We start from the raw sequence: 55,474 nt of genomic DNA on the forward strand, positions 1-55,474 counted from the left end.
CCTTATCAACGCTCTAACCCATATGCGATAGCCCTGCCACAAGGGGGGAGGGGCAGGGGCGGGGGGCCCAGGAGTCCAATTCTCAAAGACCTGAGCCCGGGGACCCCCACCCTTAATTCCTCCCCACAAGGGGGAGGGAAAAGCCCCCGACTCTGCATGACCGCCCGCCGCTCTAAATCGAAACCTGCTCCAGGCACATGACCCATGAGGCGTCGGCGGCTCGCCGGAACCGTCCTTGCCTGCATCAGGCGCTCCCGGTTCCTGGAAAACCTTGTAGCACCCCAGACGGCGGCGTCAGCCGAGAGCCCGGCAAACCATCGGTAAAGCAAGTTATCGTAGACCTGCTCCATCAGCTGGCGCTCCGGGCGAAGCGTGAAGAATGCCCGCAGCGGAGATGCCTTCAACAGCTGCGCAGGCGGGATCGAGGGACGGCCCGTGTGCGAATAGAGCCTGGAGCATGATCCGCAAAAAGTGGAACCGCTTCTGGAGATCAGTCTCTAGTCGTTATCGTTCTTCGGAAACAGGATCAGAAACACAAGCGCGGCGGCCAAAATGCCGACGATCGACATGAAGACCGGCCTGACGTAAAGCCGGTTCAGGTGTATGTCGAAATTGGCGGTCAGGACATTACCGAGATAGGCCCCGGCGAACAGGATCACGAAGCTGACCACCAGCATAATCACCCCCTGCCAGCGCATGAACACCGCCAGGATCACTGTTCCGAAGATCGAACAGACAAACGCCACCGGTACGACCGTCGGCGGGAGCACCACGCTGTTCCACCATTCAAGGAGATCCGCCATGCTGAGTGTCTCATTGTGAGTCGGATGATGGTTATGTCCTGAACACCTTGTGTCAAGGTGGTTGGTCATTGGATAAACAGATTCACACCCCTCCTTTTGTTGCGGTGCGGGACGGTCCTTCCTGGGGTATTCTTGGCAGCATTGTTTTAGGGAGACGACGACATGAGTTCCGCCGCCAAGACTGCCCCCGCAAACGGCAATGCCCCGGTGAAGGATCTCTATGAGGTTGGCGAAGTCCCGCCGCCTGGCCATGTGCCGGCCAGGATGTATGCCTGGTGCATCCGCCAGGACCGTCATGGCCCGCCCGACGGCGCCATGCAGGTCGAGGTCGTCCCCACCTGGAAGATCGGCGAGGACGAGTGCCTGGTCTTCGTGCTGGCGGCCGGCGTCAACTACAACGGCGTCTGGGCGGCATTGGGCAGGCCCATCTCGCCCATTGACGGCCACAAGAACCCTTTCCACATCGCGGGCTCGGATGCCTCAGGCATCGTCTGGGCAGTGGGCTCCAAGGTGAAGCGCTGGAAGGTGGGCGACGAGGTCGTGATCCACTGTAATCAGGATGACGGCGACGACGAGGAGTGCAACGGCGGCGACCCGATGTTCTCCAACTCCCAGCGCATCTGGGGTTACGAGACGCCGGACGGCTCATTCGCGCAGTTCACCCGCGTGCAGGCCCGTCAGCTGCTGCCGAAGCCCAGGCACCTCTCATGGGAAGAGGCCGCCTGCTACACTCTCACGCTGGCCACCGCCTACCGCATGCTGTTTGGCCACCGCCCGCATGTGCTGAGTGCGGGGCAGAATGTCCTGGTCTGGGGAGCTTCCGGCGGCCTGGGCTCCATGGCGATCCAGCTCGCGGCCACCACGGGTGCGAACGCCATCGGCGTCATCTCGGAGGACGACAAGACGGATTTCGTCATGCAGCTCGGCGCCAGGGGCGTCATCAATCGCAAGACGTTCAATTGCTGGGGCCAGATGCCCGCGGTGGGCACGCCGGAATACAATGACTGGCTCAAGAATGCGCGGGAGTTCGGCAAGGCCATCTGGCATTTCACCGGCAAGGGCAACAATGTCGATATGGTGGTGGAACACCCGGGCGAGGCCACCTTCCCCGTCTCGGTGCTGATGACGAGGCGCGGCGGCATGATCGTTATCTGCGCCGGCACCACGGGTTTCAACCTCACCATGGATGCGCGCTATCTGTGGATGCACCAGAAGCGCGTGCAGGGTTCGCATTTCGCCAATCTCATGCAGGCATCGGCCGCCAACAGGCTGGTGATGGCGCGCCGCATCGACCCCTGCATGTCGGAGGTCCATGGCTGGGCCGATATTCCGAAGGCCCACATGAAAATGTGGAGGAACGAGCATCGCCCCGGCAACATGGCCGTGCTTGTGTCCGCGCCGGCGGCGGGGCTCAAAACCCTCGACGACGCGGTCGAGGCATCGGGTGCGTGAACTGGGCCTCTCCCGCTCCCTCGGCGGCAGCCGGCGGCGTGCTATAACTCCGCGTCGCCGCGTTCCCTGAAGCGCTGCATGCGCATGATCCGGCGCACCTCGAGCACGCGGTTCACCTCGCCGCCGAGGATCAGCACCAGCGCCGCGAGATAGACGAAGAACATCGCCGTGAAGATGCCCGACAGCGAGGCATAGGTCGAGGCGAAGGTGTTGAACTTGACGAGATAGATCGAAAAGGCCGAGGACATCGCCACCCAGGCCACCACGGTGATCACCACGCCGGGCAGCACCTCCAGCACATTGTGCGCTTTGGCCGGCAGCACGCGGTGGCACAGCAGCACACCCGCCGTCAGCAGCGTGATGCCGATCGGGAAGCGCAGCTGCTCCAGGGTCACGAAGTGGCCCTTCAGGGCCGGCGCATAGACCTCGGCAAACTGGATCATCACCGGCGCGAAGACGATAAGCAGCGCGAAGATGAGGAGGAAGACCGCCGAGCCGATGATGAACAGCACGTTTTGGAAATAGAGCCACCAGATCGACCGCGTCTCGCGCAGGTCATAGGCGCGGTTGAGGCCGACACGCACGCTGTCCACCCCGCCCATGGCGCTCCAGATGGTGATCAGCGCCGAGATGGAGAGCAACCCGCTGCGCGGCACGGTGAGGATCGAGCGGATCTCCGGCACCAGGGGCTCCACCAGCCGGGCCGGGGCGACGCTGAGCAGGAAGCTGACCACACCCGCCGCCAGATCGTCGTTGCCGAAGAACCCTGCCAGCGCCGTGAGGAAGATCAGGAAGGGAAACACCGAGAACAGCGTGCGGAAGGCAATGTTGCCGGCCAGCGGAATGGCCTCGTCGGCGAACAGCCGGTAGAAGCTTTCGCGCACCAGCTGGGCGAGCGTTGGTCCCTGGTCATCGGGCTTGACCGTCATGGCCGCTCAATAGCGCATGGCGGCGGGTCAGGCCATCATCTTCGCGGCTTCCTTCTCGACTGCCGCCCTCAGTCCGGGCTCCAGCTTCAGCCGCGACGCCAGCATGGCGAGATAGGCCTGTTCCGCCGGGTCGTCCGGGTCGATGGCAAGGACCGAGGCGGCATAGATCTCGACCGCCAGTTCCGGCGTCTCCGCCGCCCTCACCACCGCGTCGATATCGAGCGGCTTCCTCAGTTCGTCGATGATGAAGGCCTTCTCTTCCGTGTCAAGGTCAAGCTCGTCGAGCTTGGCGAAGATGCGCCGGTGCTCTTCCGCATCGATGTGGCCATCGGCCTTCGCGGCGGAAATCATGGCGCGCAGGATGGCGAGGCTCATGCCGTCGCGCTCGGCGCTTGCCGCCGGCAGGAAGCGGGTGCCCTCCGGCTTCGGCGTCACGTCCTTCATCGGCGGCGGCGCTTCGGCGGCCGGCGCCTGCTGCGAACTGCGCCATGACTCGTAAGCCTTGTAGGCGAGCCCGGCGAGGGCCGCCGTGCCGCCCAGCTTCACCGCACCCCTGGCCAGTTTCTTCGAGGTCTTTCCGCCCAGCAGGACGCCGGCGAGGCCGCCCGCCACGCCGCCCGCCACGCCGCCCGTCGCCAGCCCCTTCATGAAATCGGGCGACAGGCCGCCCGCCGCCCTGCCATCCTTGCCATCCTTGCCCGGTGTGCCGCCCCGGCCGCCGCCGAGGAACTGCTCCAGAAGTTTCTGCGGATCGAACATGTCTGCTCCTTGAATTAACCGTTTCGCCCCGCCGCCCAAATCAGGGCAAATGGCGCCATGACGCACGCAACGCCCGCCACCCGCGCCCTGATTGCCGCGGCGCCTGTCCTGTTCGTCCTCATGTGGGCAACGGGCTTCGTGGTTGCAAGGCTGTCCGCGCCACATGCCGGCCCGCTCACCTTCCTCACCATCCGCTTTCCCATCGCCGGGGTGATCTTCGCCGCCATTGCTGTGGCGCTGCATGCCCCGTGGCCGGGCCGCGCCCAGGCCTTCCATGCCACGGTGGCCGGGGCCTTCCTGCATGGCGGCTATCTGGGGCCCGTCTACTGGGCGGTGGCGCACGGCATGCCGGCGGGTGTTTCGGCCTTGATCGTCGGGTTGCAGCCGCTGATGACGGCGATCCTCGCCTCCTGGATTGTGAAGGAGAAGATCGCACTGCGCCACTGGGTGGGCCTGCTCATCGGCATTCTCGGCGTGGCGCTGGTCGTTTCGCCGAAATTGCAGGCGGGCTTTGCAGGCGGCATCACGCCGGTGACCGTGGCGGTCAATGTGCTGGGCGCGCTGTCGATCTCCTTCGGCACGGTCTACCAGAAGCGCTTTGCAACCGCCCTGAACCTCGCGAGCGGAGGCGCCTGGCAATATGTGGGTGCCACACTCGCGGTGGCCATCCCCGCCGTGCTGATGGAACAGATGCGCTTCGACGGCAGCTTCAATGCGTGGTTTGCGCTCGGCTGGTCCGTCATCGTCCTGTCGCTTGGCGCCATTACGCTGCTCATGCTGTTGATTCGAGCTGGGCGACGTGGGCCGGGTGGCGAGCCTCATCTTCCTCGTCTCCGGCGTCTCTGCGCTGATGGCCTATGCTCTGTTCGGGGAAACCCTCACGCCGGTGCAGATTCTCGGCATGGCCGTCTGCGCCGGCGCTGTCATCATCGTCACGCGGAAATGGGTGCGCCGGCCCTGATGCGGGCGATGGTTTCGCGGGCGCGGCGGCGGTGCTCTTCCGTTACGTGGTTGCGCACAATGTTATAGGCGGCGAGCAGCACCGCCATGTCGTCGGTGAAGCCCAGCCCCAGCACAACGTCCGGCAGGGCGTCGACCGGCAGGATGAAATAGGCCAGCGCGCCAATCAGGATGCCCCTGGCCTTCAGCGGCGTTGCCCGGTCGAGGGCGGCGTAATAGGCCGCCACCAGCTCATCGGCCAGCGGCACCCGCGCCAGAACGCGGGCGAGTTTGGGGAAGAATTTCTGCTTCACCGCGAATTCGTCAGCCGTCACAGCCATCGCATTGCCTCCGCCAGCCGGGGAGAGACGTGGGAAGGCGGGGGCCGGAATTCAAGCGCTACCGGTGGGTGACGTAGAAGGCGGCCATGAGGATGACGATGGCCACGGCCTGCAAACCCACACGCCAGCGCATGAGCTTTTGCGAGGTGCTGGACGAGCCGCCCCGGAACATGTTGGCCAGGCCCAGCAGCAGCACCACCGCCACCGCCGCCGTCGCAACATAGCTCAGATATTGGAAGAACACGTCCTGCTCCGGATTTCCCTTCTGCGCCAACCCATGAGCCGGACGGTGGTTCCCGTCAAGGCGGCATTGCGCGCGCGGGGGCTATTGGTCCGACGCCTTGTCGAGCACATGGTCCAGCACCCGCTGCGGCAGGATGCGCCGGGCGATCGCCATATAGTGCGTTGGTTTCGTCACGTAGTAGCGCGCACGCGGCCTTGGCGCCTCCACGGCCTGGACGAGTTTCTCCAGCACCGCCTCCGGCCCCAGCTTGTAGCGAGCGGACCCGCCGCGGCCGAGCCGGGCGCGCTGACTGGCATAGGCCTCCTTGTAATGCGACGACGCCTCGTCGATGTTCTGCTCGAAATTCTTCAGCGAGGTTTCGACGAAGTTGCTGGCGATCGGCCCCGGCTCGATCAGCGAGACGAAAATGCCGGAGCCGCGCAGTTCAAGCCGCATGGTGTCCGACAAGGCCTCGATGGCGAATTTCGAGGCGTTATAGGCGCCGCGCCATTTCAGCGCCACGAGGCCAAGGACGGAGGAGCACTGCACGATGCGCCCTCCGCCATTGGCCCGCATCAGGGCCAGGCAGTCGCGCGTCAGCTGGTGCCAGCCGAAGACATTGCAAGCGAATTGCCGCTCCAGAACCTCGCGCCGCAAATCCTCCACCGCGCCCGGCTGCCCGAAGGCGCCATTGTTGAAAAGCGCGTCGAGCCTGCCGCCGGTGCGCATTGATACCTCAATCGCACAAGCCGTCACCGAGGCGGGCTCCGCATAATCGAGATAAATGGCCTCAACGCCTTCCGCCTCGAGACGCGCCAGATCGCCTGGCTTTCGCGCCGTCGCGAAGACCCGCCAGCCGCGGGCCTTCATGCCGAGCGCGCAGGTCCAGCCGATGCCGGTGGAACAGCCGGTGATGAGGATGCCGCGGGTCAATTACCGCCTTCCAGCAGCCGCCGCGCGATCACTTGCGCCTGGATTTCCGCGGCACCCTCGAAGATGTTGAGGATCCTCGCATCGCACAGCACGCGGCTGATCTGATACTCCAGAGCAAAACCATTGCCGCCGTGAATCTGCAGCGCATTGTCGGCCGCCGCCCAGGCGACGCGCGCGCCCAGAAGTTTCGCCATGCCGGCCTCAAGGTCGCAACGCCGGCCCGCATCCTTTTCGCGCGCCGCGAAGAGGGTGAGCTGGCGGGCCGCCATCACCTCCGCCGCCATCAGCGCCAGCTTGTCGGCAATGCGCGGGAAACTGACGATCGGCCTGCCGAACTGCGAGCGGTCCTGGGCATATTTGAGGCCGAGGTCGAGGGCGCTCTGCGCCACGCCAACGGCGCGCGCCGCGGTCTGGATGCGCGCGGCCTCAAAGGTCTGCATCAGCTGCTTGAAGCCCTGGCCCTCGATGCCGCCCAGCAGATTTCCGGCCTTCACCTCGAAGTCCTCGAAGCGGATCTCGTATTCCTTCATGCCGCGATAGCCGAGCACCCCGATCTCGCCGCCGGTCATGCCCCTGGCGGGGAAAGGATTCTCATCGCTTCCCCGCGGTTTTTCTGCGAGGAACATGGAGAGGCCCCTGTAGCCCGTCTCGTCCGGGTTGGTGCGCGCCAGCAGCGTCATCACGTCGGCGCGCACCGGGTGGGTGATCCACGTCTTGTTGCCGGTCACCTTGTAGACATCGCCATCGCGCACCGCGCGGGTGCGCAGGCTGCCCAAGTCGGAACCGGTGTTGGGTTCGGTGAACACCGCGGCGGGCAGTATCTCTCCGCTCGCGATCTTCGGCAGCCAGTGTTCCTTCTGCTCCCTGGTTCCGCCACACAGGATCAGCTCGCAGGCGATCTCCGCCCTTGTGCCGAGGGAGCCAACCGCGATCCAGCCGCGCGAGAGTTCTTCTGAAACCACGCACATCGATTCCCTGGAAAGGCCCAGTCCGCCATATTCCTCGGGCAGCGTCAGCGCGAAGACGCCGAGCCCGGCGAGTTCCTGCACGATTTCCATCGGCACATAGGCATTGTCGAGGTGCCACTGGTGGGCATGGGGCGCCACCCTGGTCTCGATGAAGCGGCGCATCGTCTCGCGCATTTCGTTGAGCGTCCCGTCGAGGCCGGAGGAGCCGAAATTGCCTTCGGTGAAAAGCTCCACCAGCCGGCGCCGCGCCGCCGCCGTGTTGCCGCGCCCGGCCAGCACCAGGTCATGGAGCCCCGCCGTCTCGCCGCGCGTCAGGCCCAGCTCGGCCAAACGCAGGAACTCGCCCTGGTTCATCGGAATGCCGCCGGCGGCCTGGTTCACATATTCGCCCGCCGCGATCTGGATGGTCAGCTGCTCGGTCTCGCCGAGCTTGCCTTCGGCGTCCAGCCGCGCGGCGAAATTGGCGAGTTCGCGCAGCGTCGCGGCATAGGTGGCAAGCCAGGCGAGACCGTGCGCCGCATGCTGCTCCTCGTCCAGAAGGTGCTGACTGATCTTGCCCCCCGGCATCACCCGGGCCGCGAGGCGGGCCTTGGCCTTGGCGAGAATGGTCTCCACGGCGGTCGCCGCCTGGTCGGTGTGGCTCACCAGATGGGCCACGCAAACCGTTGAGGACGCTTCGCTTTCCACTGCCGCCATGATCGAAATCCCTTACAAATGATCGGAAACGCTAGCCCAATCCCTGTTGCGCTGCAATAATCCATCCGGCCAGCCTCCTGCCGACACATTGACCGCCAAAATTGGGCCGAAATCGTCCACCATTGGATTTTCGCTTCGGCCAGGATTAAGGTTTACGGATGAATCAGTTTCGGCGCACAGGTGTCCTCGGGATCACCTTCCTCACCCTCACCGCGGGCCTCGCTTGCGCGGAGAACGAACCCAGGCAGATCGGCGACTTCCAGGACTGGACAGCCTACAGCTATGACGCCGCCGACTCCAAGGTCTGCTATGTCTCCTCGACTCCCAGGGCGACCGAGCCCAAGGGCGTCAAGCGCGATCCGGCCTTCTTCCTCGTCACCAACATGCCGGGCCGCAAGCCGCCGGTGAGGGGCGAGGTCTCCACCATCATCGGCTACCCCTTCAAGGAGGGCGAGCCCGTCAGGCTCACGATCGACGGCCAGGCCTATGAAATGTTCTCCAAGGGTGACACCGCCTGGGTCGATACCGGCAGCGACAAGAAGATCGTCGCCGCCATGAAAGGTGGCAAGTCGCTCAAGGTGAAGGGCACCTCCTCGCGCGGCAAGACCACGGAAGACACCTATTCGCTGCAGGGCATTTCGGCAGCGCTCGCCGCCATCGACAAGGCCTGCAAGTAGCATGGCCGGAGCCCTCAGGCTCTGGCTCCTGCTGCTTGCAGTGCTCATCGGGGCGGCGCGGGCCGAGGCCACCTGCACCGCGGAAAGCTTCGAAGGCAATGACTATACCGTCTGCCGCTTCGACCTGCGGCAGGACCGCCTCCGGCTCTTCAGCCTCGACGACAACGGGGCGCCCTATGGTTCCTTCGCCAGCCTGCGGCTGTCGCTGGAGGCGAAAGGCGAGACGCTCGCCTTCGGCATGAACGCCGGCATGTATGGCGAGGACCTGAAGCCCATCGGCCTCTATATCGAGAACGGCAAGCTGCTGCGCAAGCTGAACCGCCGCGACGGCCCGGGCAACTTCCACATGAAGCCCAATGGCGTGTTCTTCATCGACGGAGACACGGGCGGCGTGATGGAGACGGAGGCCTTCGCCGCGTCCGGAGTCAAGCCGCAATTCGCCAGCCAGTCCGGCCCCATGCTGGTGGTCGATGGCCAGATCCACCCCAGGTTCTCGCCCGCGGGCACATCGCTTCAGCGCCGGAACGGCGTCGGCGCAGCCGACGGCCACACGCTGATCTTTGTCATCAGCGAGGACTGGGTGAACTTCCATTCCTTCGCCCGCCTGTTCAGGGACAGGCTCAACTGCCCCAACGCGCTCTTCCTCGATGGCTCGATCTCCAGCCTGCACGCCCCGGAGTTGGGGCGGAGTGACGGTTTTGCCCCGCTGGGGCCCATCGTGGCGCTGGTCAAAGGGTCCTGAAGCCCTCATTTCAGGGGATCTCTCGCATTTCCGCCCGGTTTCATGCTATGGGCCCGGTTCATGACCACGCTGCTTTCAACCGTTGACGTCGCCCCGCGCTATATCCCCAATGATCCGCGCCCCTCGCTCATCGGGCTGACGCGGCAAGGCCTTGCGGATGCCATGGGCCGCGCCGGCGTGCCGGAAAAGCAGCGCCGCATGCGGGCCGGCCAGGTGTGGCACTGGCTCTATCACCGCGGTGTGCAGTCCTTCGCCGGGATGACCAACATCGCCAGGGACCTGCGCCAGCGCCTCGACGGGGAATTCGTCATCGGCCGGCCGGAGATCGTCACCGAGCAGACCTCGACCGACGGCACGAAGAAGTGGCTCCTGCGTCTGGCCCCCGATGAGCGCGGCGCCCGCCACGAAGTCGAGATGGTCTATATCCCGGAGGAAGACCGCGGCACGCTCTGCATCTCATCGCAGGTGGGCTGCACGCTCACCTGCGCCTTCTGCCACACCGGCACGCAGAAGCTCGTGCGCAACCTCACCGCGGGCGAGATCGTGGCGCAGGTGATGACGGCGCGCGACCGCGTGAAGGACTGGCCGCAGGACATCGAGGCCAACCCCGCCCCGCCGCTCGCCGGCCGCAACATCACCAATGTCGTGCTCATGGGCATGGGCGAGCCGCTCTATAATTTCGACAACGTCAGGGACGCGATGGACATCGTCTCGGACGGCGAGGGCATTTCGCTGTCGAAACGGAGGATCACGCTCTCGACCTCCGGTGTCGTTCCGGAAATCGCGCGCGCCGGCGAAGAGATCGGAACCATGCTGGCGATCTCGCTCCATGCCACCACCGACGAGGTCCGCGACAAGCTCGTGCCCTTGAACAGGAAGTATCCGATCAAGGACCTGCTCGCCGCCTGCCGCGCCTATCCCGGCCTTTCCAATGCGCGGCGCATCACCTTCGAATATGTGATGCTGAAGGGTGTGAACGATACACCTGCCGATGCCAGGCGCCTGGTGCAGCTCTTGAAGGGCATTCCCGCCAAGGTGAATTTGATCCCCTTCAACCCCTGGCCCGGCACGCAATACGAGTGCTCGGAGTGGGACACGATCGAGGTCTTCGCTGAAATTCTCAACCGTGCCGGCTATGCTTCCCCCGTCCGCACCCCGCGCGGCCGCGACATCATGGCCGCCTGCGGCCAGCTGAAGAGCGAGAGCCAGAAGCTGCGGGCCAAGGAACGCCTTGGCCTAAGTTAACTCTTTGCCTGATGCCGAACTTATAACCGAGAGAAGCTGCTTGGCGAGCATGTTCATGAGCAACTCTTCCATCACATCCAAGTTCAACTGCTCACCGTTTCTCCAAGCCTCATCGGCATCTTCCAGTGCAGCGAAGTAAGCCTTTCGATCTTTTTGGATCTGTTCGGGAATTGTTGGCACGCCAGGCAGCACGTATCCTGTCACTATAGAGAGCACTATGTAAGACAGAACTCTGCTGGTTCTCCCATTGCCGTCGGCAAATGGATGGATCCAGTTATGTCTCCACATCACGTATGCAGCCAAATGAAACGCTGTTTGGACGTGAAGGTTGTCGTTCACATACTCGCACATTTCGGTCACCAATCCCTCAACGAGGTGTGCCGGGGGAGGCTGATGAGCGCTTCCTTCTATCCTGACTGGAGTTCTTCGCCATTCCCCAGGATTAGACTGTATGCCTTGAACGGCAATCTTCTGCAGTTGGAGAATGAGCCCAGGACGCAATGCAAAGGGCCTGCCGGGTTCCAGATAGTAGCGAATGACCTCAGTGCCTTCTTCGAGTTGCCTGAACCCGTTTTCAGCTTCTCGTTTCGCTGCTTCTTCGTCGTTCATTCTCGGCCCAACAAAAAAAGCCACACCCAGAGGGTGTGGCCTATCTACATATAGTTAAATCGCAATTCAAGCGCGCATGGCATCCGCAATATCATCGACCATCTTCCTTGTGATCGCGGGATTCTCAAAAGCGGTGTTGCCGTATACAAAGCTGCGACGCTGCTCTTCTTGCTGCGCTTCCGTCATTTTGACGGCCTTCGCCATCTCTATGAGTTTGGAAATACTGAGTTTTGTCATCTGTCCTTCTCCGGCAACCGGCTCTTTTCCACTATTTGTTGTCCTACCATCTAAAAGGGGTGTCAACCGTTAAGAAGATGTTAACTTTTTGCTTGTCCATCGAGAAATTCGCATTCCTCTTCGAAAGTTCCACCTCATCAGCCAGTTGGCGCCGGCCAAGGCGCATTTCGCCTTGCAATCGGACGCCGGCTTCGATGCAACCGGTGTGGGTTTGCCTGGATGATCTCCTCCCACTGTGGAGAAGGATTATCGAACCCATTTTCCGGCATGCACCGCCTATCAGCCCTCCAGTTGCGGCCAGCGCATCTGACGTGATAGGTGGCGCACAGCCAATTCCAATGGGTGCGCTCCATGTCCAGGCAGAAAGTGAAGAAAGTGGTGCTCGCCTATTCCGGCGGCCTCGACACCTCGATCATCCTCAGGTGGCTGCAGACGGAATATGGGGCCGAGGTCGTGACGTTCACCGCCGATCTGGGCCAGGGCGGCGAGCTTGAGCCCGCCCGCGAGAAGGCCCTGATGCTGGGCATCAAGGACATCTATATCGAAGACCTGCGCGAGGAATTCGTCAGGGACTTCGTCTTCCCCATGTTCCGCGCCAATGCCGTCTATGAGGGCGTCTACCTGCTCGGCACGTCGATTGCCCGCCCGCTCATCGCCAAGCGCCTGATCGAAATCGCGCAGGAGACGGGCGCCGACGCCATCGCCCACGGCGCCACCGGCAAGGGCAATGACCAGGTGCGCTTCGAACTCACGGCTTACGCGCTGAACCCGGACATCAAGGTCATCGCCCCCTGGCGCGAATGGAATTTCAGGAGCCGCACCGACCTGATCGACTTCGCCGAAACCCACCAGATCCCCGTCGCCAGGGACAAGCGCGGCGATGCGCCCTTCTCGGTCGACGCCAACCTGCTGCACTCCTCCTCCGAGGGCAAGGTGCTGGAAGACCCGTGGGTGGAGCCGCCGCCTTATGTCTACCAGCGCACCATCGCGCCGGAGGATGCGCCCGACAGGGCAACCACCATCGAAATCGAATTCCTCAAGGGAGACCCCGTCGCGATCGACGGCAAGAAGATGCCGCCCGCCGCGATCCTCGCCGAACTCAACCGTCTGGGCCATGACAATGGCATCGGCAGGCTCGATCTCGTCGAGAACCGCTTCGTCGGCATGAAGTCGCGCGGCGTCTATGAAACGCCCGGGGGCACGATTCTGCTCGCCGCGCACCGCGCCATCGAGTCGATCACGCTCGACCGCGAGGCGGCACACCTGAAGGACAGCTTCATTCCGAAATATGCCGAGCTTGTTTATTACGGTTTCTGGTTCTCGCCGGAGCGCGAGATGCTGCAGGCGGCAATCGACAGGAGCCAGGAGCATGTCGAGGGCACGGTGCGCTTGAAGCTCTACAAGGGCAACGTCATCGTCACCGGCCGCAGGAGCCCGAAGTCGCTCTACAGCGACGCCCTCGTCACCTTCGAGGATGACCGCGGCGCCTATGACCAGAAGGACGCCGCCGGCTTCATCCGCCTCAACGCGCTCAGACTCCGCACGCTGGCGGCAAGGAAGCGCAACACCTGAACAGGGAGGTCGTTATGACCATCGCCGTTGTCGGCAGCATCAACATGGACGTGACGGCCTACATGTATCGCCTGCCGAAGCCGGGCGAAACGCTGCACGGCAAGGACTATATCGTGGGCCTTGGCGGCAAGGGCGCCAATCAGGCGGTGGCGGCAACGAAGCTCGGCAGCGATGTGGCCTTCATCGGCCGCATCGGGGCCGATGATTTCGGCAAGAGCGCGGAACGCGCGCTGAAATACTACGGCCTCGATCTCTCGCTCATCGCCAAGGACCATGACGGCGCCACCGGCATCGCCATCATCAATGTCGGCGAGGGCGGGGAAAACTACATCTCCGTCATCGCAGGCAGCAACTTCCACGTCGATGTCAGCGATGTCGAAATGGGCCGCGCCGCGCTGGAACAGGCGAAGGTCCTGCTTCTCCAGCTCGAAGTGCCGCTCGAAGCCTCGCTCGCCGCCGCGGCCATCGTGCGGGCGCACGGCGGCACGGTGATCCTCGATCCCGCGCCGGCGAAGGACCTCGACCCCTCGGTGCTCCGGGCCATCGACATCATCACCCCCAATGAAGCCGAGGCGGGCCAGCTGCTCGGCTGGCAGCCGCGGACGCCCGAAGAGGGCCTTAGGGCCGCGAAGGAACTCCGCGCGCGCGGCGTCGCCACCGCCGTCGTCAAGCTCGGCGGCAAGGGCCTCGCCGTCGCTGGCGAGGGCATCGAGAAGACCCTCCCCGCCTTCAAGGTGACGCCCATCGACACGGTCGCGGCGGGCGACAGCTTCAACGGCGGCCTCGCGCACGCGCTCGAACAGGGGCAGGGAATCGAGATGGCGCTGCGCTACGCCGCCGCCTGCGGGGCGCTGTCCACCACCCGGATGGGCGCCGCCGAGGCTGCACCGACAAGCGCCGAGGTCGAAGCCTTCCTGTCGCGGGCTTAATCCTCTTCCCGGTAGAGCTGCTGCGACAGCGCATAGAAGATCGACGTGCTCCAAGCGAAGGCGAAGAGCCCTGTCACCGCCATGATCACTTCCAAAAGCTGCCACTTCTCCGGCAGCGTGTCATTGGCGAAGCCGACGGTGGTGTAGGTGCTGCCCGCCAGCAGCACGGCGTGGTGGGGGTTCGGCAGGATCCCCGGCCAGTAGAGAACCATCGACCAGATGAGGATCTGCGCAAGGTGCGACATCAGCAGGATGATGATGGACGCAAAGAACATCAGATGCGCCGGCCCGTTGCGATTCTGTAACGCCAGCGCCCGCAGCCGCGGCTTCAGCCGCCCCATCACAAGGGCCACCGTGCTGCCTTGAACAGCAAGGCAAATGAGCAGTGCCGCGCAGCCGATGAGCATGGCCGGTGCATTGAAGATGGTGATTGGCTGTTCCAAGATAAGCGCTCCGGTCAGGATAATCCTTCGCAGCCCCCGCTGGGAAATCGACTGTATGTTGTAAAGTCCCGGAACGGCCCATCACTCCGCAAGGGCGGCGGGCCACCCTCCACGCGCAGGCCATGGTCACTCATGCCACCTTCACCGTCTTTGGGTCCCAGCCCTCAGCCTCGGGATATTCCGGGTTCATCTCCTCCAGCGTTTCGCGCACGATGCGGGAGATGGCGGCGTTCCGCACCCAGTTGCGGTCGGCGGGGATCACATACCACGGCGCATGGCGGGTGGAGCAGCGCGACAGCGCGGCTTCATAGGCCCTCATGTAGTCGTCCCACAGCTTGCGGTCCTCGAGATCGGAGGGGTTGAACTTCCAGCGCTTTTCGGGGAGCTCGATGCGTTCGGTCAGGCGCAGGGCCTGCTCCTCCCTGGAGATGTTGAGCATGAACTTGAGAATTCTGGTGCCGTTGCCGGAGAGCATCTTCTCGAAGGCGTTGATCTCGTCGTAGCGCCGCTCGATCACGTCCGGCGGTGCGATGCCCCTCACCTTCACCACCAGAACATCCTCGTAATGCGAACGGTTGAAGATGCCGATGAAGCCGCGTGGCGGGCAGGCGGCATGCACCCGCCAGAGGTAGTCCTGCGCCAGCTCCCCGGGGTCCGGCGCCTTGAACGGCGTCACCTTCACCCCGATGGGTCCGCAATGGTTGAACACGGCGCGCACCGTGCCGTCCTTGCCGGAGCAATCGATGCCTTGCAGAATCACCAGCAGCGCGTGCTTTCCTTCGGCATAGAGCCTGTCCTGCAGCGCATCGATCGCCGCGGCGTCGCGGATGGTATCCGCCTTGGCGGCCTCCTTGTCGCTGAAGCCGTTTGCGGCGCGCGGGTCGCAGTCGGACAGTTTGAGGCTCTTGCCCGGCTTCACCATGTAGCGCTCGCCGAAGGCCCTGGGTTTTTCCGCCATCTTCCACTCCGTCACAAAACGCTCACCCTGTCACGGGCGAGGCCGAAAAGCCACCCTCGGGCCAGCCCTTGAAGCCGGGCGGTCACTGCCCTATCCCTGTGCCAAGGACGCCCGCACAGCAGGACTTTCCACCACGTGACCGATTCCAACAAGGCCCAGATGGCCGCCGCCGCCTACCGCCTTCCCGCCATGGACCAGGATTTTCTGCTGGGCGACACGACGCGGGGCCTGCGCTTCCAGCTCGAATACCAGAAGGCGGAGGAGCACCTGCGCGAATGGGGCGTGGCGACGACTGTCATCGTCTTCGGCTCGGCGCGGGTGAGGCCGGGCGAGAAGAACGGCTGGTATGACGCGGCGCGCGAATTCGCCCGCATCTGCTCCGAGGAGGGCGGCGCCAAGATCGCGCACAACGGCCCGCGCCAGAACGTGATTGCCACCGGCGGTGGCCCCGGCATCATGGAGGCGGCGAACCGCGGCGCTCATGACGCGGGCGCCCCCTCCATCGGCTTCAACATCACGCTTCCCATGGAGCAGGAGCCCAACGCCTATTCGACGCCCGATCTCACCTTCCGCTTCCACTACTTCGCGATGCGCAAGATGCATTTCGCCATCCGGGCCGCGGCGCTGGTGGTGTTCCCCGGCGGCTTCGGCACGATGGACGAGCTGTTCGAAATCCTCACGCTGCGCCAGACCGGCAAGATGGACGACAATCTGCCCGTCGTGCTGCTTGACTCCGCCTTCTGGAAGAGCCTCGTCAATTTCCGGCATTTCGCTGACACCGGCCTGGTGGCCGCGAAGGACCTCGACCTGTTCGGTTTCGCCGACACCCCGCGCCAGGCCTGGGAGCAGCTCCTCAGGCGCGGCCTCAAGGTGCCGGGAGCGAAAGCATGATCCGTCTCAAGTTCCATGGCGCGGCGCGCACCGTCACCGGCTCCTGCTACCTGATCGAAACGGAGAGAGCCAGGGTGCTGGTCGACTGCGGCATGTTCCAGGGCTCCAAGACCGAGCGCGGGCTGAACTACCGTCCCTTCCCCTTCGATGCCGCGGCGGTCTCCGCGGTGCTGCTCACCCACGCCCATATCGATCATTCGGGCCTGCTGCCGAAGCTCGTCAAGCACGGCTACAGGGGCCGCATCCACTGCACCGCCGCAACGGCCGATCTCTGCGCCATCATGCTGCCGGACTCCGGCAACATCCAGGAAATGGAAGTGAAGCAGCTGAACCAGCGCCGCTCCAGGCGCGGCCAGGACGAGGTGGAGCCGATCTATACCCAGCAGGATGCGGTGGACTGCCTTTCGCAGTTCGAAGGCCATGCCTATGAAACATGGATCGCCCCGGCCCCCGGCATCCGCGCGCGCTACTGGAATGCCGGCCACCTTCTGGGCTCCGCCTCGGTCGAGGTGGAGGTTGAGCAGCAGGGGTCAAAGCCCGTGCGCCTGCTGTTCTCGGGCGATCTCGGCCCGGACAACAAGATGCTGGAGCACGATCCGGAAGCTCCCGCCAATTTCGATTTCATCGTCTGCGAGTCGACCTATGGCGGGCGTGACCGCTTCGAGCGCAGCGAGGACGGCCGCCGCGAGATTCTGGCGCGCGAGGTGAACGGGGCGGCGGGGAAGAAGGGCGCCCTGCTCATTCCGTCCTTCGCGGTCGAACGCACGCAGGAACTGGTCACCGACCTGGTCAGGCTGATGGACGGCGGTCAGGCGCCGAGGGCCACCATTTTCATCGACAGCCCATTGGCCTCGAAGGCCACCGCCATTTTCGTCAGGCACGCGGGCGAATTGCAGCATGGCGGCGATCTCACCCGCGCCTTCACCTCGCCTTACGTGCGCATCACCGAGAGTGTGGAGGATTCCAAGGCGCTCGCCCGCTTCACCGGCTTCCGCATTATTGTCTCGGCATCGGGCATGTGCGAGGCGGGGCGCATCCGCCATCACCTCAAGAACCACCTCTGGCAGCCCTCCACCACCGTGCTGCTGGCGGGCTTCCAGGCCGAGGGCTCGCTTGGCCGCATCCTGCAGGATGGCGCGAGATCCGTCACCATCATGGGCGAGGAGATTTCGGTGAAGGCGGCGATCCGCCAGATCGGGGATTATTCCGGCCACGCCGACGGCCCGGAACTGGTGCAATGGGTGAAGGAGCGCCTGCCCGTCGGCCGCTCGATCTTCCTCACCCATGGCGAGGAGGAGGGCCAGCGCGCCCTGGCGCAAGACCTGCGCGGCCTGGGCCTGCCGCATGACTGCATCTTCATGCCCACGCTCGATTCGGTCTATGATCTCTCGGGTGAGGCTTGCGCCTTCGTGGCGGAGGATACGCATCCGCGCATCGATCCCGCCATGGTCGCCCGTTTCGACAGCCACAACGACATGGCGGAGTTGATCCTCGACATCAAGGGCACGGTGGACAAGGCCGGCGGCGAGAAGGCGCGCGCCGTCATCCTCCGCCGCCTGCGCCGCGCGCTGGCGGGCGGCGACGGCACGAGCCCGGATGCCACGCGCCGCCGTCCGCCGGTCTCCGGCCCGTCGCGCCGCAGCCGCGGCTGGGACGAGGGCTGACCCCAAAATCATTTGGAACGATTGCCCTTTCGTGAAATATTCGTTCCAATGACCGAGGACCTTTCCCCGCCACGTGACTTCGCGGCCCTCAAGGCGCTGATCGCCGGGCGCGCGCCCGCGCTGCCCAGGCGGCTCGCCCAGATCGCGTCTTTCGCGCTGGAGAACCCGGATGAGATCGCCTTCGGCACGGTGTCCTCGATCGCCGGGCAGGCGGAGGTTCAGCCCTCGACGCTGGTGCGCTTTGCCCAGGCGCTGGGCTATCAGGGCTTCTCCGACATGCAGGAGATTTTCCGCTCGCGCCTGCGCGACCGCGTCCTGAATTATGACGAGCGGCTGCGGCAGCTGCGCGAGCATGCCCAGGCGGCGTCGAAGCCCAACGTTATCCTCCGGGGCTTCTGCGAGGCCTCGGCGAAGTCGCTCGCGGCGCTTCGCGAAAAGCTCGACCCCCAGGACCTCGACCGCGCGGTGGAGCGGCTGGCGGGCGCCGAGACGCTTTACCTGATCGGCCTCAGGCGCTCCTTTCCGATTGCCGCCTACATGGCCTATGCGCTGGGCAAGCTCGGTGTGCGGGCGATCCTCGTCGATGCGGTGGGAGGCCTCGCGGCGGAGCAGATCACCTTCGCCGGACCGGGGGACGCGGTGCTGGCCATCTCCTTCACGCCCTATGCCGCGGAGACTGTGAGCCTCGCCCGTGCGGCGGCGGAGAAGGGGGTTCCGCTGGTGGCCATCACCGACAGTCCGTTTTCGCCGCTGGCCCAGATCGCCGGATTGTGGATCGAGATTTCGGAGGCCAATTTCGAGGGCTTCCGGTCGATGGCCGCAACCCTGACGCTGGCCATGACGCTGAGCGTGGCCATCGCCGGGCGGCGCGGGCGGCGGGCCTGACTTCCGCCATGAAGTTGGCGGATGACGCCCAGGTTGCGGCAAGCGGACCGATCCATGTCGATGACCACCGTTCCTGACCATTATGCGGCCCTGGGGATAGACCCGGCGGCGGATCCGGACGTGATCGCCGCCGCTTACCGGGCGCTGGCCAAGAAGTTCCACCCGGACACCGGCGCTGCCGCCGGCACCGCCGATCCCCGGCGCTTCGAGGCGATCCAGCAAGCCTATGAGGTGCTGCGTCGGCCCGAAACCCGCCATGCCTATGATGTCGAGCTGCTTGCCGCCACCGAGGCGGAGCTTCAGGCCCACATCGCCTCCAAGCGCCGCCTCGTGGTGCGCGGGCGTGAGCGCGCCGCGGGCGATGCCGCAGCGGCACCCCCGCCTGATCTGGGCGACATCCGCCCGCAGCCCGCCTCGGACCCCGGCGGCCCCGGCGGCCCCGGCGGCCCCGGGCATAAGCCGGCCCCGCGCCGCCGCCAGGCCCGGCGCATGCCCTTCGCCATTCCGCTGCTGCTGGTGCTGCTGCTGGGCGGCGCCTCGCTGTTCCTGCTCAGGGGGGCGGATACACCGCCACCTCCGTCTCCGGAGCTGCCGCAGGTGGCGGCCGTGACGCCCGCGCCGCCGACCCAGGTGGCCGCCGCGAAGCCCGCGCCCCAGCCGCCGCAGGCGGCGGTCGTGAAGCCCGCCGCAGCTCCCGTGGCCCCTGCCGCAGCGCCGCGGCAAACGGATGGGGCGGCCGGCCAACCCGTTTTCGGGTCCACCGCGGCTGAGGACAATCCGCCGGAGGCACGGTCTCCCGCCGCTGCAGCCCCCCTTGCGGCGGTGAAGCCCGGCGGGACGGACCAGCCGGACCAGCCGGACCAGCCGGACCAGCCGGTTTTCGGCTCCGCCAGCGCGATGGCGGCGCCCGATGCCCCGGCTGCTGCCGCAACCAATGTCCCCGCGGCCGCCCCGCAGGCAAAGCCGGAGCAGGCCTTGCCGCCGCCGCTTCCCAAGGCCCGGCCCGCCGCGCCGGCGCGCCAGGCGCAGCAGCCAAAGCCGGCCCAAAAGCAGGCCCAGCAGCCGGCAAAGCCGCGCCAGCAGGTGCAGGCAGCCCAACAGCGCCCGCCCTCCCGCCCCGTCTACCCGGACCCGCCGCAGTATGACCCGGATGAATACGACCCCTGGCCCAATTACGCCGGGCAATACGACCCGGTGCCCTTTGACGCGGAGCCCGACGGCTATCCGCTCCCGCCCCCCGGCTATGACGCAGGGTTCAACCCCGGCTACGACCCCAGCTATGACGCAGGCTTCAACCCCGGCCGCGGCCCCTATCGCCTGGTGATCTTCGAACGGCTGCCCGGCCGCCAGGCCATCGCGTGGAGCACCGGCGCACTGTTCGGATCGATCGGCAAATGCACGAGGCAGGGCGTCAGGGCCGCGCTCAGCCGCACCTCCGAGCTGGACGCCTACGGCGCCCGCGTCTGGTACGAGTGCCAGCAGCTGACGCAATACTGAGCCGCAATCTCCCGCCCCCCACGCCCGGACGGTCATCCCGGCGAAAGCTGACCCGGCTTTTGCTTAAAGCATTTTCGGGTCAAGTGGACACCGGTTGACCGTCGAAAATGCCACCGGACAAAGAGACAGAGCAGGTTTCGGTTCCACTGTACCGAAACCTGCTTTACGCCGCTGGCTCCGGCGGCGTTGCCGCGTCCAGCCGCGCCGCATGTGCCGCCATGATGGCCTCCCACTGCCGGGCCTCTTCGGCACAGCCGATTTCGCGCAGCTTGGCCAGCAGATAGGGCCAGGTGCGCTCCCGCATGTCGGCGCGCCGCGCCGCATCCCACGGCCACACCTCAGCGCGCCCCAGCAGGGCATCGAATTCGGCAAAGCGGTTCAGCACATGCCGCGGCTTCACGCGATAGGCATCGGCCTTTGGCGCGGCGGCGGGGCCGAACAGGTCCGGTTGATCCTCGCCGAACAGATTGGGCTGGGCATAACTCATGACGGCAGCGCCTCGAAATGCGAATCGATGGGACGACTATGCCCCAACCCCACCCGGCGCGCGAGATGCGGCGCAGCGCTTATCCTCCGTCTCAACTTTCCTGCTCCTCGACATCACCGGGCGAAAGGGAGAGGGTGAGGGGGCGTCCACCAGGGGAAATGCCCGCTCACACCCTGTCCGGAAAGGCCCGCGCATAGGCCAAGTCGATCTCCGCCATCTGCCGGATGGTGAAGGCCAGTGCATCCGCCACATGGCCCACATGGTCGATTTCGTCCAGGTTCAGCGTCCGCCCCTTGCGGGATTTCAGGTATTTGTCCAGCACCTGATAGCCGCCGATGTGGAAGTTCCACACCTCCGGCGGCACTGGCGCGAAGGCTTGCATCTTGTTGATGTGCACCGCCCGCTCCTCAGGCGAGTAACGCACGCCCTCCACCTCGCCAGAACCTTTTCCTTTGAAGCGCGCCAGCTTCAGCTTCGGCTTCACGCGCAACAGGTGAACCTGCACCAGCGCCCAGCCGAGGGTGGACAGCGCATCGAACTCCGCCCGGCCTTCCGCAAAGGGAATGCGCGGAAAATCGATGCGCAGGAATTCGGCATAGCGCCTGCGATAGGCCGGCGCATGCAGCACGGCATAGATGTAGCCGAGAATTTCTTCCGACGTGTAATGGTGGTCGTAGCGGGTGTCGATGAAGTCGCGGAACGCGGGGGAGAGGTTTTCTGTAAACTCTCCGCCATCATCCTTTAGCAGCAATGGAAAGACATATGATTGGACGGTCGACTCTCCAGACTTAGTCTCGGCTGGCTTATCCGTGACCAGGAAATGATCTGGAAACTGAGATTTGTTGGTCCGCGCAGTGATCAATGCAACATTTGGTGGAGTTATATGACGACTAATCCTAGGAACAGGCCAGCCAATAAAGCCCCGTGAGATATTTGTATTGTACGTGAATCGGTTATCAAAAGGACGATATGTGATCTCCTGAATAAGCTTCTTGTTTGGGCCGGATTTCTGTATGTCTTCCTTGGCCCAGGTAGCTTTCCAGTCCCGCACATCTGATGGTAAGTTGAAATCGCTGTGAAGCTGGTGATCAGGAGTATTCGCGAATTGCGTTACTGTGCTCCAAATCTCCTCTGGCGAGAAACTAATGCATAAGTGATCACGTTTGGTAATGATGCCTGTACCGTTGAGTGAGAATGCATCCGTGAGACCCGTATGATTGCGGTACTCTGACCGTAAGTTTCTATCTTCAGACGTGATATTGTAGTCTGGTTTATCTGGGTAGATACGACGACAACCCAGTTCTCTGAAGTTTGTACTTGCTACAGCGGAGTACTTCAAGATTCTGCGGCCCCAAAGATCGTGACGGAAGATTGAGGGTTCGACGCTGGGCCGCTTCACAAAGAGGGTAATCGCAACTCCCTGTTCAATATCGAAGATGTTCTCGTCTTTTCCACCTTCCGGTGTATGTTCCTTCTTTTTTGTATTGCCGTGGAGGTCGACCACATAAATCTGCTGAAAAGTCTGCATCAGCGAGGCGCGCATGCCGCGGAAGGTGGGATTATCGAGCCATGAATGGTTTGTAATGATGCCGACGATGCCTTCTTCCACCGCATCCATCTTCATCTGTGCGAAGCGGATGAACTTCACATAATCGTCCTGTAGCCATTTAGGATTCTTTTCGCCAAGTGGTTTACCGTCCACCATCTTGTAGGCGTCAATGGTAGCTTTCACTTCAGCCGAATTGTTCTTTGAATGACCAGAATAGGGTGGATTTCCTACAATAACCAGGATCTCCTTCTCCTTCACGCGCTGGGCTTCTCTGACTTCAGCGGTTAGGGAAGGAAGTATGTTGTGCAGCGCTCCTTGCGTCGGATCGAGTTCCACGCGCTCCAGCGTGTTGGTCAGGAAGATTTGCAGCCGCTCGTCCTCTTGCAGCGGGTGTCCCTTGTCGCGCAGGTATTGCGAGAGCTTCAGATGCGCGATGGTGTAAGGCGCGATCAAATATTCGAAGCCATAGATGTTCTTCAGCAAATGCTCGCGCACGATCAGAGCAGCCTGACCTGAGTCCGGTCCGCCGATATTGTCGAACACCTTCTCGAAGGTTTCGAGCAGGAAGGTGCCGGTGCCGCAGGCGAAGTCCAGCACCGTCACGCGCTTGTGGTCGGCCAGCCCGTCATCGATGCCAAAGGTGTCCTTCAATATGTCGTCCACCGCCCGCACGATGAAGTTCACAATAGGCGGCGGCGTGTAATAGACTCCGCGTCCCTTGCGCGTCTCCTTGTCATAGGCTTTGAGGAAGTCCTCGTAGAAATAAATGAAGGGGTCGCGCTCGAACAGCCGGTGCTCCTCCTCGTCGCCCGCGCGTATCTTGCGGCTGATGGCCCGGCGCTTGCGGAAGGAAAGGTCCGCATGGATGCCTTCGAGGTCCAGCGTGTTGACGATGGAGAGAACCTCTTCCACCACCCAGCGCACGTCGCGGTATTCGCTCTGGTTCAGCACCGTTAGGAACTCCACCAACTCACGGATCAGCCGGAAGGAGGCGGGGATGAAGTCTCTGGCGTTGGACAGCGTCACCTTGTCAGCAACACCCGCGTTCAGCTTGGCGAGGAACAGCCCATAGGCCAGCATTTGCGCGAAGGCGTCGGCGAATTCCTTCTTTTCCAGCTCGTGGAACACCTGCGCTTTGAAGACCTCGTAGAGGCCGAAGAGCCGGCCCTTACGCTGGTCCTTCTCCTGGCGGACCAGTTCTTCCGTCAGGTAGTCGCGCAACAGCAGGCTTCGGGTGGCCAGCGCGAGGGCCAGTTGCTGCGCCTTGCCGATGCCCTGCGGAGCCTCGCTGAAGAAGCCGTCCAGCAGTTTCGAAACCGCCGCTTCGTTCTCCGGCGCAATCTGCAGCTTCCTGCCTTCCAGCTCATGCACATGGGCCAGCCGCGCCCGCTCGCGCACACCCCGCTCGTCCAGCCACAGGAAGTCCAGATAGTCGGTGAGGATGATGTTGCCCGAAAGCTTCCGGTATTTCGCGATCTGCTCCGATTTCAGCACCTTGTCGAGGTTGGTTCCGATCTCCTTCACCTCCACATAGCCGATGATTTCGCCGGGCTTTGTCACCTTGAAGTCGGGTGCGCCGCGCTCGCTTTCGCGCTTTGGTTCATGCTGGACGTTGATGCGATGGTGGGATTTTGAGGCGAAGCTTTCCAACAGCCGCTCAAGAGCGGCTCGCCCCGTCAGTTCTGTATGCTGATCTAGGGGTGTTGATCGTAGCTGCACAAGATAGGGTAGAAAAGGGCTGTTCATACCTTTAGGTAATCGTGTCTGCTCGACTCTGTCGACAAGAAATTCGCTCAATCTGTTGCGGACGAGCAATTTGTGCTCCGAGGTCGTTCGCCACCCTTGCCGCGATGGCCCGCATGGGCTTCATCGCCGTCCACGACGCCGGCACCCGCTTCGCGCTCCGCCGTGCGGCGTGAGACGCTGCGTGCTTTCCCCCAGTTGCGTGGGCATCAGGGAGTTCGGGTTTCCGCCCGCCTGGTCCTCCTCCCGCTGGCGCCGCCAAGGGGGGATGGCCGTTGGCGCGTGTTCCGATCAGACGGTTGCGCCTGATCGGAACATGCGTCAGGGCCACGGGCGCAGCCGAATGCGGGGCCGTTCTCGCCATGACCGGGCGCAGCCGCAAGGCCGCGAACGGGACGCCGCGCAGGGCCCGCGTGACGCGGGGCGACGACAAGGGCCTTGATCGATAGGACTTTGCTCTTAATTTCAAGGAGCAGAATGTGACGTCCCACATCGCCATCAATGCCAGGGCTTGCGGAAGGACTTCACTTGTTTTTGATCGGCAAAGATCATTTGTGGCTGCTCAACTCCTCTGTCCTCCGGCAAAGTCGCCTTCTGGAGGCAGAGGATAGCAACAATCGACTTCCGATCTTGCAAATGAGAGGGGTTGTCGGAATGATCCGAGAGGAAATGATGAAGCTGCTTTGCATGATTGCCGCATTGTTTATTGGATTGACGACGCCCGCCATGGCGGCCTCCTGCGGCAAGACGGCTGCGGGCTTCGATGCCTGGAAGACGGCCTATGCGGCGGAAGCGAGGGCTCAGGGCATCGGCCCGGAAGGCCTCGCGGCGCTGGCGGAGACGAGCTATGCCACGGGCACCATCAAGGCCGACCGCGGCATGCATTCCTTCAAGCTCGGGCTTGATGCCTTCATGGAAAAGCGCGGGGCCGCCACCATCGTGGCGCAGGGCCGCAAGAAGAAGACGCAGAACGCCGCGCTGTTCAGGAGGATCGAGAAGACATATGGCGTGCCGCCGGGCCCGATCATCGCCATCTGGGGCATGGAAACGGCCTTCGGCGCCTATATGGGCAACCAGAACACCGTCTCCGCCGTGGCAACGCTGGCCTATGATTGCCGGCGGCCCGATTATTTCCGCGAGCAGCTGATCGCGGCTCTGCAGCTCATCGACAATGGCGTGCTGTCGGCCTCCTCCACAGGGGCCATGCATGGCGAGGTGGGGCAGACGCAGTTCCTGCCCAGGAACGTGCTGCTCTATGGGGTCTCGCTCAACGGCGGCGGCATCGACCTCAACGACAAAGCCGATGCGCTGGCCTCCACCGCCAATTTCCTGCGCGGCCATGGCTGGCAGCCGGGACAGGGCTACAGCCCCGGCGAGCCCAATTTCGTGGCGCTGCAGGGCTGGAATGCGGCAAGCGTCTACCAGCAGGCGCTGGCCATCATGGGCACTGAGATCGACGGCAACTGATGTTCAGGAACGAGCAGAAGCACCCGTTCTACAAGCCCCCGTGGGTGCGGGTGGCGGTGGTCGTGTCGGTCGCCCTGTGGCTTGGCTTCGAGATCTGGCAGGTCAATGCCGGGCGTGGCTCCGGCCTGTGGCTGGTGATTGCGGCGGGCGTGCTCGGATATGCGGTCTACACCTTCTTCATCACATGGCCCAGGGACGGGCCGGGGGATGACGGGACCCCACGCGCCTGATAGCGTGCCGGGCCGCATCAAGGGGTGATATATGGAATACCGCCAGTTCGGCCGCTCCGGCCTCAGGGTCCCGCCGCATGCGCCGCATCCTGCCCGGTCCAGGCCGCGCATGTGATTTGAGGGAGTTATCCATGACGTCCAGGACCAACCTCGCCATCAACCCGCAGCGCCTGTGGGACAGCCTGATGGAAACCGCAGCCTTCGGCGGCACGCCAAGGGGCGGCATCAAGCGCCTCACCCTCTCGGATGAGGACAAGAAGGTCCGCGATTGGTTCAGGGCCGAGTGCGGGAAGCTGGGCTGCACGGTGGACGTGGACGAGGTCGGCAACATGTTCGCCACCAGGCCCGGCAAGCGCAAGGACTTGAGCCCCATCGCCATGGGCTCGCACCTCGACACGCAGCCCACGGGCGGCAAGTTCGATGGCGTGCTGGGCGTGCTTGGCGCTCTGGAAGCCATGCGCACGCTGGTCGACATGGGCTATGAGACCAATGCGCCCATCATGATCGTCAACTGGACCAATGAGGAAGGCTCGCGCTTCGCGCCCGCCATGCTGTGCTCGGGCGTCTATGCCGGGGTTTTCACCGCCGACTTCGCCTGCTCGCGCGAGGACCGGCAGGGCATCAAGCTGGGCGATGAGCTGGCGCGCATTGGCTACAGGGGCAAACACAAGGCGGGCGACATCAAGTTCCAGGCCATGTTCGAGCTGCATATCGAGCAGGGACCGATCCTCGAGGCCGAGGCCAGGATGATCGGCGTCGTCACCGGCGTGCAGGGCATGCGCTGGTACGAGGTGACGGTGACGGGGCAGGAATCGCATACCGGCGCCACGCCCATGGGTCTGCGCAAGAACGCGCTGCTGGCCGCTGCCCGCATGATCGAGGCCATTCATCAGGTGGGCATGAACAACCTGCCGGGTGTCGCCTCGGTGGGGCTGATCGAGAACCGCCCCAACAGCCGCAATGTGGTGCCGGGCGAGGTCTTCTTCACCGTCGACCTGCGTCACCCGGATGAGGGTGTTCTGGACAAGATGGAAGCCGAGTATCAGGCCGCCCTGCCGAAGATCGCCGCCGGGACCGGCGTGACGGTGGAAGAGAAGCGCATCTGGATTTCGCCTGCCGTGACGTTTGCGGCCCCGCTCGTCGACTGCGTGCGCGAGGCCGCGGGCCAGGCCGGCTATTCGACGCGCGAGATGGCATCGGGTGCTGGCCATGACGCGGCCTATATTGCGCGCGTGGTCCCCACCACCATGATCTTCGTGCCCTGCCTCGGCGGCATCTCGCACAATGAGGCGGAGTCGACCACGCTGGAGGAGTGCGCCGCGGGCTCGCAGGTGCTGCTCAACGCCGTGCTCGCCTATGACGGCAAGCTGGCGTGAGGAACGGCCTTCCGGCGCGGGCGCGCGGGACCGCGCTCACGTCCGCCCCAGCGCATGTTCCGGTCAGGCGGAATCACCTGACCGGAACATGCGCCAGATCAAGAGCCACAGAATGATCTTATCGCAAGGTGGTTCCGCTTTTGCGGATCATGTTCTAATACCACCCCTTCCAGAGGAGAAAAGACAATGGCACTGAAGCGTATCGAACCCGGCAAGCGCATGAGCTCCGCCGTCATCCACGGCAACAAGGTCTATCTCGCGGGCTTCACGCCGGACAAGGCCCTTGGCAAATCGGTGGCCGAGCAGACCAGGGACGTGCTCGGCCAGATCGACGCGACCCTCGCTGAAGCCGGAACCGACAAGACCAGGATCATCAAGGCCAACATCTGGCTCACCAACATCGCCACCTTCGCCGAGATGAACTCGGTGTGGGACGCCTGGGTCGTCCCCGGCCAGACCCCGGCCCGCGCCACGGTCGAAGCCAGGCTCGCCGCGCCGGGCATCGACGTCGAGATCATGGTCGAAGCGGCGCTCGACTAGCGCATGTTCCGTTCAGGCGGACTCGCCTGAACGGAACGAACATGCGCCAGATTAAAAAGGCTTGCGCATGATCTTGCCGCAAAAGCGGTTCCACTTTCGCGGATCATGCTGCAGCCGACAGCTCAGCCGCCGAGCCCGCAGGACTTCAGCATCTTGTCGAGCTTCGGATCGGGATCGATCATCACGGGGAGGCCGCCCTCATTCATCATTATCCTCGCGGCCAGCGGATCGCCGCCTGTCATGGCCTTCCATAAGGGATCGCCATGGTCGAGCCGCACCACGAACTGCTGTGCGCGGTGCGCAGCCTTGTCGTTGACCGATTTCAGCTCCAGCGCCTTGGGAAATTTACGGCCATTGGCGGTGAAAACAACCCTCCAGCCATTGGCGGTCCTCCGCAGCGTGGAGGCGCTGCCCTGATAGTCATCCCCGGGGCCGTAGGGCAGCATGAGGCGGAGCGACTTCGAACCATCGGTGCAGACAAGATGGGTGAGCTCGTAGTCCTCGTCCACCGCGCTGCCGTCAACGCCGATCCTGAACTCGTAGATGGCGCCACCCTTGATGCGGGTGAAGCTGCTTGTCCAGTCCTGCTGCTCCTGCCCCAGCGCCGCGCCGGCGGCTGCAAGCATTCCACAAAGGGCCATCGCAGGCACGCGCATCGCGGACCCCGTTCGTCAGTTTTCGTCCATCTTGAGGGCGGAGATGAAGGCCTCCTGCGGGATTTCGACCTTGCCGAACTGCCGCATCTTCTTCTTGCCTTCCTTCTGCTTGTCCAGAAGCTTGCGCTTGCGGCTGATATCGCCGCCATAGCACTTGCTCGTCACGTCCTTGCGCAGCGCCGAAAGCGTCTCGCGCGCAACGATCTTGCCGCCGATCGCCGCCTGAATCGGTATCTGGAACATGTGGCGCGGGATCAGCTCCTTCAGCTTCTCGCACATCACGCGGCCGCGCTGCTCGGCGCGCTTCCTGTGCACGATCATCGCCAGCGCATCGACCGGCTCGGCATTGACGAGGATCCCCAAGCGCACCAGGTCGCCCTCCTCATAGCCGATCATCTTGTAGTCGAAGGAGGCATAGCCGCGGGAGACGGACTTGAGCCGGTCGTAGAAGTCGAACACCACTTCGTTGAGCGGCAGTTCGTAGACCACCATGGCGCGCGCGCCCGCATAGGTGAGCTGTTTCTGGCGGCCGCGGCGGTCCTCGCAGAGCTTGAGGATGGAGCCCAGATAGTCGTCGGGAACGAGGATGGTGGCCTCGATCCACGGCTCCTCGACCGATTCAATCAGCGTCTGGTCGGGCAGGTCGGCCGGATTGTGCAGGTCAACATGCGTGCCGTCACGCATGTTGACCTTGTAGATGACCGACGGCGCCGTGGTGATGATGTCGACGTTGAACTCGCGCTCGATCCGCTCACGGACGATCTCGAGGTGGAGAAGGCCGAGGAAGCCGCAGCGGAAGCCGAAGCCGAGCGCCGCCGAGGTTTCCATGTCATAGGTGAAGCTTGCGTCGTTGAGGCGCAGCTTGCCCATGGCGTCGCGCAGCTCCTCGAAGCGCGCCGCGTCGACGGGGAAGAAACCGGCGAAGACGACGGACTGCGCGGGGCGGAAGCCCGGCAGCGGCACGACGTCCATGTTCTTCTCGTCGACGACCGTATCGCCGACGCGCGTGTCGGCCACCTGCTTGATCGAGGCGGTGAAGAAGCCGATTTCGCCGGGGCCGAGCTCGTCCACATTCTCCTTCTTCGGCCTCGATACGCCCACGCGGTCGAGCTGATAGACGGCGTTGGTGGAGACGAGCCGGACCTTCTGGCCTTTCTTCATCGCGCCATCGACGATGCGCACCAGAACGACGACGCCGAGATAGGGGTCATACCAGGAATCGACAAGCAGCGCCTTGAGGGGTTTGTTGCGGTCGCCCCCGGGCGCCGGCAGGCGGTGCACGATGGCTTCCAGAACATCGGGCACGCCCAGGCCGGTCTTGGCGGAGATCGGGATCGCATCGGAGGCATCAATCCCGATCACGTCCTCGATCTGCTGGCGCACGCGGTCGGCGTCGGCGGCCGGCAGGTCCACCTTGTTGAGGACGGGAACGATCTCGTGGTTATTGTTGATCGCCTGATAGACATTGGCGAGCGTCTGGGCTTCCACGCCCTGGGACGCGTCGACGACGAGCAGCGAGCCCTCGCAGGCGGCGAGCGAGCGGGAGACCTCATAGGCGAAGTCGACGTGGCCCGGCGTGTCGATGAGGTTCAGCACATAGTTCTCCCCGTTCTTCGCGGTATAGTCGAGGCGCACGGTATTGGCCTTGATGGTGATGCCGCGCTCGCGCTCGATGTCCATCGAGTCCAGGATCTGGTCCACCATCTCGCGGTCGGAGACGGCGCCGCAGAGCTGGATCAGCCGGTCGGCAAGCGTCGACTTGCCGTGGTCGATATGGGCGATGATGGAGAAATTCCGGATATGAGCGGTGTCAATCATGATTGCGGGCTGTTTGGCATTGGGGGTGGGCAAGGTCAAGCTGTGCAGCGCCCGCATACTCTCCCTCAGCCGTCACCCCTGCGAAGCCCGTGAGGGCTGGGATGTTGGCCATTGGGCCGGGGTGGAGGGACAGAAAGAGGATTCGCGGCCTTTGCCAGGCTGACGGCAGTTATGAATGAATGGCCGTCTCCGGGCATGTTCGTCACGCGAACTGATCGCCCTCCTCCACGATCCTGAGCCACGGCCACCTGGCACGGTAGCTCTCTGCTTTCGTCTGCCATTTGCCTGGCTGCGGGATGACCGGGTTGATGCGGAGGATTCCCGCCGCGAGGTCGGCGAAGCCGTCAGGGGCGAAAACCCCGCCCGTCGCCACATCGATGCCGACACAGGTGCAGCGCACGAGGTAGCGGGAGATGCCATCCCGCACCGAATGGAGTTGCGGGTAATCAGCACCAAAGCGCTGACGGTACCAGAGGTGGACGCGGGCCTGGTTCTTCACCTCGACCGGCAGGCCGAGCCGTTCAGCAAGCGGCGTCACGCGGCGGATCAAGGCGTCCTCCGCCTCCCAGGAGAGATCGCCGCCATCGAAATAGAAGACATCATAGTCCTTGATGTTTTCATGCGGCGGGCGGCCGGAGAGGACGTTCCACAGGGTTTGGAAAAGGCAGCCGGCGGTGAGGTGGCACTGCGGCAGGGCGAGTTCCGCAAGGCCTTCGAGGAGCCGGCGGTTGTGCGGGTTCGAGAGAGCGATCTCGCGGAAGACAGCGGCATCGAGCATGGGGCGAAGTTAGGGTGAGTCGCGGTGCAAGGAAATGAAACAGACTGGCCCTCAGCCGTCACCCCATCGGAGAGCCGGGGCCAGACGGCCCAGGGGTTTCCGGCGGGAAAGCGGTGTTCCGCTTGTCACCGCGATACGGATGATCCAAGCAGCGCCGCCTCGCGCGCCAGCTTTTCGATCCCCGCCCAGTCCTTCGCCCCGACAAGCTTCTTCGGCGCCATCCATGAGCCGCCGATGGTGATGACGTTGGCGAGCTTCAGGTAGGACGCCGCCTTCTCCGGCGTGATCCCGCCTGTCGGGCAGAAGCGGATCTGCGGCAGCGGCGAGGCGAGAGACGAAAGATAAGCCGTGCCGCCAGCGGCTTCCGCGGGAAAGAACTTCTGGATGGAATATCCCCACTCCAGCAGCGCCATGCATTCGGATGCCGTCACACCGCCGGGCAGCAGCGCGATGTCATAATCCTCCGCCGCGCCCAGCAGCTGGCCGGTCGATCCGGGCGACACCGCGAACTGACAGCCGAGCCGATGACTGTCGCGCAATTGCTCCGGCGTCAGCACCGTTCCGGAGCCCACGATGGCGCCTTCCACTTCGGCGATGACGGCGCGGATGCAGTCCATGGCCTTTGCCGTGCGCAGCGTGATTTCGAGAACGGGGAGCCCGCCCCTCACCAGCGCTTGCGCCAGCGGAACGGCGTCTTCGACATTCTCGATCGCCATCACCGGCACCACCGGCGCCAGCTTCAACGCGGCCGCGAGACCCTTCTGGTATTCTTTCGTCATCACACTGCCTCGAAAACCGATGCGCCCTGATCGGCGCGGCCCGCGATCCTGCGGAAGGCCTGGAACAATTCGCGCCCCGTGCCGGCGTTGTTGGCGGAAAGGTCGGCCTTCACGGCTTCGCGCGCGGAGAGATCGGCCAGCACCTCAAGCGTGCCAGCACCGGCGTCGAGCCTTATGAGGTCGCCGTCCCTGATCCTGGCGATGGGACCGCCGTCAACGGCCTCCGGCGTCAGGTGGATCGCGGCGGGCACCTTGCCCGAGGCGCCCGACATGCGGCCATCGGTGACGAGCGCCACCCTGTAGCCCCGCTCCTGCAGCACGGCGAGCGGCGGGGTGAGGCGGTGCAGTTCCGGCATGCCGTTGGCCTTGGGCCCCTGAAAGCGCACCACGGCCACCATGTCGCTGTCGAGTTCGCCCGCCCGGAAGGCCGCCTGCAATTCCTCCTGCGAGTGGAACACCTTCGCCGGCGCCTCGACAACGTGGCGGTCGGCGGGAATCGACGAGGTCTTGATGACGGAGGCGCCGAGATTGCCGGTCAGCACGTTGAGGCCGCCCGTCGGCTGGAAGGGATCGCGCGCGCCGCGCAGCACCTTGTCGTCCGCTGACGCGTGGACCGCGTCGGCATAGACGAGTTCGCCGTCCGGCCCCAGTCTCGCTTCCCTGGTATAGCCCGACAGACCGGCGCCCATGATCGTCCGCACGTCTTCGTGAAGCAGGCCCGCGCCGAGCAGTTCGCGGATCAGAAAGCCCATGCCGCCCGCCGCATTGAAGTGGTTCACGTCGGCCTTGCCGTTCGGATAGATGCGCGCCATCAGCGGCACGGCCCTCGAGAGTTCGGCGAGGTCTTCCCACGTGAGCGCGATGCCCGCCGCCGCCGCCATGGCGATCAGGTGCATCGTATGGTTGGTCGAGCCGCCGGTCGCGAGCAGGCCCACCACGCCATTCACCACCGCTTTCTCGTCATAGATACGGCCGATGGGCTGGTAGTCGTTGCCGAGCGCGGTGATCGACAGCGCGCGCTTTGCCGACTCGCGCGTGATCGCATCGCGCAGGGGCGTATTGGGGTTGACGAAGGTCGAGCCCGGCAAATGCAGGCCCATGATCTCCATCAGCATCTGGTTGGAGTTCGCCGTGCCATAGAAGGTGCAGGTGCCCGGGCCGTGGTAGGACAGGGCTTCCGCCTCCAGCAGCTGCTCACGGCCCACCTTTCCTTCGGCATGGAGCTGGCGGATCTTCGCCTTCTCGTCATTGGGAAGTCCGCTGGTCATGGGGCCTGCCGGAATGAACACGGCGGGGAGGTGACCGAAGGACAGCGCGCCGATGATGAGACCCGGCACGATCTTGTCGCAGACGCCCAGATAGACCGCCGCATCGAACATCTGGTGCGACAGGGCGACCGCGGCCGAGAGCGCGATCACATCGCGCGAGAACAGCGAGAGTTCCATGCCCGTCTCGCCCTGCGTCACGCCATCGCACATGGCGGGCACGCCGCCCGCCACCTGTGCCGTGCCGCCCACGGCGCGCGCCGCCCCGCGGATCATGGCGGGATAGGTCTCGAAGGGCTGGTGTGCCGAGAGCATGTCGTTGTAGGCGGTGACGATCGCCAGGTTCGGCGCATTGCCATTGCGCAGCGCGGTCTTGTCATGCGGACCGCAGGCGGCAAAGCCATGCGCGATATTGGCGCAGCCCAGCGCCTTGCGCTTCGGCGTCAGCGCAATGGCCGCGTCGATCTTCCCGAGGTAGCGGTTGCGCGGCGCGCGGCTGCGGGTGATGATCTTCTCGGTGACGGCGGAAATCGTCTCGTTCACGGACATGGGTCTGCCTTCGCTTCGAATTCTCAGGGGCACCAGTAGAGCGTCACGGGTGCTGCGCCGCGCAACACGGCGCGCACCGGCATGTCTTCCTCCGGCCCTTCGGCCAGCGCCTGCTTCAGCACCTGCTTCTTCTGGGCCCCTTCGATGTGGAGCGCAAGCCGCCCGGCGGATTCGAGCACGGGGAGCGTAAAGGTGAGGCGCGGCTCGTCCGCACCGGGCGCCGATATGGCGATGAGGCGCTTGCTCGTCCCGGCGTCGATGGCCTCGGCCAGCGTGTCGCCGCCGGGGAAGAAGGAGGCGGTATGCCCATCGTTGCCCATGCCCAGCACGGCGACATCGAAAGCCGGAAGCTTCGCGGCATCCGGATTGTCGACCAGCGGCACAAAGCGCGCCGCGGCGGCCTTGTTCCGGAGGAGATGGCGGCGCACCAGGCGGGCGTTGGAGCGCTCGGAGCTTTCCGGCACCTGGCGCTCGTCCACGAGCGTCACCGACACGCGGCTCCAGGCAATGCCGATCTCCGACAGCTTCTCGAAGAACAGCGTCGGCGTGGCGCCGCCGGAGACGGCGAGCGTGGCCTTGCCCCTGGCCTCGATGGCGCGGGCGAGTTCGTCCGCCACGTCACGCGCAAGGCTTGCCGCCAGCGCTTCGCGCGCCTCGAAGATGCGTTCGGCTTCAATCAATGTCCTGGTCCTCATACCATGTGCGGCCGTCACGCTCGATCAGCGCCACGGCGGAAGAGGGGCCCCATGTGCCCGCGGTGTATGGCTTCGGCAGTTCGGGCGAGGCGGCCCAGGCGTCGAGCACCGGGTCGATCCAGCCCCATGCCGCTTCCACCTCGTCACGGCGCATGAACAGCGCCTGGTTGCCGCGCACAACATCCATGATGAGCCGCTCATAGGCATCCGGATTGCGCACGTTGAAAGCATCCGCGAAGCTCATGTCAAGGGGCACGTTGGACAGCCGCATGCCGCCCGGCCCCGGGTCCTTGATCATCAGCCACAGCTTCACGCCCTCGCCGGGCTGCAGCCTGATGACCAGCCGGTTGGGCGCAATCGGCCCCGCCTGCCCGTCAAACACCGAATAGGGGATCGGCTTGAAGGTGACCACGATCTCGGAGACGCGCGAGGGCAGCCTTTTGCCGGTGCGGAGATAGAAGGGCACACCCGCCCAGCGCCAGTTATTGATCTCGGCCTTCAGGGCCACGAAGGTCTCGGTCTTCGATGCCGCGGAGCCGAGCTCCTCGAGATAGCCCTTCACCGCCCCGCCATTGGCCGCTCCGGCGCGGTATTGTCCGCGCACCGTGGCGTTGGGCACGGCCTCCGCGGTGATCGGCTTCAGCGACTTCAGCACTTTCAGCTTCTCGTCGCGCAGCGCGTCGGCCTGGGTCGAGGTTGGCGGCTCCATGGCGACCAGGCAGAGGAGCTGCAGCATGTGGTTCTGCACCATGTCGCGAAGCGCGCCGGCGGTGTCGTAGTAGCCGGCGCGGCCCTCCACCCCCAGCGTCTCGGCCACGGTGATCTGCACATGATCGACATGGCCGGAGTTCCACACGGGCTCGAACAGCGCGTTGGCGAAGCGCAGCGCCATCAGGTTCTGCACCGTCTCCTTGCCGAGGTAATGGTCGATGCGGTAAACCTGCGGTTCCCTGAACACCCTGCCGATCGACTCGTTCAGCGCATGGGCGGACTCGCCGGACTTGCCCAGCGGCTTCTCGATGACGACGCGCGTCCGCGGGGTGACGAGGCGATATGCGTCCAGCTTTTCGCAGATCGGCCCGAACAGGTCCGGCCCGACGGCCAGATAGAAGACCCGGATGCGGTGGGGCTCAGGGTTCAGCACCTTATCGAGTTCGGCCCATCCGGCATTCTGCGCGGCATCGGCCGTCACATAGCTCACGCGCTCCAGGAAGCGCGCCATCATCCCGGGCGGCCGGTCGGCGGCCGCCACGTGGTCCTCGATGGCCTTGCGGGCGAAGGCCCGGAAATCCTCATTCGACAGGGCCCGGCGCGAGCAGCCGATGATGCGCGAGCCCGGCGGAATCTGGCCCTGCAGGTCGCGGTGGAACAGCGCAGGAAGAAGCTTGCGCTGGGAAAGGTCGCCCGTGGCGCCGAAGACCACGAGGTCGAACAGCTCCACCGGGATGATGCGCGGGGTCATTGAAAATCTTTCCGCCGTCCTTGATGTACGCCGCTCAAATAGCGATTTTCAACGACAAGTCAATGAACGCGGCGATACGTCAGGGCAAGTGATTTATTGCAATCCCCAACAAAATGCCCCATGAATGCTTAAAAATCAGCAGGTTGGGAGGGTGGCATGATCCTGTGTTGCGGCGAGGCCCTGATCGATTTCCTGCCGGGAAGAACAGCGGCGGGGGCCACCGCCTATGAGCCGGTCTGCGGTGGCTCGGTCTATAACACGGCGATCGCGCTGGGTCGCCTGGGCGTGCCGGTGGGCCTGTTCACCGGGCTTTCCACCGATTTTTTCGGCGACATGCTGCGGGACGGCCTCAAGGCCTCCAAGGTCAGCCTCGCCTTCATCAAGGACTGGGACAAGCCCTCGACGCTGGCCTTCGTGAAGCTCAGCAAGGGCCACGCCCGCTATTCCTTCTTCGACGACAATTCGGCTGGCCGCATGCTCACGAAGCGCGACCTGCCGAAACTGGCGAAGAGCGTGCAGGCGCTGCACTTCGGCTCCATCAGCCTGATCCCGGAGCCGGGCGGCGGCACGCTGGAGGCGCTGATGAGGCGCGAGTCCGGGGCGCGCGTCATCTGCCTCGACCCCAACATCCGCCCCGGCGTGATCAAGCACGCCAGGACGCATATGGCGCGCCTCAACCGCATGATCGCCATGGCGGACATCGTGAAGGTATCGGACGAGGACGTGGCCTGGATGACCGGCAAGGATGATGCCGCCGCCGCCAGAAAGTGGCTGAAGCGCGGCGCCGGGCTTGTCGTCGTCACCCGCGGTGCCAGGGGTGTGGAGGCCTTCACCGCGCAAGAGTCGATGCGCATGGCCGCGCAGAAGGTAAAGGTGGCGGACACGGTGGGCGCCGGGGACACCTTCACCGCCGGTCTGCTGACGGCACTCCGCGCCATGAAGCTGCTCGACAAGGCGAGGCTGCCGGCGCTGAAAGCCGGGGACCTCGCGCTGGCGCTCGGTTTTGCCGCCAAGGCCGCCGCCATCACCTGCTCGCGGCCGGGGGCAGATCCGCCCTGGGCAAGCGAGATGGTGTAGCCGTCCCAGCTCCAAACTCATCACCTTGCCCGGCCCGACCGGAGCATCTTTTCCGCGGCCCTGAAAAGGATGCGCGGATCATGTCCGCGCAAGGTGAGGTGCGGTGCCTTGACATTCCCCCAGTCCCCGCCGAGGTGATCCGGCCATGGATTTCACGGTCGACCAGATCATCCCCAGGCTCTCCGACGCCCTCGCCAGGGGGCCAGCGGCCCTGCTCGTCGCCGAGCCCGGTGCCGGCAAGACCACGCGGGTGCCGCTGAAGCTCATCGACGCGGCCTGGCTCAGGGGCCAGAAGATCGTCATGCTGGAACCCCGCCGCCTCGCCGCGCGCAACGCCGCGCACCGCATGGCGGAGACGCTGAACGAGGAGGTGGGCGAGACGGTGGGTTACACGGTGCGGCTCGAGCGCCGCGTCTCGGCCAGGACCCGGATCGAGGTTGTCACCGAAGGCATCCTCACGCGCCGCCTGCAGCAGGACCCGGAGCTTTCCGGCACCGGCCTCGTCATCTTCGACGAATTCCACGAACGCTCGCTCGACGCCGATCTGGGCCTCGCGCTGACACTCGACATCCAGCGCGGGCTTCGCGGCGATCTGAGGATCCTCGTTATGTCGGCCACCCTCGATGCCGCGCGCGTCGCGGCGCATCTCGGCAACGCCCCTGTCATCCATGCGCCCGGCCGCGTCTTCCCCGTCGAGACGCGTCATCTCGACAAGGCCCAGCGCCAGACCATTTCGGCCGATGCCGCCCGTGCCGTGCACCGCGCGCTGGACGAAACCGGCAAGTCCATCCTCGTCTTCCTGCCCGGCGAGGCCGAGATCCGCCGCACCGAAGAGGCGCTCGACAGTTCAGGATTGCCGCGCAACACCGTGGTCCGCCCGCTCTATGGCGCCATGAGCTTCGCCGGGCAGGATGCGGCGATCCGGCCATCGCCACCGGACGGGCGCAAGATCGTGCTCGCCACGACGATCGCCGAAACGAGCCTCACCATCGATGGTATCGGCGCCGTCATCGACACGGGCCTCAAGCGCGTGCCCCGCTTCGACCCTGCATCGGGAATGACGGCGCTTGAAACGGTGCGTGTCTCGCTCGCATCAGCCGACCAGCGCCGGGGCCGTGCGGGCCGTCTCGGCCCCGGCATCTGCTATCGCCTGTGGCCCGAGGCGGAATCGCGGGCGCTCAAACCCCATGACGAGCCCGAAATCTTCATCGCCGACCTCGCCCCCCTGGCGCTCGAACTCGCCGCCTGGGGCGTCACCGATCCGAAGTCTCTGCCCTGGCTGGATCCGCCGCCCGCCGCGCCCTTCGCCCAGGCGCAGGACCTGCTGAAGCGCCTCGAAGCGCTGGATGCGGAGAACAGGATCACCCCCATGGGCAAGCAGATGGTGCGCCTGCCGCTGCACCCCCGCCTCGCCCACATGGTGGTGAGGGGTGGGAGCGCGCTCGCCGCCGATCTCGCCGCCATGCTGTCGGAGCGTGACGGGTTGCCGCGCGATGCGGGCACGGACATCACCTCGCGCCTCTCTCACCTGCGGGGCGGCGCGCGGGACCGCATCCGCCAGACCGCGAGGCAGATCCGCCAGATCGCCGGCATCAAGGACGGGGACAGCGACGTCAGCCCCGGCCTGCTCGTCGCCTTCGCCTTCCCGGACCGTATTGCGCAACGCCGCGGCGGAGACCGGCGCTATCGCCTCTCGGGCGGTGGCGGCGCTGTGCTGCCCGAACATGATGCGCTGGTGACGCAGGACGTCCTCGCCGTGGCGACGACGGACGGCGCCCCGGGCGACCAGAAGATCTTCCTCGCGGCCCCTCTGTCGCTGAAGGAGATCGAGGAGCATTTCAGGGATCAGATCGAAGCCCGCGACAGCGTGTTCTGGGACAGCCGCGCCAAGGCGGTGAGCGCGTCGAAATCCCGCCGCCTCGGCGCGCTGGTGCTGGAGGAGAAGCCCTCGATCAATCCCGACCCCGCGCTTATCGCCGAAGCCATGACCGAAGGCGTGCGCGAAATGGGCCTCGCATCGCTGCCATGGACGGGCGGCGCGAAAACCCTCCGCGCCCGCGCCATGTTCCTCCGCCGCCTGTTCCCGGAAGAGGGCTGGCCCGACCTTTCGGACGAGGCGCTGCTCGCCAGTCTCGATGACTGGTTGGCGCCCTATCTCGCGGGCATCAGCCGCAAGGCGCATCTTGACCGGCTGGACATGCACCGGATCATCCAGTCGCTGATCCCGCATGAGCTGGCCCGCAAGATGGACCGCCTCGCCCCGGCAGGGATCGAGGTCCCCTCCGGCGCCGAGGTCCGCATCGACTACGAAACGGAAGGCGACCCCGTGTTGCGCGTGCGCCTGCAGGAGATGTTCGGCCTCGCCCGGACGCCGACAATCGCCGAAGGCCGCAGCCCGTTGCGCATCGAGTTGCTGTCACCGGCAGGCCGGCCCCTGGCCGTCACCCAGTCGCTCGAAACCTTCTGGACCAACGGCTACCCTTCGGTCCGCTCCGACATGCGTGGCCGCTACCCCAGGCACGCCTGGCCCGAGGACCCGCTGAACGCCACGCCGGTGAAGCCGCGAAGGCTCAGGTAAAGAGGCCGGACGCCAGATTTCGTCCCCTGCGCTCCACCCCGCAACGCCCTCATACCGGCGAAAGCCGACGCTCAGCTTTGCGAACGGATTTACCTCCGGAACCTTCAACACGCCCGGGGACACGACCAACCCCGGAATCGCCTCCAGCCTTGCCAGAACGTCCTGAAGCAGTTCCTCAGGAGCTTGGAGCATGATCCGCAAGAGCGGAACCGCTCTTGCGACAGGATCATGCCCAGGCTTTTGATCTGGCGCATGTTCTTTTCGTTCGGGCGAGTCGGCCTGAACGGAACATTCGCTATCCCTGGCGCTTGCCGAGGTCGCTCATCCAGCTGCCGCCGGAGCTGTGCTTCGGGGCCTGCTGGCCACCGCCGTTGCCGCTGCCGCGCCTGGGCTGGTGCTGGCCCTGGGGCTTGGCCTGCTTGGCCGCGCCACCGGCGGAATGGTTGCGGTTGGGGCCCTGGCCGCGGTGGTGGGGCTTGCGGGTCTGCGGCTTGTCCTTCACCGGGTTCCAGCCGAAATTGGGCGCGAGCTGCGCAACACCCCTGAGGCCCAGCGCATGTTCCACCACCGGCACCTGGGCGCGGATGGTCTTTTCAATGTCGCGCAGCAGGCCGCGGTCTTCCGGCGTGCAGAAGGCGATGGCCGAGCCATCGGCCCCGGCGCGCGCCGTGCGGCCGATGCGGTGGACATAGGATTCCGGCACATGCGGGAGATCGTAATTCACCACGTGGCTCACGCCATCGACGTCGATGCCGCGGGCCGCGATGTCGGTGGCGACGAGCACGAGGATCTTGCCGACCTTGAAGCCGGCCAGCGCGCGCTCGCGGTTGTTCTGGCTCTTGTTGCCGTGGATGGCGGCGGCGCTGAAGCCAGCATTGGAGAGATGCTTCATCACCTTGTCGGCGCCGTGCTTGGTGCGGGTGAACACCAGGGTGCGCGTCATGTTGTTGTCGGCCAGCAGCGCCGCGAGCAGCTTCGCCTTATTCGCCGGATCGACATGGATGACAGACTGGTTCACGCGCTCCGCCGTGGTGGCGACGGGGGTCACCTCCACCCTCACCGGATCGGCGAGCAGGTTGTTGGCAAGGCCCGCGATCTCCTTCGGCATGGTGGCCGAGAAGAACAGGTTCTGCCGCTGTGCCGGCAGCATGCCCGTGATCTTTCGGATCGCGTGGATGAAGCCCAGGTCAAGCATCTGGTCCACTTCGTCGAGGACAAAGATCTCGACCCTGGACAGCGTCAGCGCCCGGCGCTCGATCAGGTCCACGAGGCGGCCCGGCGTTGCGACGACGACATCGACGCCGCCGCGCAGGATCTCGACCTGCTTGCCGAGCGACACGCCGCCGAACACCACGGCGCGCGACACTTTCAGGAATTTGCCATAGACGCGGAAGCTCTCGCCGATCTGGGCGGCAAGCTCACGCGTGGGCGACAGGATGAGCGCCCGGCAGCTGCCCCGGGCGGCCCGTTCCGGATGGGCGGCCAGCTTCTGCAGGATGGGCAGCGCGAAGGCCGCCGTCTTGCCGGTGCCGGTCTGGGCGATGCCGAGAAGGTCACGGCCTGCGAGCAGGCTGGGGATCGACTGGGCCTGGATGGGGGTGGGCTTTTCGTAGCCCTCGGCCTTCAGGGCGCGGAGCAGGGGTTCGGAAAGCTGGAGGTCGGTAAAATCGGTCACGTTTCTTGTTCTTTCGGTCTTCGGAGCATGAGTGGGCAGCGCAAGCCATGTCCGAAGCGCCGGGATCAGGGAATCCGATCCAGGCCGGGCGGGCGCTGAAACCTACCCACGTGAAAGGTATGTTCGGGAGTGTCGCTTGCTTTTCGGGCCGGAACGGCTGCACCTTGCGTGCGCCTCACGTGTTCCAGTCGGCCCCGTGCGACAGGCCCCATATGGGCGTGTTGCGGTGCAATGTCAAAACATTCTTTCGGACACCAGTTTTGGCAGTTCGGCCATCGTTCTGAAAACCGTGCGGGCGCCGGCGGCGAGCAGCTTGCGTGCCTGCCCGTCAGGGTGCGGGTGGGTGCCGGTGAAACCGAGCACCCTGCACCCCGCCCGGTGCGCCGCCGTGACGCCGGTGACCGAGTCCTCGACAACGATGCAATCCTCCGGCGCGCAGCCCGCGCGGCGGGCCGCCTCGATGAACACGTCGGGCTCGGGCTTTCCCCGCGCCACATGCTCGAAACTGGTGATGCGGTTGCCGAAAAAGCGGGTGAGGCCGGTGATGCGCAGCGCAGTATCGACCCGCTCACAGGGAGAGTTCGACGCGACACTGAAATGCTGCGGCCCCAGGGCTTCAAGTGCCGATTCGACACCATCGACGGCGCGCAGGTCAGTCCCGTAGAGCTTCAGAAGGCGCAGGTCCTTCTGCTCGGAGGCGTCGGCGGGGAAGGTTGCGCCGAACTCCCGGCGCATCTCCTCAAGCATTGCCGCAAAGGTTTTCCCGACAAAGCGCCGGTGCGCCTCCGCCTCGCTGATGATGACGCCGTTCTCGGCAAGAATTTGCACGTCGATCCGCATCGACAGAGGTTCGGAATCGACCAGCACGCCATCGCAATCGAAAATGAAATGCGGCACCGCTCAGCCCCTCTTTGCCAGCCTGGCATAGGCGACCGCCGCCGCCATGCCCGCCAGCACGAAGATCACGACGGCGATAACCCCGTTCACCAGCATGTCAAAGGGCCCGAACAGGAAGACGGCCACCGCCAGCGCGATGCCCGCAAGTGTGATGATGATCTGGACGATTTGGGCGGTGGACATGGGCAGCGCCGTAAAGCATTTTCAGGTCAAGTGGACACCGGTTGACCGTCGAAAATACGGCCAAACAAAGAGATAGAGCAGGTTTCGAGCCCACTGAACCGAAACCTGCTCTGGAAGGCGTCGGCCTTCAGGGCAACCTCAGGCGCCCAGGTGCCTGAATTCCTTCAAGACCTGCTCGTAGACCTGGCGCTTGAAGGGCACGATGAGGTCGATCAGCTCGTCCATGCGGGCCCAGCGCCACTGGTCGAATTCCTGGCTGTGTCCGGGCGGGGCAAGATCGATTTCGCTGTCCTCGCCGGTGAAGCGCAAGGCGAGCCATTTCTGGTTCTGGCCGCGATACTTGCCGTTCCACGACTTGCCGATCAGGTGCTCCGGCAGGTCATAAGCATACCAGTGGGCGGCCTCGGCGATGATCTCGGCGGAGGTGACGGCGGTTTCCTCGGCCAATTCGCGGAGAGCCGCGGCGCGCGGGTCCTCGCCCTTGTCGATGCCGCCCTGCGGCATCTGCCACCAGAGGCCCTTGCCCTCTTCATTCTGCTTGTCGAAACGGCGGCCGATCCAGACGAGGCCCGCCCTGTTGATCAGCATGACGCCGACGCAGGGGCGGTAGGCGGCGATCTCGCCGTGCTTTGCCATCAGGTGGCCCGTCCCTTGTAGGCAGCACTCACCGGCACCAGAAGAATGCCCTTCTCCTGCAAGGTTCTGGCCCATTCGGCAACCGTTTCGATGGTGATGTCGAGGCCCGACCCGGTGGCGATCGCCGAGCCATTCTTGGCGGCCTCCTGTTCGAGCTTCGCCAGGGCTGCCTTGATGGCCGACTCCGTGGGCTCGGCATCGATCACCAGCCTGGCGCGCTGGACCGGCAGGCGCAATTCCTGCCCCAGTTTCGAAGACAGCGTCATGGTCACGCTGCCGTCCTCGAGATAGACCAGGCCGCGGGCCTTCACTTCCTTCATCACCGGGCGCAGAGCCCCTTCGGTCACCAGCAGCCGGGCGCCCATATAGTTGGTGATGCCGGAATAGCCGGCAAAACGGCTCATCAGCCATTTGAGCGCGGCGAGATTCTGCTCGGGCTTCGCATCGGTCAGCAGCGTGCTGGGTCCGGGGTTGGCGCCGGGGTAGCCCACCGGCTCCATGGGCACCTGCAGCAGAATCTCGTGTCCCTCGGCGCGCGCGGCATTGACCTGGGACTGGAGGTTTTCGCCATAGGGCGCAAAGCCCAGCGTTACGTCGCCCGGCAGCAGCTCGACCGCCTTCTTCGTCAACCGCGCGTTGAGTCCCATGCCGCCCAGCACAAGCGTTATCTTCGGCCAGTCCGAATGAGCGACGGAGAGCGGCGTCATCTGCGAATAGATGTCGAAGGGCGTCTTGCCGCCCGACGAAATACGCGGCAGCGGGCCCTGGTCCGTCTTCTCCGTCACCGCTTCGACCGGCGCCTTCCTGAGCGGGCGGTGCGGCGGCACGACGATCATCGCCTGATGCTTTTCCGGCGCTATGTTGTCCTCGGGGGCAATGTCCTCCACCTGGGCGGCGGGCAACTGCCCGGTGTCGTCCATCTGCTCGCCGCCGATGATCTCGATGTCATTCGGGTCGATGACGCCTGCGGGGGCCTGATCCGGGGCGGCGGCGTCCGTGTTGCTGGCAGGGGTGATCGAGGAAGTGACGATTTCGGCCTGTTCCGGGATCGCGGCTACGACCACGGGTTCGCCGGTCCCCGGCGGAGGCGGGCGGGAAAGCCACAGGCCAGCGCTGGCGAAGCCCAGCGCCACCAGGCCAGACACCATCGCCAGTGCGCTTGGGCGTCGGCGCCACAGGCGCTGCACGGGGTTCAGCCGCTTCAGCGGCTGGCGCATTTCGTTACGGGACATGGTTCAAGCCACGATGCATGATTCGCCTGGCCCCGACCTTCGGGTCAGCATCGTTAACGGCCTGTTAATCCTAACTGGAAAAATGCTCCAAGGCTCAGTTCGCGGTGGTGTCCGGCGTTGCGCCGTCCTTCGGCTTCTCGGTCTTGGGCTTGGCGTTGGACACGACCTTCACCCCATTGAGGAAGTCGATTGCCGCCTTGAGCTGCAGGTCCTTGGTCTTGTCCTCGGGAACGTAGGCCGATGAGCCGCCGCCCTCGTCGCCGCCCGCCTCGTTGGAGAGGTGGCCCCTGAGGCCGGCCTCGCCCTCGGTCGAGACGTTCTTGCCCTTCAGCTCCGGCGGCAGTTCCTCCTCGATCACGATGTCAGCGTCGATGCCCTTGGCCTGGATCGAGCGGCCAGACGGCGTGTAATAGCGCGCCGTGGTGAGGCGCAGCGCGCCCTCGCCGCCGAGCGGGATGATGGTCTGCACCGAGCCCTTGCCGAAGCTGCGCGTGCCGATCACCGTGGCGCGCTTGTGGTCCTGCAGCGCGCCCGACACGATTTCGGAGGCGGACGCCGAGCCGCCGTTGATCAGCACCACGACGGGCTTGCCGCCGGCGAGATCGCCCTTGGTGGCGTTGAAGCGCTGCGTTTCGTTGGCGTGGCGGCCGCGGGTCGACACGATCTCGCCCTTGTCGAGGAACGTGTCGGAGACCGAGATCGCCATGTCGAGCAGGCCGCCCGGATCGTTGCGCAGGTCGATGATGTAGCCCTTCACCTTGTCGCCCAGCGTGGTGCGGAAGTGATCCATCGCCTTTTCGAGGCCTTCCTGCGTCTGCTCGGTGAAGGAAGATATGCGGATGTAGCCGATGTCGTTGCCCTCAATCGAATACTTGACGGACTGCACGCGGATCTTGTCGCGCGTCAGCTTCTGGTCGAAGGGGTCCGTCTTGCCGCGCATGATGGTGAGCGTGATGCCGGTGCCGATCTTGCCGCGCATCTTTTCGACGGCGTCATTGAGGGTCATGCCCTGCACCTCCACGCCGTCGATCTTGACGATCAGGTCATTGGCCATCAGGCCGGCCTTCGAGGCGGGCGTGTCGTCGATGGGCGAGACCACCTTGATCACGCCGTTCTCCATCGTCACTTCGATGCCGAGCCCGCCGAACTCGCCGCGCGTCTGCACGCTCATGTCGGCGAACTGCTTCTTGTTCATGTAGCTCGAGTGCGGGTCGAGCGAGGCGAGCATGCCGTTGATGGCGGCCTCGATCATCTGCTGCTCGTCGGGCTGCTCGACATAGTCGGCGCGCACCCGGTCGAACACATCGCCGAACAGGTTCAGCTGCTTGTATGTGTCGGCATTGGAGGAGGCCGCTCCGGCCACGCCGAAGGCATGCCACAACAGCGAGGCGGACACCGCACCCGCCAGCACCAGGCCGAAATTCTGCAACCGCGTCGTCTTGGTCATCCACTTGCCTCTTTCAAACCACCGATCCACCAGGGACCTGAGTTAATGGCCTCCGTGCCATCCCGGAATTCGATATATAACACTGGCCGTCCGTCTGGCGCCACATCGCCGAAAAGTGTGACGGAAGCAGGGCCGGATCCCATTTCGCCGACGGGTTCCCCCGCCCGGAGGAACTCTCCCACGCTTGCCGTGATCTTGTCCATGCCCGCCAGCAGCACCCGGTAGCCGCCGCCGGGGTTCAGGATGACAACTTGTCCATATGACCGGAATGGACCCGCAAACTCCACCTTGCCGTCGGCCGGCGTCGTCACCTGGGCATTGGCGCCGGTGGCGATCATCAGCCCTTGCGTTTCGCGGCCCAGCCCGTCCGGCTCGCCGAAGCGGCGCACGATGGACCCTTGCGCCGGGAAGGCCAGCTTGCCCCGGGCATCGGGGAAGGCAACCCTGGGCTGGCGCAGAAGGGCCTCCTGTTGCTCGCGCTGGCGCTGTTCCGCGGCCTTGGCGGCCTCCTGCTGCTGGCGCTGGGCGTCGAGATTGGCAAGCAACTGCTTCAGCGATCTGGCCTTCTCGGCGAGCTCCGCGGTGCGCCGGCGCTCGGCCTCGAGGTCGGCCGTGCCCTGGCTCACCAGGGCCTTTTTCTGGGTTACGAGGTCCTTCAGCGCGGCGCGCTCGCCGGTGAGCCGCGCAAGATCGCGTGCGACGTCGTCCTTGCGTGTGGTGATCGAGGCCTCCAGCTCCTTCAGCTTGTCGAGCTTGGCGGCCAGGTCCCTGGCCTCGTCCTGGAGCTCGGGGGCAATGGTGCCGAGCAGCATGGCCCCGCGCAGGGCGGACAGGATGTCGCCGGGATCGACCACCAGAGCCGGCGGCGGGTTTTGTTCCAGCCGCTGCAGACCGGCGAGCAGTTCCGACAGAACGTCCTGCTTCTCGCCCAGCGCGGTGAGGATCATGGCGCGGTCCTGACGGAGCTTCGCCAGGTCCCCTTCGCTCCGCGCCACTGCGTTTTCCTGCGACTGGATCGACTGGGCGATGGCCGAGAGTTTGGCGGCGATCGCGTCCTGCGCCTGAACCGCGGCGGCGATTTCGCCGGCGATGCGCGCCTCATTGGCCCTGCCGCTCTCGATTTGCTGGCTCAGCGTGTCGAGCTGCTGCTGCTCCTGGGCATGGGCGGACCCGCCCCGGAACACGGGCGTCAGCGCCAGAAGAGCCATCAAGGTTGCAAGATGCCGCATGAGTCCGGCGGTGGGTCCTGAGTTCGCATCAGCCGATCAGGATGCTTCCCACAGCTTTGCCCGCCGGTCGATTTACATTCGGTTAATCATGATGGGCCAGCCCGTAATCATGATGGGCCAGCCCGGCCCTTATATAACCTGACAATTTCTTGTTTGACTTGACTGGGTTTCGCCGGGCACTAACAGGCCATGTCCAGTCCGCGACCACCGGCTCTGCAGCGCGCTGGCCCGCTGGCGCGGCTTCCGGGCGTTCTGGCCAGCCACGGCGTCAGCCTTGATGCGGTGCTGGAGGGGCTTTCGCTCGGCGCGGAGGACCTTCGGCCTGAAACCCATCTGCCCATTCCCGCCATTTCCACCATGCTCGACCGCGCGGCCGCCTATCCCGGACTGGAGCGCATCGGCCTGTTGCTTGCCGAGGCGCAGAATCACAAGGCCCTGGGGCCCGTCGGCCAGCTGATGATGAGCTGCGAGACGCTGGGCAGTGCGCTGGGCACATTTGTGACGCTGCAGATGGCCAACTCCACGGCGGGCGCCGCCTATCTTCAACCGGTGGGTGAGGACTATGCGCTGGGCTTCGGCTTCTATGCGCCGGATCTTCCTTCGAGTCATATCTATGACGCCTCGGCCGCGGTTGGCTTGAATATGGTCCGTGACCTGACGGGTGGCGCCGTCCAGGCCGCAGAGGTGCTGTTCAGCAGGCCCGCGCCCCGCAACCCGGAACCCTACCGGCGGTTCTTCGGCTGTCCGGTCCGCTTCAATGAGGGCCAGAATTGCCTCATCCTGCCGGGCCGCGGCATGGGCTTCAGGCTGCCCACTGCGGATGCCAAGCTGCGTGAGCGCCTGATCATTGCCCTGCAGCAGCAGATCGCCCAGCACCAGCAAGGGCTTGCCGCCCGTGTCCGGCATGCCATCCGCCCGCTTCTTCTGGCCGGCGATGCCTCGCATAAGCGGGTGGCGGCCCACCTTAACCTTCACCCCCGCACCATGGGGCGGCGGCTGGGGGAGGAGGGCGTCACTTTCGAACAGCTGAAGGACGAGGTGCGCCTTGCCGTCGCCCGCGAATTGCTGGCGCGCACCGCGATCGCCGTGTCCGACGTCGCAGGCTCGCTCGGCTATGCCACGCCCAGCGCTTTCATCCGCGCCTTCCGGCGCTGGACGGGAACCTCGCCCTCCGCCTGGCGGCGGCAGAACAGTCCTGCCGCCTCCTCCTGACAGGCCCTGTCGTGAAAAGGCAAACATCCGGGGCGGAGTCGATCTATCTTTCCCGCTGATCTGCAGGATGGAGGATGGCATGAAGCCCCGTTTCGCCCTATTGGCCATGATCGGCCTCGTCATGTGTTTCGGCAATGCCCAGGCCCAGCAGGTCACCGGCACGCCCGGTTCGCCCAGCGCCACCACCACCATCAGCGGCGAGCAGCTGCCCGCGCCGGCGCCGCCCTTCGGCGGGGTCATCAAGGATAACGCGCTTCAGTCCACGCCCTGGTGGGCGCCGCGCATCGTGCCGCCCAAACAGGCCCCCAACGTGCTGCTCATCATGACGGATGACTCGGGCTATGGCGTGCCCTCCACCTTCGGCGGCGTCATCCCCACCCCCGCGCTCGACCGCGTGGCGGCGGCGGGCCTGCGCTATACCCAGATGCATTCGACGGCGCTCTGCTCGCCCACGCGCGCGGCCCTCATCACCGGCCGCAACCACCATTCGGCGGGCTTCGGCGTGATCTCGGAGCAATCGACGGGCTTTCCCGGCTATAACTCCATCATCGGCCGGGACAAGGCCACCATCGGCCGCATCCTGAAGGACAATGGCTACGCCACCTCGTGGTTCGGCAAGGATCACAATGTGCCGGCCTTCCAGGCCAGCCAGGCCGGCCCCTTCGACCAGTGGCCGATCGGCATGGGCTTCGAGTATTTCTACGGCTTCGTGGGCGGCGACACCAACCAGTGGCAGCCCAACCTGTTCCGCAACACGACCCAGATCTATCCCTTCCTCGGCAAGCCCGGCTGGAACCTCACGACCGGCATGGCGGATGACGCCATCGATTATCTGAACCGCATGAACCAGACGGCGCCGTCGAAGCCCTTCTTTCTCTATTTCGTTCCGGGCGGCACCCATGCGCCGCATCACCCCACCCAGGAGTGGGTGGACAAAATCCACGCCATGCGCCTGTTCGACGACGGCTATGAAAAGCTCCGTGAACGGATCTTCGCCAATCAGAAGAAGCTCGGCGTGATCCCGCAGGACGCGAAGCTCTCGCCCTGGCCCTCCGCCATCCTCAAGCCGTGGGACCAGACGACGGATGACGAGAAGAAGCTGTTCATCCGCCAGGTCGAGGTCTTCGCCGCCTATGCCGCCTACACCGACCACGAGATCGGCCGCGTCATCCAGGCGGTTGACGACATGGGCAAGCTCGACAACACCCTCATCGTTTACATCAACGGCGACAACGGCACGAGTGCGGAGGGCGGGCCTCTGGGCACGCCCAACGAGGTGGCCTTCTTCAACGGGCTCAATATGCTGCCCGTCGACGTGCAGATGAAATTCTACGACGTGTGGGGCACCGACAAGACCTACAACCACATGTCGGCCGCCTGGTCATGGGCCTTCGACACGCCGTTCAGCTGGTTCAAGCAGATCGCCTCGCATCTTGGCGGCGTCAGGCAGGGCATGGCCGTGTCGTGGCCTGGCCACATCGACGACGTGGGCGGCATCCGCCCGCAGTTCGCGCATGTGATCGACGTGGTTCCCACCATTCTCGAGGCCGCGGGCATTGCCGCGCCGGAGGTGGTCGATGGCATCAGGCAGTCGCCGATCGAGGGAACCTCTTTCGCCTATACTTTCAAGAATGAGAATGCCACCGTCCCGTCGCGCCATTCCGTCCAGTATTTCGAAATGTTCGGTGACCATGCCATCTACAAGGATGGCTGGATCCTCAGCACCAAGGTGAAGCGCGCGCCGTGGGATGCCTTCGGGCCCGCCAACCCGGACCCGCTCAACAATGTCGAATGGGAGCTCTACGACCTCAACACCGATTATTCGCAGGTGACGGACATCGCCGCCCAGCATCCGGACAAGGTCGCGGAGTTGAAGCAGGTGTTCTACGAGGAGGCGGGGAAATACAACGTGCTGCCGCTCGATGCCTCGGTCGCCGCGCGCCTCGTGGCGCCGCGGCCCAACATCACCGCGGGGCGCGACACCTTCGTCTATACGACACCCATGGTGGGCCTGCCGCAGGGCGACTCGCCGGTGCTGCTCAACACCTCCTATACCGTGACGGCGGAGATCGAGGTGCCGCAAGGCGGGGCCGAGGGCATGATCCTCACCTCCGGCGGGCGCTTCGGCGGCTATGGCTTCTATCTCCTCGAGGGCAAGCCGGTGTGGACCTGGAACATGGTGGACCTGGAGCGCATCAAGTGGCAGGGGCCGGATGCATTGACGCCCGGCAAGCACACGCTGGTTTTCGACTTCAAATATGATGGCCTCGGCGCCGGCACGCTCGCCTTCAACGACTTCAGCGGCGTGGGCCGGCCGGGCACCGGCACGCTGTCAGTCGACGGCAAGGTGGTCGCCACCAAGACCATGGAGCGCACGCTGCCCATGACCCTGCAGTGGGACGAAAGCTTCGACATCGGCTCGGACACGCTCACCGGCGTCGACGATGGCGATTATCAGACGCCCTTCCCGCTCACCGCCAAGCTCGACAGGCTCACGGTGAAGCTCGACCGGCCGGTGCTCAGCGCGGCCGATCAGGAAGCGCTCCGCAACAAGATGATGCAGAAGGATTGAACGGAATGAAAGCCGACGAAAGCATGCCGGGCAGGCCGGTTGACCGCCGTGGTCTGATGGGACTTTCGGTGGCCGCCGCGGCCACCGCCTTGGCCGCCGTACGACCGGCGCAGGCCGGGGAGGCCGAGCCGATGCTGATGTTCGTTCAGCTGTCAGGCAGCGTGAAGGTGGACGAGGCCGCCAAGACCGTCCGCCTCGTTAATGTGACCCCCCACACGCTTTACTTCGCCGACCGGCCGGAACGGCTTGCGGGTCATATCAGGATGGCGGCCTATCTTGAGGAGTGGACGTCGAAGGCCGGCAAGGACAATTTCGCCGCCGACCCGCCGAATGCCGCCCTTTCGGTCTATGAGGAAGGGCAGACCAACAACACCCTCGCCATCGTCGAAATCAGCGATCCGAAGGTGGACGGGCAGGACCTCGTCTACAGCTATAAGCTGATCAACGGAAAGCCGCCGACCACGGGTGGTGAAACCGCGCTGTTCATTGACTGGATCGGGGTCGGCGGCGGCGTTGGCGTGGGCTTCCACGGCGTGGGCGTCGGGGTGAGGGGGCCGCGGGTCTTCTGACATCCGTGGCCGGCCGCGCTGGCGCCATCAATTCATCAATTTGCGGGCTCGGCGGCGGAAGCCCGTGATCGTGAGGCAAGTTGTAATCCGGGCGCGCAGCAGCCGCTTGCCCCTGAGGGAGAAGGAAAGAATGATCACTCGCAGGACGTTATTGACCGGTCTGGCGCTCGGCACTGCCGCCATCGCCCTTGCCGGTTGCCAGATCGACACGCGCACGCCGATCAAGGTGTCGCAAATCCTCGAAGTGGCCCGCTCCGGCGTGCCCTCCCCGGTTGCCGCTGCGATCACCGGCCAGTTCATCACGCCCCCGTGGTGCAAGGACGAAGGCGCCATGGCGGTCGAAACCATCTCGACGCCGGACGTGCCGCTGCAGCTCCAGGCCTGCGCGCCAGGCGGCAGCACCGGCGCCATTGGCACCTTCCAGATGAACACTAATCTGATTAAGACCGACGGCGGCCAGACCGATGCGGTTATCCTCGCCAATGTTCTGGGCAACGACAATGCCCGCTTCGCCGTGTTCAAACATGACAAGCACGGGCGCGAACTGCTCTCGGTCGGCCTGTTCCTCAATCTGCCGCAGCTGCAGGCCAACCAGCAGAAGCTCATGGCCATGCCGGTCTACAAGCGCGGCGGCTATGACAGCAACGTGACCTTCAGCTTCACGCTGGATGTGATCAACGACACCGATAAGCCGGCGAACTTCTACCTCGCGGACGTCGATGCCGGCGGCGACCTGCCCTCCGACGAGGCCATCCTCACCATCCCGCCCGGCGGCATGGACACGGTGACCCTCGACGCCCAGACCCAGGCCATGCTCGGCAGCCGCGGCTGGGTGAACTTCATGTCGCTGATCGTGAGGTGACGCGCTTAACGCATGTTCCGTTCAGGTGGAACCACCTGGTCGGAACACGCGCCAGGTCAGGAACCTGAGCATCGGACGGTCAGTCGGCTCCATCAAGGAAATTATTCCGATTTGATCCGACCGCCCGGCGCGCGGGGGATTTACCTCTCACACCCTGTGATACGGGTGTCCCGCAATGATCGTCACGGCGCGGTAGAGCTGTTCGAACAGCATCACCCGCGCCAGCCGGTGCGGCCATGTCATGGGGCCGAAGCTCATCAAAAGGCCGGCAGTTTCGCGCAGCTCCGGGGCATGGCCGTCGGGGCCGCCGATCAGGAAGGCCATGTCGGAAGCGCCGCCGTCAAGGTGGCGGCGCAGCAGCTCGGCAAAAGCCCCGCTCGCCAGCGCCTTGCCGCGCTCGTCCAGCACGATGGCGAAGCACTTCGGCGCCAACGCCCCGGCAATGATGCGCCCTTCCTCGGCCATGCGGGCGGCGGGTGAGGCCGCCTGCGATTCACTGAACTCGGTGACCGCGATTGTGGAGATGCCGCATTTGCGGCCCAGCCCTTGCGCGCGGGTGAGATAGTCCCCGGCGAGCGACTTTTCGGGGCCGGGCTTCAGCCGCCCGGCCGCGATCACCTGCAGTTTCACATCGCCGCCGGGTCATCCGGCGCGCTGGCGGACAGAAGCTTCTCGAGATTGTAGAAGCTCCTGACCTCCGGCCGGAAGATGTGCACCACCACGTCGCCGGCATCGACCAGCACCCAGTCGCACTGCGGCATGCCCTCGATGCGGAGGTCGCGGTAGCCCTTCTCCTTCAGCTTCTGGACGAGCTGGTCGGCAATGGCCCCGACATGCCGGTTGGAACGGCCGGAAGCAACCACGACGGCATCGGCCACCGCGCGCCGTTCGTCGAGCGGGATCGATACGATCTGCTCCGCCTTGGCATCGTCCAGTTGCGCCAGAATCACATCCAGCGCATTGACGGGCTTTCGCGCATCGGCCTTCTTGCCGCGCGGCTTCCTCGGCTTCCTGGCGCGCGGGGCATCTTCCAGCAGCTCGGCCGGAATCTCCGGCATGGGCTCCTTCGGCGGCAGGTCCCTGGGGCGCGGCGCTGCCCGGAACGGCTTGGCTTCGGGTCTGGTCCGGCCGGCGGGCTTGCCCTTGCCTGCTGCAGGCTTCGCCTTGCCGGCCGCAGGCTTCGTCTTGCTGGCGGGCGGCTTCGTCTTGTCGGCTGCAGGCTTCGCCTTGCTGGCTGTTGGCTTCGCCTTGGGGGCAGCGGCCTTTTTGGTGGCGGGGCGGCTGCTCCCGGCAGCGGATTTTTTCGCCGCAGGCTTCTTGGCCGCGGACTTCCTGGCGGGCGCTTTCAGTGGTCTGGTCCTCGGTTCCGGTTACGTCTCTGCATGGATGCGCGCGGCATGCCTTCGGGGGGAACGACTCAACTGACGCTAAAGGGTCCGCACGCCGCGTTCAAGGGTCTCCCTCAACCCGTTTGCGCCCGGCCGCGCCGTCTGATCGCCGTCGAACTTTCAGGCCTGAGCGGCATGGGGATGAAGCACCAGGCGGGTGGCTTCGCCGTCACCAGCATGGGTGCAAGGTTGGCCGGAATCTGCGCCTCCGAAAAACGCGTCGCCGCGGGTCCGCCCAGCGCGCTGAGCGAGAAGCCAGGGCGGGCGAGAACGGCGAGCGGCAGCGTTTCGGGAATCTCCAGCCAGTCGTGCCAGCGGTGCAGGTTGGCGAAGCTGTCCGCCCCCATGATCCACACGAAATGCGCGCGGCCGAACAGCGGCCTCAGGCCGCGCAGCGTTTGAGCCGTGGTGCGTGCGTCCATCTGCCTCTCGATGCCGGTGACCACGAAACGCGGGTGCTTCGCCACGTCGCGCGTAAAGGCGAGGCGCGCGGCGTATTCGCCGGTCTCGGAGGGGTCCTTCAACGGGTTCTGCGGCGACACGAGCCACCAGACCCAGTCGAGCCTCAGCCGCTTCAGCGCATAGAGCGCCACCATGTAATGGCCGTAATGCGCCGGGTTGAAGGAGCCGCCGAACAGCCCGATTCTCTGGCCCTCGCCGAATGCGGGCGCGCGCGGCATCATGGGCGCGTCTGGCCCGTGCCGCGCACCTGGTATTTGAAGGTTGTGAGCTGCTCGACGCCCACGGGTCCGCGCGCGTGGAGCTTGCCCGTGGCAATGCCGATCTCGGCCCCGAAGCCGAACTCGCCGCCATCGGCGAATTGCGTCGAGGCATTGTGCAGCACGATGGCGCTGTCCACCTCGTTCAGGAAGCGCTCCGCAGTGGCGGCATCCCCGGTGATGATCGAGTCCGTGTGCTGCGAGCCATGGCGCGCGATATGCGCCATCGCCTCATCGACGCCATCCACCACCTTCACCGACACGACCGCGTCGAGATATTCGGTGGACCAGTCCTCCTCCGTCGCGGGCTTCACGCGGGGGTCGGCTGCTTGCGTGGCCGCATCCCCGCGCACTTCGCAGCCCGCATCGATCAGCGTGGCGACGATCGGCTTCAGGTTCGTCTCCGCCGCCGCCCGGTCGATCAGGATGGTCTCGGCCGAAGCGCAAATGCCGGTGCGCCGCATCTTGGCATTGAGGCACACGCGCCTAGCCATCTCGGTGTCCGCCGCCTTGTCGACATAGACATGGCAGATGCCCTCGAGGTGGCTGAACACGGGCACGCGCGCATCGGCCTGCACCCGCGCCACGAGGCTCTTGCCGCCGCGCGGCACGATCAGGTCCAGCGCGCCGCCGAGGCCTTCGAGCATCAGCCCCACGCAGTCGCGGTCGGCATTGGGCGCCATCTGGATGGCGGTGCGCGGCAGGCCCGCGGTGTCCAGCCCGCGCTGCAGGCAGGCAATGATCGCGCCGGAGGAATGGAACGAGTCGGACCCGCCACGCAGGATCGCCGCATTCCCGGACTTGAGACACAGGCCGCCTGCATCCGCCGTCACGTTGGGCCGCGATTCGTAAATGATGCCGATGACGCCGATCGGCACGCGCACGCGGCTGATCTCCAGCCCATTGGGCCTGCTCCATCTGGACATCACCTGGCCCACGGGATCCGGCAGGGCGGCGATCTCCTCGAGACCCTTCGCCATCGCCTCGATCCGCGCCCCGTTCAGCGTCAGCCGATCGACGAAGCTGCCCTTCAGCTGCTTCGCCCTGGCATTCCCGAGGTCGCGGGCATTCTCGGACAGGATGGCGGCGGCGGAGCGGCGGATCTTCGCCGCCATGGCCATCAGCGCGTCGTTCTTCTGTTGCGCGGGCGCCAGCGCCAGCGCCCTTGCGGCCTCCCGCGCGGCGGCGCCCAGCGTCAGCATCAGCTCGCGGTTGGTCATCTGTCCGGTCATGCGCGGTCTCCGCCCATCAGCACCATGTCGTCGCGGTGGATCAGCACGTCGCGCCCGCGGAAGCCAAGCACCTTCTCGATCTCGGACGACTTTAGCCCGAGGATCTTCGCCGTGTCATTGGCGTCATAGGCGACGAGCCCGCGCGCGATCTCGCGGCCTTTCGCCGTGACGATCGATACC

General features: G+C 65.0%; 54 protein-coding genes and 1 pseudogene (1 of these 55 cut by a window edge). 22 read left to right on the forward strand and 33 right to left on the reverse strand.

Annotated elements, in window-relative coordinates; translation table 11 throughout:
- Positions 1-239: 239 nt before the first annotated feature.
- Positions 240-449: pseudogene (locus tag IOC69_RS03845) on the reverse strand (transposase); the annotation flags it as partial.
- Between the two features lie 48 nt (positions 450-497).
- Entirely contained in the window at positions 498-803 is a 306-nt protein-coding gene (locus IOC69_RS03850; RefSeq protein WP_290542210.1) for a hypothetical protein, read from the reverse strand.
- Between the two features lie 162 nt (positions 804-965).
- Between IOC69_RS03850 and ccrA the strand changes: the two genes are divergently transcribed.
- Positions 966-2,255: a crotonyl-CoA carboxylase/reductase gene (gene ccrA, locus IOC69_RS03855; protein WP_290542211.1), complete on the forward strand. Its 1,290-nt coding sequence runs from the start codon at positions 966-968 to the stop codon at positions 2,253-2,255.
- A gap of 41 nt (positions 2,256-2,296) precedes the next feature.
- Here the strand turns inward: ccrA and IOC69_RS03860 are convergent, their stop codons facing one another.
- Together IOC69_RS03860 and IOC69_RS03865 are read right to left on the reverse strand one after the other, a co-directional pair.
- A complete protein-coding gene (locus tag IOC69_RS03860) occupies positions 2,297-3,184 on the reverse strand; it encodes a YihY/virulence factor BrkB family protein (protein ID WP_290542212.1) in 888 nt (295 codons plus the stop codon).
- A gap of 27 nt (positions 3,185-3,211) precedes the next feature.
- Positions 3,212-3,943: a tellurite resistance TerB family protein gene (locus tag IOC69_RS03865; RefSeq protein WP_290542213.1), complete on the reverse strand. Its 732-nt coding sequence runs from the start codon at positions 3,941-3,943 to the stop codon at positions 3,212-3,214.
- 57 nt (positions 3,944-4,000) lie between these two features.
- On the opposite strand from IOC69_RS03865, the gene IOC69_RS03870 reads away from it, so the two are divergent.
- Positions 4,001-4,972: an EamA family transporter gene (locus IOC69_RS03870; RefSeq protein ID WP_290542214.1), complete on the forward strand. Its 972-nt coding sequence runs from the start codon at positions 4,001-4,003 to the stop codon at positions 4,970-4,972.
- On the opposite strand, the gene IOC69_RS03875 is transcribed toward IOC69_RS03870, so the two are convergent.
- From IOC69_RS03875 to IOC69_RS03890, 4 genes are all read right to left on the reverse strand, one after another.
- A complete protein-coding gene (locus tag IOC69_RS03875) occupies positions 4,876-5,223 on the reverse strand; it encodes a YkvA family protein (protein WP_290542215.1) in 348 nt (115 codons plus the stop codon). The genes IOC69_RS03870 and IOC69_RS03875 overlap by 97 nt on opposite strands.
- A gap of 58 nt (positions 5,224-5,281) precedes the next feature.
- The gene (locus IOC69_RS03880) at positions 5,282-5,467 is read right to left on the reverse strand and encodes a twin transmembrane helix small protein (protein WP_290542216.1); all 186 of its coding nucleotides are present in this window, start codon (positions 5,465-5,467) and stop codon (positions 5,282-5,284) included.
- 81 nt (positions 5,468-5,548) lie between these two features.
- Complete coding sequence (locus tag IOC69_RS03885; protein WP_290542217.1) at positions 5,549-6,379, reverse strand: SDR family oxidoreductase; 831 nt, start codon at positions 6,377-6,379, stop codon at positions 5,549-5,551.
- Positions 6,376-8,043: an acyl-CoA dehydrogenase family protein gene (locus IOC69_RS03890; RefSeq protein ID WP_290542218.1), complete on the reverse strand. Its 1,668-nt coding sequence runs from the start codon at positions 8,041-8,043 to the stop codon at positions 6,376-6,378. Before IOC69_RS03890 ends, IOC69_RS03885 begins: the two co-directional genes overlap by 4 nt.
- Before the next feature lie 158 nt (positions 8,044-8,201).
- Between IOC69_RS03890 and IOC69_RS03895 the strand changes: the two genes are divergently transcribed.
- From IOC69_RS03895 to rlmN, 3 genes are read left to right on the forward strand one after another with little or no spacing between them, the layout of a single operon-like run.
- Positions 8,202-8,720, forward strand: coding sequence for an invasion associated locus B family protein (locus IOC69_RS03895; RefSeq protein ID WP_290542219.1), 519 nt, complete (start codon positions 8,202-8,204; stop codon positions 8,718-8,720).
- Between the two features lies 1 nt (position 8,721).
- Positions 8,722-9,462 carry a phosphodiester glycosidase family protein gene (locus IOC69_RS03900; RefSeq protein WP_290542220.1) on the forward strand — a complete coding sequence of 247 codons (741 nt, stop codon included), beginning with the start codon at positions 8,722-8,724 and terminating at the stop codon, positions 9,460-9,462.
- A 60-nt stretch (positions 9,463-9,522) separates the two neighbouring features.
- Positions 9,523-10,707, forward strand: coding sequence for a 23S rRNA (adenine(2503)-C(2))-methyltransferase RlmN (gene rlmN / locus IOC69_RS03905; RefSeq protein ID WP_290542221.1), 1,185 nt, complete (start codon positions 9,523-9,525; stop codon positions 10,705-10,707).
- Here rlmN and IOC69_RS03910 read toward each other — a convergent pair.
- Together IOC69_RS03910 and IOC69_RS03915 are read right to left on the reverse strand one after the other, a co-directional pair.
- On the reverse strand, positions 10,699-11,316 hold the full coding sequence (locus tag IOC69_RS03910) for a Fic family protein (protein ID WP_290542222.1): 618 nt from the start codon (positions 11,314-11,316) through the stop codon (positions 10,699-10,701). The two genes, rlmN and IOC69_RS03910, sit on opposite strands and share 9 nt — an antisense overlap.
- Before the next feature lie 66 nt (positions 11,317-11,382).
- Positions 11,383-11,553, reverse strand: coding sequence for a hypothetical protein (locus IOC69_RS03915; RefSeq protein ID WP_290542223.1), 171 nt, complete (start codon positions 11,551-11,553; stop codon positions 11,383-11,385).
- Between the two features lie 351 nt (positions 11,554-11,904).
- On the opposite strand from IOC69_RS03915, the gene IOC69_RS03920 reads away from it, so the two are divergent.
- Positions 11,905-13,125, forward strand: a complete 1,221-nt coding sequence (locus tag IOC69_RS03920; protein ID WP_290542224.1) for an argininosuccinate synthase — start codon at positions 11,905-11,907, stop codon at positions 13,123-13,125.
- A 14-nt stretch (positions 13,126-13,139) separates the two neighbouring features.
- Positions 13,140-14,054, forward strand: coding sequence for a ribokinase (gene rbsK / locus IOC69_RS03925; protein ID WP_290542225.1), 915 nt, complete (start codon positions 13,140-13,142; stop codon positions 14,052-14,054).
- On the opposite strand, the gene IOC69_RS03930 is transcribed toward rbsK, so the two are convergent.
- Together IOC69_RS03930 and IOC69_RS03935 are read right to left on the reverse strand one after the other, a co-directional pair.
- Positions 14,051-14,497, reverse strand: coding sequence for a hypothetical protein (locus IOC69_RS03930; RefSeq protein WP_290542226.1), 447 nt, complete (start codon positions 14,495-14,497; stop codon positions 14,051-14,053). The genes rbsK and IOC69_RS03930 overlap by 4 nt on opposite strands.
- A 130-nt stretch (positions 14,498-14,627) precedes the next feature.
- On the reverse strand, positions 14,628-15,470 hold the full coding sequence (locus IOC69_RS03935; RefSeq protein WP_290542227.1) for a polyphosphate kinase 2 family protein: 843 nt from the start codon (positions 15,468-15,470) through the stop codon (positions 14,628-14,630).
- 144 nt (positions 15,471-15,614) lie between these two features.
- Here IOC69_RS03935 and IOC69_RS03940 point away from each other — a divergent pair, with 144 nt between their 5' ends.
- Genes IOC69_RS03940 through IOC69_RS03955 form a run of 4 tightly spaced genes read left to right on the forward strand, consistent with a single transcriptional unit; the run spans position 15,615 to position 20,392 of the window.
- Positions 15,615-16,346: a TIGR00730 family Rossman fold protein gene (locus IOC69_RS03940; RefSeq protein WP_290542336.1), complete on the forward strand. Its 732-nt coding sequence runs from the start codon at positions 15,615-15,617 to the stop codon at positions 16,344-16,346.
- A complete protein-coding gene (locus IOC69_RS03945) occupies positions 16,343-18,010 on the forward strand; it encodes an MBL fold metallo-hydrolase (RefSeq protein WP_290542228.1) in 1,668 nt (555 codons plus the stop codon). The genes IOC69_RS03940 and IOC69_RS03945 overlap by 4 nt, the downstream gene beginning before the upstream one ends.
- 48 nt (positions 18,011-18,058) lie before the next feature.
- Positions 18,059-18,895 carry a MurR/RpiR family transcriptional regulator gene (locus IOC69_RS03950; RefSeq protein ID WP_290542229.1) on the forward strand — a complete coding sequence of 279 codons (837 nt, stop codon included), beginning with the start codon at positions 18,059-18,061 and terminating at the stop codon, positions 18,893-18,895.
- 54 nt (positions 18,896-18,949) lie between these two features.
- Entirely contained in the window at positions 18,950-20,392 is a 1,443-nt protein-coding gene (locus tag IOC69_RS03955; RefSeq protein WP_290542230.1) for a J domain-containing protein, read from the forward strand.
- 163 nt (positions 20,393-20,555) lie between these two features.
- Here IOC69_RS03955 and IOC69_RS03960 read toward each other — a convergent pair whose 3' ends face one another.
- Entirely contained in the window at positions 20,556-20,879 is a 324-nt protein-coding gene (locus IOC69_RS03960; RefSeq protein WP_290542231.1) for a hypothetical protein, read from the reverse strand.
- A gap of 166 nt (positions 20,880-21,045) precedes the next feature.
- A complete protein-coding gene (locus IOC69_RS03965; RefSeq protein WP_290542232.1) occupies positions 21,046-24,243 on the reverse strand; it encodes a type ISP restriction/modification enzyme in 3,198 nt (1,065 codons plus the stop codon).
- Between the two features lie 597 nt (positions 24,244-24,840).
- On the opposite strand from IOC69_RS03965, the gene IOC69_RS03970 reads away from it, so the two are divergent.
- The 4 genes from IOC69_RS03970 to IOC69_RS03985 all read left to right on the forward strand — a co-directional run bounded on the left by IOC69_RS03970 (position 24,841) and on the right by IOC69_RS03985 (position 27,784).
- Positions 24,841-25,638 (forward strand): lytic transglycosylase domain-containing protein, encoded by a 798-nt coding sequence (locus IOC69_RS03970; protein WP_290542233.1) that lies wholly within the window; start codon positions 24,841-24,843, stop codon positions 25,636-25,638.
- Positions 25,638-25,868 carry a hypothetical protein gene (locus IOC69_RS03975; protein ID WP_290542234.1) on the forward strand — a complete coding sequence of 77 codons (231 nt, stop codon included), beginning with the start codon at positions 25,638-25,640 and terminating at the stop codon, positions 25,866-25,868. Before IOC69_RS03970 ends, IOC69_RS03975 begins: the two co-directional genes overlap by 1 nt.
- Before the next feature lie 131 nt (positions 25,869-25,999).
- Positions 26,000-27,244, forward strand: coding sequence for a Zn-dependent hydrolase (locus tag IOC69_RS03980; protein WP_290542235.1), 1,245 nt, complete (start codon positions 26,000-26,002; stop codon positions 27,242-27,244).
- A gap of 186 nt (positions 27,245-27,430) precedes the next feature.
- Entirely contained in the window at positions 27,431-27,784 is a 354-nt protein-coding gene (locus IOC69_RS03985; protein ID WP_290542236.1) for a RidA family protein, read from the forward strand.
- Between the two features lie 122 nt (positions 27,785-27,906).
- Here the strand turns inward: IOC69_RS03985 and IOC69_RS03990 are convergent, their stop codons facing one another.
- The 7 genes from IOC69_RS03990 to zwf form a co-directional block, all read right to left on the reverse strand.
- Positions 27,907-28,410, reverse strand: a complete 504-nt coding sequence (locus IOC69_RS03990) for a hypothetical protein (protein ID WP_290542237.1) — start codon at positions 28,408-28,410, stop codon at positions 27,907-27,909.
- Between the two features lie 45 nt (positions 28,411-28,455).
- Positions 28,456-30,258, reverse strand: coding sequence for a translation elongation factor 4 (gene lepA / locus IOC69_RS03995; protein ID WP_290542238.1), 1,803 nt, complete (start codon positions 30,256-30,258; stop codon positions 28,456-28,458).
- A gap of 202 nt (positions 30,259-30,460) precedes the next feature.
- On the reverse strand, positions 30,461-31,036 hold the full coding sequence (locus IOC69_RS04000; protein WP_290542239.1) for a nucleotidyltransferase family protein: 576 nt from the start codon (positions 31,034-31,036) through the stop codon (positions 30,461-30,463).
- A 125-nt stretch (positions 31,037-31,161) separates the two neighbouring features.
- Entirely contained in the window at positions 31,162-31,815 is a 654-nt protein-coding gene (eda, locus tag IOC69_RS04005; protein WP_290542240.1) for a bifunctional 4-hydroxy-2-oxoglutarate aldolase/2-dehydro-3-deoxy-phosphogluconate aldolase, read from the reverse strand.
- Positions 31,815-33,629: a phosphogluconate dehydratase gene (gene edd / locus IOC69_RS04010; RefSeq protein ID WP_290542241.1), complete on the reverse strand. Its 1,815-nt coding sequence runs from the start codon at positions 33,627-33,629 to the stop codon at positions 31,815-31,817. Before edd ends, eda begins: the two co-directional genes overlap by 1 nt.
- 23 nt (positions 33,630-33,652) lie before the next feature.
- Positions 33,653-34,324: a 6-phosphogluconolactonase gene (locus IOC69_RS04015; RefSeq protein WP_290542242.1), complete on the reverse strand. Its 672-nt coding sequence runs from the start codon at positions 34,322-34,324 to the stop codon at positions 33,653-33,655.
- Entirely contained in the window at positions 34,302-35,786 is a 1,485-nt protein-coding gene (gene zwf, locus IOC69_RS04020) for a glucose-6-phosphate dehydrogenase (RefSeq protein ID WP_290542243.1), read from the reverse strand. The genes IOC69_RS04015 and zwf overlap by 23 nt, the downstream gene beginning before the upstream one ends.
- 156 nt (positions 35,787-35,942) lie before the next feature.
- Between zwf and IOC69_RS04025 the strand changes: the two genes are divergently transcribed.
- On the forward strand, positions 35,943-36,863 hold the full coding sequence (locus tag IOC69_RS04025; protein WP_290542244.1) for a carbohydrate kinase: 921 nt from the start codon (positions 35,943-35,945) through the stop codon (positions 36,861-36,863).
- A gap of 145 nt (positions 36,864-37,008) precedes the next feature.
- Positions 37,009-39,441, forward strand: coding sequence for an ATP-dependent helicase HrpB (gene hrpB / locus IOC69_RS04030; RefSeq protein WP_290542245.1), 2,433 nt, complete (start codon positions 37,009-37,011; stop codon positions 39,439-39,441).
- Between the two features lie 295 nt (positions 39,442-39,736).
- Here the strand turns inward: hrpB and IOC69_RS04035 are convergent, their stop codons facing one another.
- The 7 genes from IOC69_RS04035 to IOC69_RS04065 all read right to left on the reverse strand — a co-directional run bounded on the left by IOC69_RS04035 (position 39,737) and on the right by IOC69_RS04065 (position 46,719).
- Complete coding sequence (locus IOC69_RS04035) at positions 39,737-41,116, reverse strand: DEAD/DEAH box helicase (RefSeq protein WP_290542246.1); 1,380 nt, start codon at positions 41,114-41,116, stop codon at positions 39,737-39,739.
- 234 nt (positions 41,117-41,350) lie between these two features.
- Entirely contained in the window at positions 41,351-42,013 is a 663-nt protein-coding gene (locus tag IOC69_RS04040; RefSeq protein ID WP_290542247.1) for an HAD family phosphatase, read from the reverse strand.
- A 3-nt stretch (positions 42,014-42,016) separates the two neighbouring features.
- Positions 42,017-42,196 carry a hypothetical protein gene (locus tag IOC69_RS04045; RefSeq protein WP_290542248.1) on the reverse strand — a complete coding sequence of 60 codons (180 nt, stop codon included), beginning with the start codon at positions 42,194-42,196 and terminating at the stop codon, positions 42,017-42,019.
- Positions 42,197-42,334: 138 nt separating this feature from the next.
- A complete protein-coding gene (locus IOC69_RS04050) occupies positions 42,335-42,832 on the reverse strand; it encodes an RNA pyrophosphohydrolase (RefSeq protein ID WP_290542249.1) in 498 nt (165 codons plus the stop codon).
- On the reverse strand, positions 42,832-44,064 hold the full coding sequence (locus IOC69_RS04055; protein WP_290542250.1) for a divergent polysaccharide deacetylase family protein: 1,233 nt from the start codon (positions 44,062-44,064) through the stop codon (positions 42,832-42,834). Before IOC69_RS04055 ends, IOC69_RS04050 begins: the two co-directional genes overlap by 1 nt.
- Positions 44,065-44,158: 94 nt before the next feature.
- Entirely contained in the window at positions 44,159-45,511 is a 1,353-nt protein-coding gene (locus tag IOC69_RS04060; RefSeq protein ID WP_290542251.1) for a S41 family peptidase, read from the reverse strand.
- Positions 45,508-46,719 (reverse strand): peptidoglycan DD-metalloendopeptidase family protein, encoded by a 1,212-nt coding sequence (locus tag IOC69_RS04065; RefSeq protein WP_290542252.1) that lies wholly within the window; start codon positions 46,717-46,719, stop codon positions 45,508-45,510. Before IOC69_RS04065 ends, IOC69_RS04060 begins: the two co-directional genes overlap by 4 nt.
- A 210-nt stretch (positions 46,720-46,929) precedes the next feature.
- Here IOC69_RS04065 and IOC69_RS04070 point away from each other — a divergent pair, with 210 nt between their 5' ends.
- The 4 genes from IOC69_RS04070 to IOC69_RS04085 all read left to right on the forward strand — a co-directional run bounded on the left by IOC69_RS04070 (position 46,930) and on the right by IOC69_RS04085 (position 51,955).
- A complete protein-coding gene (locus IOC69_RS04070) occupies positions 46,930-47,952 on the forward strand; it encodes an AraC family transcriptional regulator (RefSeq protein WP_290542253.1) in 1,023 nt (340 codons plus the stop codon).
- Between the two features lie 79 nt (positions 47,953-48,031).
- Positions 48,032-50,524: an arylsulfatase gene (locus IOC69_RS04075; RefSeq protein WP_290542254.1), complete on the forward strand. Its 2,493-nt coding sequence runs from the start codon at positions 48,032-48,034 to the stop codon at positions 50,522-50,524.
- Between the two features lie 5 nt (positions 50,525-50,529).
- Positions 50,530-51,093, forward strand: coding sequence for a hypothetical protein (locus tag IOC69_RS04080; RefSeq protein ID WP_290542255.1), 564 nt, complete (start codon positions 50,530-50,532; stop codon positions 51,091-51,093).
- 130 nt (positions 51,094-51,223) lie between these two features.
- Entirely contained in the window at positions 51,224-51,955 is a 732-nt protein-coding gene (locus IOC69_RS04085; protein ID WP_290542256.1) for a hypothetical protein, read from the forward strand.
- A 147-nt stretch (positions 51,956-52,102) separates the two neighbouring features.
- Here the strand turns inward: IOC69_RS04085 and rlmH are convergent, their stop codons facing one another.
- Both rlmH and rsfS read right to left on the reverse strand, forming a co-directional pair.
- Complete coding sequence (gene rlmH, locus IOC69_RS04090) at positions 52,103-52,585, reverse strand: 23S rRNA (pseudouridine(1915)-N(3))-methyltransferase RlmH (RefSeq protein ID WP_290542257.1); 483 nt, start codon at positions 52,583-52,585, stop codon at positions 52,103-52,105.
- On the reverse strand, positions 52,582-53,013 hold the full coding sequence (rsfS, locus tag IOC69_RS04095) for a ribosome silencing factor (protein WP_290542258.1): 432 nt from the start codon (positions 53,011-53,013) through the stop codon (positions 52,582-52,584). Before rsfS ends, rlmH begins: the two co-directional genes overlap by 4 nt.
- Between rsfS and IOC69_RS04100 the strand changes: the two genes are divergently transcribed.
- Entirely contained in the window at positions 53,012-53,380 is a 369-nt protein-coding gene (locus IOC69_RS04100) for a hypothetical protein (RefSeq protein ID WP_290542259.1), read from the forward strand. The two genes, rsfS and IOC69_RS04100, sit on opposite strands and share 2 nt — an antisense overlap.
- Before the next feature lie 37 nt (positions 53,381-53,417).
- Here the strand turns inward: IOC69_RS04100 and IOC69_RS04105 are convergent, their stop codons facing one another.
- The 3 genes in view from IOC69_RS04105 to proB are tightly spaced (each overlapping or abutting the next) and all read right to left on the reverse strand, a layout consistent with a single transcriptional unit that may run on beyond the window.
- Positions 53,418-54,026: a nicotinate-nucleotide adenylyltransferase gene (locus tag IOC69_RS04105; protein WP_290542260.1), complete on the reverse strand. Its 609-nt coding sequence runs from the start codon at positions 54,024-54,026 to the stop codon at positions 53,418-53,420.
- A complete protein-coding gene (locus tag IOC69_RS04110) occupies positions 54,023-55,294 on the reverse strand; it encodes a glutamate-5-semialdehyde dehydrogenase (RefSeq protein ID WP_290542261.1) in 1,272 nt (423 codons plus the stop codon). Before IOC69_RS04110 ends, IOC69_RS04105 begins: the two co-directional genes overlap by 4 nt.
- Positions 55,291-55,474: the final stretch of a glutamate 5-kinase gene (gene proB, locus IOC69_RS04115; RefSeq protein WP_290542262.1), read on the reverse strand. Its footprint extends 953 nt past the window's final position; only the last 184 of its 1,137 coding nucleotides appear in the window; its start codon lies off the right edge, out of view — the gene reads right to left on this strand; it ends in the stop codon at positions 55,291-55,293. The genes IOC69_RS04110 and proB overlap by 4 nt, the downstream gene beginning before the upstream one ends.

This window comes from Aestuariivirga sp., from assembly GCF_020252405.1.
GTDB lineage: Bacteria > Pseudomonadota > Alphaproteobacteria > Rhizobiales > Aestuariivirgaceae > Aestuariivirga.

What these genes read in the sequence shown, in the direction of transcription:
- IOC69_RS03850 (WP_290542210.1), bottom strand. Translation starts at nt 803, where the DNA reads ATGGCGGATCTCCTTGAATGGTGGAACAGCGTGGTGCTCCCGCCGACG.
- ccrA (WP_290542211.1), top strand. Translation starts at nt 966, where the DNA reads ATGAGTTCCGCCGCCAAGACTGCCCCCGCAAACGGCAATGCCCCGGTG.
- IOC69_RS03860 (WP_290542212.1), bottom strand. Translation starts at nt 3,184, where the DNA reads ATGACGGTCAAGCCCGATGACCAGGGACCAACGCTCGCCCAGCTGGTG.
- IOC69_RS03865 (WP_290542213.1), bottom strand. Translation starts at nt 3,943, where the DNA reads ATGTTCGATCCGCAGAAACTTCTGGAGCAGTTCCTCGGCGGCGGCCGG.
- IOC69_RS03870 (WP_290542214.1), top strand. Translation starts at nt 4,001, where the DNA reads ATGACGCACGCAACGCCCGCCACCCGCGCCCTGATTGCCGCGGCGCCT.
- IOC69_RS03875 (WP_290542215.1), bottom strand. Translation starts at nt 5,223, where the DNA reads ATGGCTGTGACGGCTGACGAATTCGCGGTGAAGCAGAAATTCTTCCCC.
- IOC69_RS03890 (WP_290542218.1), bottom strand. Translation starts at nt 8,043, where the DNA reads ATGGCGGCAGTGGAAAGCGAAGCGTCCTCAACGGTTTGCGTGGCCCAT.
- IOC69_RS03895 (WP_290542219.1), top strand. Translation starts at nt 8,202, where the DNA reads ATGAATCAGTTTCGGCGCACAGGTGTCCTCGGGATCACCTTCCTCACC.
- IOC69_RS03900 (WP_290542220.1), top strand. Translation starts at nt 8,722, where the DNA reads ATGGCCGGAGCCCTCAGGCTCTGGCTCCTGCTGCTTGCAGTGCTCATC.
- rlmN (WP_290542221.1), top strand. Translation starts at nt 9,523, where the DNA reads ATGACCACGCTGCTTTCAACCGTTGACGTCGCCCCGCGCTATATCCCC.
- IOC69_RS03910 (WP_290542222.1), bottom strand. Translation starts at nt 11,316, where the DNA reads ATGAACGACGAAGAAGCAGCGAAACGAGAAGCTGAAAACGGGTTCAGG.
- IOC69_RS03915 (WP_290542223.1), bottom strand. Translation starts at nt 11,553, where the DNA reads ATGACAAAACTCAGTATTTCCAAACTCATAGAGATGGCGAAGGCCGTC.
- IOC69_RS03920 (WP_290542224.1), top strand. Translation starts at nt 11,905, where the DNA reads ATGTCCAGGCAGAAAGTGAAGAAAGTGGTGCTCGCCTATTCCGGCGGC.
- rbsK (WP_290542225.1), top strand. Translation starts at nt 13,140, where the DNA reads ATGACCATCGCCGTTGTCGGCAGCATCAACATGGACGTGACGGCCTAC.
- IOC69_RS03940 (WP_290542336.1), top strand. Translation starts at nt 15,615, where the DNA reads ATGGCCGCCGCCGCCTACCGCCTTCCCGCCATGGACCAGGATTTTCTG.
- IOC69_RS03945 (WP_290542228.1), top strand. Translation starts at nt 16,343, where the DNA reads ATGATCCGTCTCAAGTTCCATGGCGCGGCGCGCACCGTCACCGGCTCC.
- IOC69_RS03950 (WP_290542229.1), top strand. Translation starts at nt 18,059, where the DNA reads ATGACCGAGGACCTTTCCCCGCCACGTGACTTCGCGGCCCTCAAGGCG.
- IOC69_RS03955 (WP_290542230.1), top strand. Translation starts at nt 18,950, where the DNA reads ATGTCGATGACCACCGTTCCTGACCATTATGCGGCCCTGGGGATAGAC.
- IOC69_RS03960 (WP_290542231.1), bottom strand. Translation starts at nt 20,879, where the DNA reads ATGAGTTATGCCCAGCCCAATCTGTTCGGCGAGGATCAACCGGACCTG.
- IOC69_RS03970 (WP_290542233.1), top strand. Translation starts at nt 24,841, where the DNA reads ATGATGAAGCTGCTTTGCATGATTGCCGCATTGTTTATTGGATTGACG.
- IOC69_RS03975 (WP_290542234.1), top strand. Translation starts at nt 25,638, where the DNA reads ATGTTCAGGAACGAGCAGAAGCACCCGTTCTACAAGCCCCCGTGGGTG.
- IOC69_RS03980 (WP_290542235.1), top strand. Translation starts at nt 26,000, where the DNA reads ATGACGTCCAGGACCAACCTCGCCATCAACCCGCAGCGCCTGTGGGAC.
- IOC69_RS03985 (WP_290542236.1), top strand. Translation starts at nt 27,431, where the DNA reads ATGGCACTGAAGCGTATCGAACCCGGCAAGCGCATGAGCTCCGCCGTC.
- IOC69_RS03990 (WP_290542237.1), bottom strand. Translation starts at nt 28,410, where the DNA reads ATGCTTGCAGCCGCCGGCGCGGCGCTGGGGCAGGAGCAGCAGGACTGG.
- lepA (WP_290542238.1), bottom strand. Translation starts at nt 30,258, where the DNA reads ATGATTGACACCGCTCATATCCGGAATTTCTCCATCATCGCCCATATC.
- IOC69_RS04000 (WP_290542239.1), bottom strand. Translation starts at nt 31,036, where the DNA reads ATGCTCGATGCCGCTGTCTTCCGCGAGATCGCTCTCTCGAACCCGCAC.
- eda (WP_290542240.1), bottom strand. Translation starts at nt 31,815, where the DNA reads ATGACGAAAGAATACCAGAAGGGTCTCGCGGCCGCGTTGAAGCTGGCG.
- edd (WP_290542241.1), bottom strand. Translation starts at nt 33,629, where the DNA reads ATGTCCGTGAACGAGACGATTTCCGCCGTCACCGAGAAGATCATCACC.
- IOC69_RS04015 (WP_290542242.1), bottom strand. Translation starts at nt 34,324, where the DNA reads ATGAGGACCAGGACATTGATTGAAGCCGAACGCATCTTCGAGGCGCGC.
- zwf (WP_290542243.1), bottom strand. Translation starts at nt 35,786, where the DNA reads ATGACCCCGCGCATCATCCCGGTGGAGCTGTTCGACCTCGTGGTCTTC.
- IOC69_RS04025 (WP_290542244.1), top strand. Translation starts at nt 35,943, where the DNA reads ATGATCCTGTGTTGCGGCGAGGCCCTGATCGATTTCCTGCCGGGAAGA.
- hrpB (WP_290542245.1), top strand. Translation starts at nt 37,009, where the DNA reads ATGGATTTCACGGTCGACCAGATCATCCCCAGGCTCTCCGACGCCCTC.
- IOC69_RS04045 (WP_290542248.1), bottom strand. Translation starts at nt 42,196, where the DNA reads ATGTCCACCGCCCAAATCGTCCAGATCATCATCACACTTGCGGGCATC.
- IOC69_RS04050 (WP_290542249.1), bottom strand. Translation starts at nt 42,832, where the DNA reads ATGGCAAAGCACGGCGAGATCGCCGCCTACCGCCCCTGCGTCGGCGTC.
- IOC69_RS04055 (WP_290542250.1), bottom strand. Translation starts at nt 44,064, where the DNA reads ATGTCCCGTAACGAAATGCGCCAGCCGCTGAAGCGGCTGAACCCCGTG.
- IOC69_RS04060 (WP_290542251.1), bottom strand. Translation starts at nt 45,511, where the DNA reads ATGACCAAGACGACGCGGTTGCAGAATTTCGGCCTGGTGCTGGCGGGT.
- IOC69_RS04065 (WP_290542252.1), bottom strand. Translation starts at nt 46,719, where the DNA reads ATGGCTCTTCTGGCGCTGACGCCCGTGTTCCGGGGCGGGTCCGCCCAT.
- IOC69_RS04070 (WP_290542253.1), top strand. Translation starts at nt 46,930, where the DNA reads ATGTCCAGTCCGCGACCACCGGCTCTGCAGCGCGCTGGCCCGCTGGCG.
- IOC69_RS04075 (WP_290542254.1), top strand. Translation starts at nt 48,032, where the DNA reads ATGAAGCCCCGTTTCGCCCTATTGGCCATGATCGGCCTCGTCATGTGT.
- IOC69_RS04080 (WP_290542255.1), top strand. Translation starts at nt 50,530, where the DNA reads ATGAAAGCCGACGAAAGCATGCCGGGCAGGCCGGTTGACCGCCGTGGT.
- IOC69_RS04085 (WP_290542256.1), top strand. Translation starts at nt 51,224, where the DNA reads ATGATCACTCGCAGGACGTTATTGACCGGTCTGGCGCTCGGCACTGCC.
- IOC69_RS04100 (WP_290542259.1), top strand. Translation starts at nt 53,012, where the DNA reads ATGGGCTCCTTCGGCGGCAGGTCCCTGGGGCGCGGCGCTGCCCGGAAC.
- rsfS (WP_290542258.1), bottom strand. Translation starts at nt 53,013, where the DNA reads ATGCCGGAGATTCCGGCCGAGCTGCTGGAAGATGCCCCGCGCGCCAGG.
- IOC69_RS04105 (WP_290542260.1), bottom strand. Translation starts at nt 54,026, where the DNA reads ATGATGCCGCGCGCGCCCGCATTCGGCGAGGGCCAGAGAATCGGGCTG.
- IOC69_RS04110 (WP_290542261.1), bottom strand. Translation starts at nt 55,294, where the DNA reads ATGACCGGACAGATGACCAACCGCGAGCTGATGCTGACGCTGGGCGCC.